We start from the raw sequence: 56,746 nt of genomic DNA, 5'->3' as shown, positions 1-56,746 counted from the left end.
CGCGCCGGTACCGGAGTTTGCCCACGTCTCCATGATCCTGGGTGACGACGGCGCCAAACTCTCCAAGCGCCACGGTGCGGTCTCCGTGATGCAGTACCGCGACGACGGTTACCTGCCGGAAGCGCTGCTGAACTATCTGGTGCGTCTGGGCTGGTCCCACGGGGATCAGGAGATCTTCAGCCTCGACGAGATGATCAAGCTGTTCAGCCTGGATGCCATCTCCAAGTCCGCCTCCGCCTTCAACACCGACAAGCTCTTGTGGCTGAACAACCACTACATGCGCAGCCTGGATCCGGCTTATGTTGCCAAGCACCTGGCATGGCACATGGAACACCAGCAGATCGACACCAGCAATGGCCCGGCGCTGGCCGACGTGGTCACCCTGCTGGCCGAGCGCTGCAACACCCTGGTCGAGATGGCTGCCCAGAGCCGCTACCTGTTCGAAGAGTACGAGGCCATCGACGAAGCGGCAGCCAAGAAGCACCTGCGCGGTGTGGCTGCCGAGCCGCTGGCGCTGGCCAAAACCAAGCTGGCTGCCCTGGATAGCTGGACTACCGAAGCGCTGCACGAGCTGATTGAAGCGACCGCTGCCGAGCTGGGTCAGGGCATGGGCAAGGTTGGTATGCCGCTGCGTGTGGCCGTCACCGGTCTGGGTCAATCCCCTGCCATCGACGCCGTGATGGCGCTGGTCGGAAAAGAGCGTGTACTGGCCCGCATCGACCGCGCCCTGGCGTATATCGACGCGCGCATGGCCGCTGAATAAACATCGGCCATGGCATGAAAAGGGCTCCCTGACGGGGGCCCTTCGTATTTTGGCCTCAAGCGGATTTGCGACGTAAAACAGCGACATAGAGACGAGGTTGGCGGTAAAAACAGCTAACTGCCTGAATTTTGACTAAACGCTCCAGTGGGCGAGAATTTTGGGTTGACAGCAAAGCGGGTGATGCCTATCATGCGCCTCCGTTGCCAGAGATAACTTTGGTAGCGCCGAGGTGAGTTGGGGTTATAGCTCAGCTGGGAGAGCGCTTGCATGGCATGCAAGAGGTCCGCGGTTCGATCCCGCGTAGCTCCACCAAATTCTCCTCGAACAATCTGGAATCCAAGGGGTTATAGCTCAGCTGGGAGAGCGCTTGCATGGCATGCAAGAGGTCCGCGGTTCGATCCCGCGTAGCTCCACCAGGTTCCCGATTGACATGAAGTACCCAGGGCAGTGCGGTGTGTATCACCCAGGCCGACCTTTGTGGGGTTATAGCTCAGCTGGGAGAGCGCTTGCATGGCATGCAAGAGGTCCGCGGTTCGATCCCGCGTAGCTCCACCATTATTGAGGATGAATGGCCGCCAGAACCATTCATTGAGTACCGAATTTGGGGTTATAGCTCAGCTGGGAGAGCGCTTGCATGGCATGCAAGAGGTCCGCGGTTCGATCCCGCGTAGCTCCACCAAATTCAGAGTGATTCAGCGTCACTCACACACATCGGGGTTATAGCTCAGCTGGGAGAGCGCTTGCATGGCATGCAAGAGGTCCGCGGTTCGATCCCGCGTAGCTCCACCATCTTTCGCAAGAAAGCACCAAGGCCACCGCATCGCGGTGGCCTTTTTGTTTGCCTGTCATTTGGATTTCCCATGATCTCGCCCTTTGCATTTGTCTGGCAAATGGCGCTTCACCCTGTCCGCGAGGGCATCAGCGGCTCTGGCCGCCGCTGACGGGGGTGAGGGTGAGGATTGGCGCCGATGCCGCCATGGCCACGGCGCGGGCTGCGCGATGCCATCCTCTGCCGCGTGGCGGTGGGCTCGTTCGGCAACCTGCGGGATACGCTATCCGGCCCCTGGTGTCAACACCGGGTTTCCCCGTCGACAGGGTGCCAGCCCCCCGGGAAAGGGGTGAGACGGGGCAACAGGGCATTTATTAATCCCATGATGTGGCCTTTTGCATTTGTTTTTCAAATGGCCCTGGCACAAAAAAAGCCCGCGATCATCGCGGGCTTTGCACCTGGCATCGAGGATGCCGCGTCTTAGCGACGACGCCGCCAGGCGAGCGGCAACAGGGCCAGCAGCAGGGCGCCCATGGCGCCGCCACCCCCCTTGCTCGCTTCCTTGAGCTTGAGATCGACGATGACGGGGTCGTGGTCCGAGGCGCTGAAGGGGTTGTCCGACTTGATGAGGTCGCCGGTGTAGGCGCTGCCATATTCGAACAGGTTGCTCTCGAAGGAGTTGATGTGCCAGTCGGCCACCGCCACCACCTTGTCAGCCAGCGCCGGGTTGGCGAGAGCGTAGTCCAGGGTGCCGAGCTCGGCTTCGTAGCTGTAGGAGATGGCCTTCTCCTGGTTGAACTTGACGTTCAGATCCACCAGGCCGTAACCCTTGGCCACCGTCTGGCCCATCTGCTCATAGGGCTTGTCGCCGATGTAGGTGTGGGAGGCGGAGCGGATCTGGCGCTCCCCCGCGACCGGCGCATAGTCGGTCAGCACCCGGATGGGATCCTCCTTGGCGTAGGAGTTGAAGTCCCCCACCAGCAGCACCTGCCCCGGCATCTTGCTCACCGCCTCCCCCAGCACCTTGGCGGCGCTCACCCGAAACTCGGTGCACTTGCCCTGCAGATCCGCAGGCTCCGTCTTGCCATCCCCGTTTTCATAGCAGCCCGACCCCTTGGACTTGAGGTGGTTGACCACCAGGGTCAGGGGGGCGTCGCTGCCCGCCACGGTGAAGCGCTGGACCAGGGAGTCCCGCTGACCGGCGCTCTTGGTGACGCCGCCCGTGGTGTAGCGCTGCTGGGGCAGGGGGATGACGTCGGCATCCCCGCTCGGGGTGAGCAGGGCGGGGCGGTAGATCATGGCCACCATGATGGCGTCGCCCCCAAAGAAGCGATCCTCCGTGAGCAGGGCCTTGGGCAGGGTGACGAAGGCGTAGTGCTTGCTCGCCTCCTTCTGCCTGGCGTTGAGGCTCTCCACCAGATCGTGGAGGGCGGCGTGCTCGTCAAAGCCGTTGTTCTCCATCTCCATCAGGCCGAGCAGGTCGGCGTCCATTTCGGTGATGGCGTTGACGATCTTGGCGCGCTGCAACTGGAACTCCTCCAGGCTCTTGGCGCCGCGGTTGCAGCCCTTGGCGCTGTCCGCATCCGCCTGATCCGCGCAGAGCACGTTGAGGGCACCCCCCACGCTGGAGTGGCTGGTGAAGTAGTTGAGCACGTTGAAGCTGCCGATGCGAAGGTCAGTGCCATCCAGGCGGGCCGGGGCGCTCTGGCGGTCGTTGTCGCCGGTGCGCAGCAGATCCCCCGCGGTGATGGTCTGATCCCGGGGCACGATCAGGCGGTACTCGTTGTAGCTGTAGCCGACCATGGCCTCCAGATTGACCGGGGCATCGCCGATGCGCAGGTAACCCTGCTCCGGCTCCCAGGCGGGCAGCCAGGGGAGCTTGCCGTCCCCCGCCTTGACGTCCGACTCGAGGAAGACGCGGTTGCTGGCGTTGGCCTCGGCCAGCGCCACGGCCTCGGGGCTGCTTGCCACATGGAGCTGGGTCGGCTTCATCAGCGGGGCGCCGTGAGCGAGCACCAGGTTGTTGCGCCGGGCGGCATAGTCGTAGCTGAAGTTGCGGCTTATCTTGAGGGCGCTGTCGGCGTCAAGGCGTACCCGCATCCCTTCGTGACGCTCCAGGGCCCGGGCCAGGGGTTCCCCCTCCAGTACCCGCAGCGCCGTGGCGGCCGGGGCGGCGCCCTGGGCCAGGGTTGTCAGGCGCGGCGTGCTGCCGTCAAACAGGGGCTTGAGCTGGGTGTGGCCGTAATACTCCTCGACCTTGGCCTCCAGACAGACCAGGGCGCCCGGCTGGATGTCCGGGTACTTGCTGGCGAAGTTCTTGTCGTTGAGGTAGACGAAAATGCCGTCCGACGTCTCGGGGTTGCCGTCCCCCTGCACATCCAGCAGGTAGAAGCCCTTGTTGAGGCTTTCCCCCAGACCCGAGACCACCGCCTTGACCGAGACGCTCTGGGCGCTTTCGAACTGATCGTCCGGGACGAGGGGGCTCTTGTCGCCGCTGCCCTGGATGGCGGGGATGGGGGTGAGGGCACTGTCGGCCGGGCAACTGAAGCCGGCGGCGTAGAGAGACGGGGACGCGAGGGCGAGCCCCACGGCCAGCGACAGCAGGGTAGGTGTTCCTTTCATGGGTATTCCTTTTTTTATTTTTGCCAGTGTTTCCATAGCCTTGGCATCGTGGCCAAGGGCGCGCATTGTCACATTTCTGGCAGCTCTGACCAGTGAACCAACGCACATTATGAGGAGACAAAGGAGCCCATCTGCCATTTTTTGACGTGGCTAACAGTTTGATATTGATGATCTATTTGTCATCAGGTGGGAGCGAAAAGTGTGAGGCCGCCAGCATTCACATATTTTCCTTCGAGAATAAAGATTGAGCAGTGGTCACTTGCTTCCTATACTCGAGCCGTTCCTCACGGAACCCAGGCAAAGGGCAAACCGGCAGTGATGCCGGGACGCAAAGCCTCCGATCTGTCCCATCCGGGCCAGACAGCGGGGTTACCCAGGGTGACTTGAGGGTTTGTGGCCCGTCCATGGCCTGTTGTCGCTCCCTTGTTCCCTGTTGCGATTGCGCTTTTCCCGGCATTGAAGCCAAGACAAAACAAGGAAGATAACAATATGCAACAGATCTTGAGGCCCAGCAGGCTTGCCATGCTGGTCGCCCTTGCGGCCGTCCCTGCCTGGGCGCAGGCCGCTTACCCCGCCTATCAGGCCGGCACCGCCTACAAGGCTGGCGACATCGTCAGCAACGCAGGCGCCCTCTATGAATGCAAGGAATTCCCTTACTCCGGCTGGTGCGGCGCGTCCCCCTATCACTACGCCCCCGGGGTGGGGGTGGTCTGGGCCGATGCCTGGAAGCTGTATGGTGGCGAGGTGTCGCCGCCGGCCCTGGTCGTCGCCATCGGCTCCCCCGTCGTGGGTGCCAGCGTCAGCGAGGGGACCAGTGTGGCCCTGGCGGTCACGCTGAGCGGCCCGGTCACGGCGCTCGCCCGGGTGGAATACCTCATCGACGGCGCTCTGGTCGCCACCGCCACGGCTTCTCCCTGGAGTGCCAGCTGGTCTGCCGCCGGTGCGGGCAATCACGCCCTCAAGGCCCGGGCGCTGGATAAAGACGGCAAGGTGCTGAGCGAGGCGGATTCGAGCTTCAAGGTCGCCGCCGTGGTGGCGCCAGAGGCGCCCAGGGTGAGCATCGCAAGCCCGGCCGCCGGCGCCAGGGTGACCCTGGGCCGCGCCTTCACCGTGAGCGGCAATGTCACCGACGCCAACGACGACGTCGCCAAGGTCGAGCTCTTCGTGAATGGCCAGAAGGTGGGCGAGGACACCAGCGCCCCCTGGCAGCTGAGCTGGACGCCCCAGAACAAGGGGCTGACCGGCCTCAAGCTGGTGGCGACCGACAAGACCAACCTCTCTGGCGAGTCGGCCCAGGTGGACGTGCAGGTGGAAGAGGCGGCCCTGCCCCCCACCGGCGGCAACCTCTCCTGCGACGTGCGCCAGATCTACCGCGCCGACGGCAGCGAGTGCATGGGGGATGACCACGGCCGCCGCGTCATCGGGTATTTCACCTCCTGGCGCACCGGCAAGAACGGCCTGCCCGCCTACCTAGTGAGCGACATTCCCTGGGACAAGATCACCCACATCAACTACGCCTTCGCGGCGGTGGACGAGCAGAGTCACACCATCAAGGTGGATGACGCCGCTACCAAGCTGACCTGGAACGGGGTGCCGGGCGCCGAGATGGATCCGGAGTTCGCCTATCAGGGTCACTTCAACCTGCTGTCCAAGTACAAGAAGCAGTACCCGGACGTGAAGACCCTCATCTCCGTCGGGGGCTGGGCCGATACCCGCGGCTTCTACGCCGCCACCACCAAGGGCGACTGCTCGGTCAACACCGCCGGCATCAACGCCTTTGCCGACTCGGCCGTGGGCTTCATCCGCCAGTACGGCTTCGATGGGGTGGATATCGACTACGAGTACCCCACCTCCATGAAGGATGCGGGCAACCCCAACGATTTCCCGCTCTCCAACCAGTGTCGCGGCAAGCTCTTTGCGAACTATGAAGTGCTGATGAAGACCCTGCGCAACAAGCTCGACAGCGCCGGCACCGAGGACGGTCGCAAGTACATGCTGACCATCGCCTCGCCGGCCTCGGCCTACCTGCTGCGCGGCATGGAGAACTTCCAGGTCACCCAGTACCTCGACTACGTCAACCTGATGACCTATGACTTCCACGGTGCCTGGAACCACTTTGTCGGTCACAACGCCGCCCTGTTCGACAACAAGGCGGATCCCGAGTTGTCCCAGTGGGGTGTCTACACCCAGGCCCAGTTTGGCGGCATCGGCTATCTCAACTCCGCCTGGGCGGCCCACTACTTCCGTGGTGCCCTGGCGGCGGGCAAGATCAACATAGGGGTGCCCTATTACACCCGTGGCTGGCAGGGGGTCACCGGTGGCACCCACGGTCTGGGTGGCAAGGCGGCGCTGCCGAGCCAGAGCGATTGCCAGCCGGGCACCTGTGGCAGCACCATTCCGTGCGGCAACGGGGCGGTGGGCATCGACAACATCTGGCATGACCTTGACAAGAACGGCAAGGAGATTGGCGGTGGCGCCGTGCCCATGTGGCATGCCAAGAACCTGGAGCACGCGGCCAGCCTCGGCATCACCACCCTGCCGAGCTACGGCCAGGCCTGGGGTCTGGATCCCAACAACCCGGCCCACGTGATGCAAGGCCAGTATGTGCGTTACTACGACGACAAGGCCCATGCGCCCTGGCTCTGGAACGAGCAGAAGAAGGTGTTCCTCTCCACCGAAGATGAAGAGTCCATGGGTCACAAGCTCGACTACATCGTCAAACGTGGCCTCGGGGGCGTCATGTTCTGGGAGATGGCGGGGGACTATGACTTCGACGCCGCGAAGAACGAGTACGTGATGGGCAGCACCCTCACCAGCCTCGCCTACGAGAAGTTCAGCAATGCCGACAAGGCGGCCCTGAAGCAGAATGATCTGCCGGCGCCGGCCGCCCAGCTCGACATCGGCGTGAGCCTCTCCGGCTTCAAGGAAGGGGACTCCAACTACCCGATCAACCCGACCCTCAAGCTCACCAACAAGTCGACCCAGACCATTCCAGGCGGCACCCGCATCGAGTTCCTGGTCCCCACCTCCACCTCAGACACCATCACCGACCAGAGCGGCATGGGACTGAAAGTGGTGGAGAGCGGTGGCAACCAGAACTCGGACGGCATCGCCAATGAGAAGGACTTCCACAAGGTGGCTCTGACGCTGCCGGCCTGGAAAGCCTGGACGCCGGGCACCGACGTGGAAGTGGCCATGACCTACTACCTGCCGGCCGCCGGCGTGCCGAGTGGCATGCGCCTGATTGCCGGCAGCCAGACCATAGGCCTGAAGTCCGACTTCCCGGCCCTGGCCGAGGCGGTGCTGGGCAGCAGTGGTGGTGGTGACGGCGGCAGCGGTGGCACCACCTGTGCCAGCCAGAACGTCAACCCGGCGGACTACAATGCCTATCCGACCTGGCCGCGCGGGGATCACGCCAATGGCAACGACCGCATGACCAACGGCAAGGCGGTGTGGCAGGCCAACTGGTGGACCAGCAGCGAGCCCAAGGCGGGCGACGGCAGCTGGAAACTGATATGCAGCTACTGAGTTGTCCAGGCTGCTATACCAGCAGCGAACTCAGAGTGGGCGACGGCAGCTGGAAGCTGGTGTGCAGCTACTGATGACCGTTTGAGCGGCAGGCCGGCACTTTGCATGGCCTGTTTTCTCGCAACGCAACGACCCAATCCGGAGCCCAGGCTCCGGATTTTTTTGTGCCTTGTATCAGGAGAAGGGGGGGGAAAGGGCAGGGGCGGTGCCATAAAAAAGACCGCTCCGAAGAGCGGCCAATTGCCACCAAGGCAATCTGCGGGGTGACCCCCTTGTCGATGTGTCGCGGCCCGGATGCCGAGTTGGGGAGATCCCCGCCCCGCCAGCCGGGCCGCGCAGCTTTATTGGGTGACGGCGCCGCCCTGCTGCTCTTTCAAGAAGCTGATCCAGGGGGAAGCGCGACCACTGACATTGCCATTCTGGGCGGCCTGAGTGAAGGCGGAGAGCGCCTCCTTGGGCTTTTGCTGCTCAAAATAGGCGACCCCGGTCAGGAACTTCAGGTCCGCCCGCTGCTCGCCGCTGGCGTTGGCGGCAGGTTTGGCGGCGAAGGCCACCAGATCCTGGTAGCGCTTGCTCTGGATCATCATGCGCGCCATCTTGAGCTGCAGCTCGGCATTGGGGGCCAGCTTGTAGGACTTGGCCAGGGTGTCGATGGCCGGGTCCAGCTCCTTGGCCTGATGCCAGTAGTTGGCCAGCGTCTTGTAGTTGGCCGCGGTGCTCTCGATCTGCCCCTCCTTCATGGCTTTCTCCATCACGCGGGCGGCGCGGTGGGGAATGCCGGCGAAGGCGAGGTAGTTGGCGAGCCGCTGCAACTCGTTGGCTTCGGTCAGCATGCCGAGGTTGTAGGCCCCTTCCAGTGCCGCCAGGGCCTTGGCATCGTTGCCCGCCTGCATGTGCATGGCCGAGAGCTGGGTCCAGTACTTCTTCTTCTCCGGGTAGCGGTCCACCAGGGCGGTCAGCACCTCGGTGGCCGGCTTGTACTGTTTCAGCTCGTAGTGGGCCGCCATCTTCAGCAGGTACCAGGACTCCGGCGCCTTGCCCGCGGAGAGCTTGATCGCGTTGTCCACCGCCGGAATGGCTTCCCGGTACTGCTTGAGCTGCACATGGGCGTTGGCCAGGGTGATGTAGGCGTGCGGGGTCGGCTTCTCGTCCTTGCCGAGGTTTGCGAACCACTCCTTCATGGTGTTGATGGAACCCTTGAAGTTCCCCTCCGCCATGTAGAGCTGGGCCAGGTTGTAGCGCACCTGCTGGGCCACCGGGGGCGGCAGGCCGCCGGTGGCGATGGCGTCGGCGAAGTACTTGGTCGCCTGACCGTACTTCTCCTGCTGCGCCGCCACGAAGCCCAGGGTCTGCAAAATGACCCCCTTGTCGTAGACCCGCTCGCCAGCGCCGGACAGCGCCTCCTGCAGCTTGGCATTGGCCTCGCCGTATTTCTTCTCGGTGATCAACGCCTGGGCCTTGTTGACCGCGCGGTAGGCGCGGTCAGACAGGGCGGGTTGTTCGGCGGCCCAGGTGGCGGTGCTGAGCAGCACCGCCATGGCCACCGGGGCGAGGATCAGGGTATGTAACTTTTTCATCGCCACCCTCCTTAGTTGGTCGCAAACTCGATCTCTTGCTGCATGCGACTGGCCTGCGGCTTGCCGTCCACCATGGCCGGTTTGAAGGTCCACTTGGCGATGGTCTGGCGCGCCGCCTTGCCGAGGTCATAGCTGCGGGGCTCTTCCTTGACGATGCGGATGTTGCTCACGGTACCGCGCTCGGTGACGGTGAACTCCACCAGCACCTTGCCGGACGCAAGACCGGCCAGGGCCGCCTTGCGGGGCATCATGGGCTCGAAGGTCGCCATCGGGATGGCGCCGTTGTTGCCGCCCATGCCACCGCCACCGCCGCCGGTGCTGTAGGCACCCAGGGCGTTGCCGCCACCGATGTTGACCGGGATGTCGAGTTTGGGCATGTCCATGGGGGAGCTGTCCATCTTCGGCCTGTCCGTGCTCGCCACCTCCATCTCGGGCGGGGGAGGCGGGCGTTTCGGGGGCGGCGGTTTGGGCAGTTCCCGTTGTTTCTCTTGCAAGGTCTCCTGAGGCTTGAGGCGGATGAAGTCGGTCATGGTGACGTCCTCCCGCTCCGTCAGCTCCCGGTGATCCGGCGTGATGAGCTTGTTCATTCCCAGGAACAGGAAGAACACCACCACGCAGGAGACCGCTAACGATATCAGGTATCTCATGGCATTCGCTCCGGCATCAGCTGCTCTTGTCGGCGGCGATGGAGATGTTCTGGACACCGGCCATGCGGATCTGGTCCATGACCTGCACCACCAGACCGGAACGGGATTCGCTGTCGGCCTGGATCACCACGGCGCTCTCCGGGTTCTCCGCCCGCAGCCGCTCGATGTTGGCACGCACCGCGCCCACTTCGACGATGCGCTTGTCGACCCAGACCTGGCCGTTCTCGCGGACCGCGACCATGATGTTCCCCTTCTTCACCGTCTCGGCCGTGCTGGCGCTCGGGCGGTTGATCTCCACGCCGGACTCCTTGACGAACGAGGTGGTGACGATGAAGAAGATCAGCATGATGAACACGATGTCCAGCATGGGGGTCAAATCGATGGCCGCCTCGTCAGCACCGCTGTCGCTGTGACGTTTTCTCATGGCAAAAACTCCTTGCTTGTTCTGTGCCCCGGCGGGCATGGCCCGGCCGGGGATGTGCATCCTGCATCAGCCGTGTTTCAGGTTGTCTTCCAGCTTCTGCACGGCCAGCTTGGCCTTGTGATCGAGCCGGCTGACAAAAAACAGGCCGGAAAGGGCGGCAATCATGCCCGCCATGGTCGGTACCGTCGCCTTGGAGATCCCCGAGGCCATCGCCCTGGGGGAGCCGGTGCCGGTGATGGCCAGGGTATCGAACACCTGCACCATGCCTACCACGGTCCCGAGCAGCCCCATCAGCGGGCAGAGGGCGATCAGCACCTTGATGACCGGCATCCCCTTGTCCACCGCCATGGCGACCTGGGAGACCAGCTCGCGGCGGATCTGCCTGGCGGACCAGGAGAGGTGATCGGTGCGGGCCAGCCAGGCCGTCTTGGTCTGTTTCACCTGCTGGGGATAGACCGCCATGAAGTAGAACCAGCGCTCCAGCAGCAGGGCCCACATCATCAGGGTCAGGAAGAACAGGGCGACCAGCACGTCGCCCCCCAATCCCAGAAACCGGCGGACCGACTCGACTTCTTCAATCAACCAGAACCACATGGGTGACTCCTTAGGCTGCGGCTTTGGCGGCGTGCAGACGTTCCTGATAACGGGCAACGAAACCGGCGCTCTGCTCTTCCAGTACCTGGATCAGACGGCGGCTCTGGGTCTGGACGATGGTGTAGAGGAACAGCATGGGCACGGCCACGACCAGACCCTGCATGGTGGTCACCAGGGCCTCGGAGATACCGCCCGCCATCAGCTTGGGATCGCCGGTACCGAACAGGGTGATGGCCTGGAAGGTGGCAATCATCCCGACCACGGTACCCAGCAGGCCCAGCAGCGGGGCGACGGAGGCGATCAGCTTGATGAGGCTGATGCCCTTCTCCAGCTTGGGCACGTTGCGCAGGATGATCTCGTCGAGCTTGGATTCCAGATCCTCGATGTTGTCACCCCGGTGATCCTGGTAGGCACCCAGCATCTCGCCGATGGGGTTGCCCTTGATGATCTGCTCGGATTTCAGCTGCTTGCGCATGGCACCGCCGATGAGGGAGAGACGAGCGCCGCAGAACAGGGCCAGCAGGGTACCGATGACACCCAGCGCCAGGATCACGTAGCCCACGGAGCCACCCTGATCGATGCGCTCCTTGAGGGTCGGCGACTGCACCAGCAGGGAGAGGATCACGCCACGGGACGGGTCGATGAAGATGGGTTCGACGCTGCCGCCACCCTGCTCAAACTTGGCGACCGGTTCCAGCACCGCGTTCTCGGGCTGGCGGGAGAGTTGCTCGAACTTGCCGGTCTCCGGCACGAAGGTGAGGTACTTGCCTTCGGAGACGGTGTTGAACTCGCCGATCTGGGTCACGGTCTTCTGGGCCTGGTTGCCCTCGCCGTAGACCACGGTGGCCGGGATCTGGCTCACCTTGCCACCGTCGACCATGCGGCTGAGGGTGGTGGTCCAGAAGGCGGTCAGGTCATCGCTGGAGGGCAGTTCCTTGCTCTCGGCCAGGCGAGTCAGCAGGGCAGTCTGCTCGGGATGTTCGACCCGGCGGGCGGAGGCATTGAAGATCCCCTTGAATTCACCGGCGAACTGGCGCAGCACGCCAAACATCTCGCCCATGTTGCCGGAGCGCTGGCGCAGGGTCTCGGTCAGCTCGGTGAGCTGCTTGTCGTTGGCATCGAAGGTGGCCTTGAGCTTTTCGCCCCTGGCGACTTCGGCGGCGAGATCCGCCTTGGCCTTGGCGAGCAGGGCCCCTTGTTCGTTCTTGTCAGCCAGGAAGCGGGCTTCCCGCTCCTTGTTGAGCTGGGATTCGCTGGTGCTGGCAGCCTTGACCTGATTGAGCAGGGCGTTCAGATCCACCGGTTTCTCGGCGGCGGTCACCGGCAGGGTGACCAGGGTAGCGCCCGCGATCAGCGAGGCGATGGCAAGTTTGATTCCTTTCATGATGCTTTCTCCGCAGTTTGAACCGGCAGCTTGATGAGGGCGGGAGGCGCCTGCTTCTTGGCGATGCGAAGGCCCTGTTCCACTGCACTGCGATACTCCTGGGGCAACTCTTCCCACTGGCGGGTCTTCTTGTTCCACATGCCGGTCTCGTTGCCATCCGGGGATTGGTAGAGCAGGGCGATGCGGCCGACGCGCAGGAACTCGTAGGTCTTCTCGTCCCCATCCTTGTCCAGGCTCGCCTTGTAGGCTTCGATGGTGCGGCTGAAGCCCTCCTCGATCTGGTAGGCCTCGAGGATCTTGCGGTACTTCTCGGAGATGGTGACGTCGGCCCGGTTCATGAGGTCGGTCAGGGCCGCCACGCGGTCCTCACGCTCCACCTTCTGGAACGGCAGGTCCAGGGCCACGAACTGATCGAGGGAGTCGATCATCTTGAGCATCAGGGGCACCACTTCGGTGCTGGTCTGGTCGATCTGGGCGATCTGCTTCTGCATGGAGGCGAGTTCGGCGCTCTGGGAGTCGACCATCTTGCCCACTTGCTCGTTGTAAGTGCGCAGACTGTCGACCTGGCGCAGGGCGGCCTTGTACTGTGCCAGGGCAGACTCGGCAGACTCGGCGTAGTTGTCGATCTTCTGCTGGGAAACTTTGGAGGCATTGTCGGTGGCGGCTTGAGCGTCCACTGCCTGACCGGCAGAGGCGGCACTCAGATTGAAGCTGGTCAGCAAGGCAGCCGAAATCAGGCTGCCGAGGAGCGCTTTCTTCATTGTAATTGTCCTTGTTTTCATAGAATTACCCTATCTCCGTAACTTCCTTGGGGCATGGGGCAAAGCCGGCCCGACCGGGCCGGCTTGTCATCTGCAGGTGAATTAGAACTTCTGGCTGTAGTCGAGGTAGTAGATGCGACCGTCGATGCTGTAGAGATCTTCGTTATAGGTGAAGCCATCGCTCTCGAGGGACGGGCCCGAGTTGAACATGTTCTTCACCCCGACCTGGATCTTGCCATCCCAGGGAGCATCCACGCCGACGTTCAGGTTCCAGGTGGTCTGGGACGCGATGTGGCCCACTTCCTCACCGGTATCGGCGATGTAGTCCTGGCTCTGGGAGTCGATGTAGTTCGCGCTCAGGTAGGTGTCCATGTTCCACCATTGGGGAACATTGACGCCCACACCGGAGCTGAAGCGCAGCTGCGGCAGGCCGTTCTGGCCGATCTTGTCGATGACGGGACCACCGGCGTACAGACCTTCCTTGTACTCGAGGATGTAGGTACCGCCCAGGTCGTAGCGGATGGTGGCGTAGTTCAGGTCGTACTTGTAGTCCACCTTCAGATCAAGACCCGAGGTCTTGAGGGTCCCCAGGTTGACCATGGGCGCGATGGCGCCGCTGATCTTGCCCTGGCTGTTGCGGGTGATGTAGCTGGAGCCGCCGCTGTTCAGCTCGTCATAGATGACGGACTGCAGGGAGTTCAGCTGGATCACGTCCTCGATCTTGATGGTGTAGTAGTCCAGGGAGAGGTTCAGGTCATCCACCGGGCTGTAGGCCACCCCGAAGTTCCAGGTGTCCGCGGTCTCTTCCTTCAGCTCCTCGTTGGAGGTACGGGTGGTGTCGTACTGGCGGTTCGGGCAGTCGGCAGCGGAGATGCCGTTGGCCTCGCAGTAGACATAGTCCTTGGCCGAGTCGGCGGAGTAGGAGTCAGCCGAGTAGAGGTCGCTCAGGCTGGGGGCGCGGAACGAACGGGACCAGGAGGTGCGCAGCATCAGGTTGTCCAGCGGCTGGTAACGCAGGCTCGCCTTGGGGGAGAAGGCGCTGCCGAAGTCGCTGTACTTGTCGAAGCGACCGGCCACGTTCAGCTCGATCTGCTCGGTGATGGGCACCAGGGACTCGATGTAGGCGGCAGTCACGTCACGCACGCCACCGGAGGAGTTGCCTGCGGAGCCGATGATGTTGCCGGCTTCGGACTGGGCGTCGTATTTGTCGGCATAGACCCAGTCGTTGTACTCGGCACCGGCATACCAGCTGACCGGACCGGCCGGCAGTTCACCCATGTCCCACTGGACACCGGCGTACCACTGGTAGAAGTCCATGGTGGAGCGGCGGCTGGTGTCGGCGGCCATGGAGGCCGTGGTGGAGGCGTCGAACTCGCCACCGACGAACTTGCCGTCGGCGACCGCCTGCTGGGCGGCGGACTTCAGTACGTAACCGGTGCCGTTCTCCTTGTTGTCGGTCTTGGAGTACATGTAGCCGGCGTTCCACTGCATGTCGCCGACGCTTTCAGTGGTGATGGTACCCTCGAAGCCCAGGTTCATGCTGCCGGTCATGTCGGTGACCAAGTTGTCGCGGGGGCCGACGTTGTTGAAGCGGTAGTAGGCATAGGCAGCTTCACCCAGCCCCTGGGTGGCGGCGGCATCCAGGCCGTTGTCGGCGAAGAACTGGGCGTTCTTCGGGTTGGCCGGATCGATGGTGAAGGCGCCGGCGGCAGGGGCGAAGCGGCCGAAACTCTCGACCCGGGAGCCGATGAGCTGCGGCACGAAGTCGACGTTGTCGTTGATGTGATAGCGACCGTTCACGTACAGGGTGTCACGGCTGCGGGAGGCCGTGGTGGCCTTGACCTGGCCGTAGTTGAAGTTACAGCCGCCCTCGAACCCGACGAAGGGCTCCTTGCATGAGCCGTCGGCATTGGTGGCGCCGGCCAGGGGGCCGTATTTCCAGATGGGGTCGCCGTTGGCGTCAAGACCCGTGATCCCTTCCACGTTGCGGCCGAAGAGGTTGGGGGAGTCGTTGCCCTGTTTGGCAAGATAGTCACGATCACGGGCGTAGATGACGTCCTTCTTGTCGTGCTCGTAGACCGCCATCAGGGAGCCCTTCTCGCCGGCCACCCCTGCCACGATGGAGCCGCTCTTCTCGTCGCCGCCCTCTTCGCTCGGGGAGCCAATGCGGCCCTGGAAGTCCAGCCCTTCGTAGCCCTCTTTGAGCACCACGTTGATCACGCCACCAATGGCGTCGGAACCGTAGATGGCGGAGCCGCCGTCCAGGTTGACCTCGACCCGCTCAACGGCGGCCATGGGGATGGTGTTGAGGTTGATGGAGGTGCCGCCCATGGTGGGGGAACCCGCTACCCGCTTGCCGTTCAGCAGAACCAGGGTACGCTCGGAACCCAGGCCGCGCAGGCCGACGGTGGATTGGGACTGGAAGGAGCTGCCGGAGGCAGGGGAGACGCCGCCAAAGGAGTTGTAGGAGGCTTGCTTGAGGTAATCGGCGACGGTCTGCTGACCGGATTGCTCGATTTTCGCCTTGGTCACGGAGACGACCGGGGTGGAGCCTTCCACATCGACCCGGGAGATCCGGGAGCCGGTGACCTTGATTTTTTGCAGTTTTTCTACGTTCTGGCCCTCTTCGGCCAGGACAGGGGTGGCCACAACTGCCGCGCTCGCCAAGGCAAACGCTACGGCAGCAGAGAGTCTGCTTTTCCTAAGCATCGCTAGTATCCTTCCTGATTGTTTATTGTTTGCTTCCATTACCGCCCTCGTTGGAGCGGTGCGTAAGGCTTATCAAGGTTTGGTGATGGACGTCAAATGGAGCGGCGGGGATGGGGGCAGCAGAGGGAATTAGATGGGAATATGCACTTGATGGAATATTTTTGGCGTTTTATTCCGTAAATGTTGCGTCAACTTATGTAAAGATGTTGTTAAGTTCGATTTTTACAATTTTATTGATTATTTTTGAACTTATCGATAAGTCGCTTGTCACTCCGGTGTCGATATCGAGAAAACGGTTTTTTGCAGTATTTTCATCTACTTTTATGGCGAGAGCGTTTTCCGGGGAACGGATGGTGTGGGCAGCTATCCCTCTTCTTCTATAGGTAAATAAGAAAGCAGTCCGACTTATCATTAACCTGTTGATTTTGTTCTGCTTGATATGGATTAAAACACCTGTGTAATTAATTTTTTAATATTTAAAATCGAGTTGGACGGGTAGGCGTAGCAGTTTTTTATATTGAAGTTGGGTTTTTTGGAAAAAATCATCCGCGGGATATGCTGCGGGGGGACATTCCCGGTCGCAGACAGGGTTCTACTTGATTTTTGTTGCAGAGCTTTTACAGTGACCGAGCTGGATTGTCTGTCAATGCCAGTCAATTCAGTGAGTAATGCCAGGTAAGGATAGGCCCGTCACCGGATGTGACTGGCCATAAAAGAACAACAAGGACGAGGTTCCACCATGCTGTCGTATTTCCTACGTCGGATGCTTTTGATCATCCCGACGTTTCTCGGTATCACCCTGCTCGTCTTCACCATCACCCGCTTCGTGCCGGGCGGCCCGGTCGAGCGCATGTTGCTGCAGGCGCAGGTCTCGCAAAACGAGTCAGGCCGCTCCAGTGGCAGCAAGGGGGCGCAGGCACTCTCCGACGAACAGATTGAAGAGCTCAAGGCGTTCTACGGCCTCGACAAGCCCATGCTGGTCGCCTACTGGGACTGGTTGCAGAAGCTGGCGGTGCTGGATCTCGGGGAGTCGACCCGTTATTACGAGCCTGTGTGGGATCTCATCAAGGAGAGGTTGCCGGTGACCGCCTTCTTCGGGCTCGCCACCTTTCTGCTCAGTTATGCCGTCTCCATCCCGCTCGGGGTGGCCAAGGCGCTCAGGCACAACAGCCGCTTCGATTCCCTGAGCTCGATGCTCATCTACATGGCCTATGCGCTGCCCGCCTACGTGGTGGGGATCTTCCTCATCACCGTCTTTGCGTTCCATCTGGAGTGGCTGCCCATGGGGAGCTTCCCGGGGGACGAGTTTGACGGTATGGAGAGCAGCTGGGATCAGATCCGCACCGTCTTCTCCCACGCGCTGCTGCCGCTCATCGCCTACGCCATCGGGGATTTCGCCATCCTCACCATGACCATGAAGAACAGCCTGATGGAGAACCTGTCGGCGGATTATGTGCGCACCGCCGTGGCCAAGGGGTTGCCGTTTCGCAAGGCGGTGACCGATCACGCCATGCGCAACAGCCTGATCCCCATCGCGAGTCACTTAGGGTCGGTGCTCACCGTCTTCTTCGGGGGCTCCTTCCTCATCGAGACCATCTTCAACATCGACGGCATCGGCCTGCTCGGTTACGAGGCCATTGTCGAGCGGGATTACCCCACCGTCATGGGCATTCTGGCCATCACCTCCATGCTGATGCTGGTGGGGAACATTGTCTCCGACATCTGCGTTGCCTTGGTCGATCCCCGCGTGCGGTTTGGAGAGTGAGCATGAACCTGAATCCGGTAACTCTGAAAAAACTCAAGCGCTTCAAGTCGATAAAGCGCGGCTACTACTCCTTTGTCATCTTTTCGGTCCTGGTGGTCATCTCTCTGCTGGCGGAATTGCTGGTCAACAGCCGGGCCCTGGCGGTGAGCTATCAGGGGGAGCTCTATTTCCCCACCTATGGGGACGTGATCCCGGGCCAGCACTTCGGGCTCGACTACGAGTACGAGACCAACTATCGCCAGCTCAAGAGCCAATTTGCGAAGGAAGGGAAGGGGGATTGGGTGTTGCTGCCCCTGGTCCCCTGGAACCCCTATGAGCAGGACTTCAAGGAGGAGGCCTATCCGCCCTATGCCCCGAGCCTGGCGGAGCGCCATTTCCTCGGCACCGACACCAGCGGTCGCGACGTATTGGCACGGCTGGTCTACGGCTTTCGCATCGCCATCGGCTTTGCCTTCATCGCGCTGGTGGCGAGCTATGTCATCGGGGTCAGCATCGGCTGCATGATGGGGTTCCTCGGCGGTCGATTCGATCTCCTGATGCAGCGTTTCATCGAGATCTGGTCCCAGGTGCCCTTCCTCTACGTCATCATGATCCTGGTCTCCCTGGCCAAGCCGAACTTCGGCCTGTTCGTCGGCATCAACGTGCTGTTCGGCTGGATGGGGATCACCTGGTACATGCGCACCCTCACCTACAAGGAGCGGGCGCGGGACTACGTGATGGCGGCGCGGGCCCAGGGGGCGAGCACCCGGCGCATCATCTTCAACCACATTCTGCCCAATACCCTGATGATGATCGTCACCCTGGCCCCGTTTGCCGTGGTGGGCAACATCTCCACCCTGACGGCGCTGGACTATCTGGGCTTTGGCCTGGCGCCGCCGACCCCGAGCTGGGGGGAGCTGCTCTCCCAGGGGATCAACAACCTTGACGCCATCTGGATCGTGAGTTCGGTGGTGGCGGCGGTGAGCCTGGTGCTCATCATGGTCTCCTTCATCGGGGAGGCCATCCGGGAGGCGTTCGATCCGCGCAAATTTACCCGTTATCAGTGAGCGGTGGTGCCTTGCCAGGGCACATCGACAGGACCCTTAATGAAGACGCCCCCAGTGCAGGGGCATGACCAGGAAGTCAAACATGAACAATAAAATCAAATGGACAGGTGCTCTCTTTCTGCTGTTGAACGGATCCTGGGTGTGGGCAGCCAGCCTGCCCGCGGATCTGACGTGGGAGACCAACGACACCGACCCCGTGTTCGCCTCTCCCAAGGCGCTGCCCGGCGGCAACCTCAATCTCTTCGTCGACAGCTTCCCGCTGACGTTTCGCACAGTGGGGCCGGATTCCAACGGCTCGTTCCGCTCCTTCATCCTCGACAACCAGATGAGGCTCATCAGCTTCCATCCCAACACGGGCAACCCCATTCCGGCCCTGGCGAATGCCTGGGCCATCGCGCCGGACAGCCAGACCGTCTATTTCAGGCTCGACCCGCGCGCCAAGTGGTCCGACGGCAAGCCGGTCACCGCCGATGACTACACCTTCGGCTACGAGATGATGCGCTCCAAGGACATCAAGGGCCCCTGGTTCAACAACTACTACACCACCGAGGTGGTGGCGGTGGAGAAGATTGACGACCACACCATCCTGGTCAAGGCGGGCAGCCGCAAGGCCAAGCTCGATCTCCTCAACACCACCGAGCTGTGGCCCCAGCCCAAGCACTACTACAAGATGGGCCCGAACTGGGTAAAGCAGTACAACTGGGCCGTGGTACCCACCACGGGCCCCTACGTGATGAGCGACGTGAAGAAGGGCAAGTCCGTCACCTTCAGCAAGCAGAAGGAGTGGTGGGCAAAAGACGATCGCTACAACCAGCACAGGTTCAACCTCGACACCATCAAGGTGCAGGTGATCCGCGACCACAACATCGCGTTCCGCCACTTCCTCAAGGGGGAGCTGGACACCTTCGAGATGATCCTGCCCAACTGGTGGCATGAGAAGGCGGTCACCCCGGAGTACAAGCAGGGATACGTGCAGAAGGTGATGGCCATGACCGACACCAAGCAGGGGGGGCAGGGGGTTCACCTCAACGTGGCCAATCCCAAGCTGGCGGATCTCAACGTGCGGCTCGGCATCCAGCACGCCTTCAACATCGACAAGATGATAGAGACGGTGCTGCACGGCGACTATGACCGCGCTACCACCTTCGGCTCTGGCTTCGGGGCCTTCACCGACATCGCGCTGCCGGAGCGGGCCTACGACATCGCCAAGGCACGGGAGTACTTCGCCAAGGGCGGTTACGGCAAGCAGGGACCGGACGGCATCCTGCAAAACGACAAGGGAGAGCGGCTCACCCTGGCCCTCACCTACACGAGCCAGGAACACTCCAAGCGGCTGACCGTGCTCAAGGAAGAGGCCAAGAAGGCGGGCCTGGATCTGGAGCTCAATCTGGTGGATGGCGCCACCGGCTTCAAGGTGATGCTGGAGAAGAAACACGAGGCGGCCTGGCTTGGCTGGGGGGGCGGCGGTCTCTATCCGCAATACTGGGAGTCCTTCCACTCCGACAACGCCAACAAGCCCCAGACCAACAACCTGTTCAACGTGGCTGACAAAGAGCTCGACAGCCTGATCGACGCCTACAACGTCGAGTTCGACATGGACAAGCGGGCCGCGCTTTCCCACCAGATCCAGCAGCGGATCTATGATCTCGCCATCTTCGTGCCCGGGGTTCAGCTCAACTACGTGCGAGCCAGCAGCTGGCGCTATGTGATGCTGCCGGAGGTGCCCGCCACCCGCAACACCCCGGATCTGCTCTACTGGCCCATGGATGGCTACCCCCACAGCAGTGGCGGCCTGCTCTGGATCGATCCCAAGGTGAAGGAGGAGACCCAGAAGGCCAAGGCTGACGGCAAGGCGCTGGCCCCCATCACCCTGATCGACAAGACCTATGCACATCATTGATGTGGCCCAGAAGGGAGCAGCAGTCATGCCCAACACACAGGCCACCGCCCCCGGCACCAGCGATCATGAGGGGCAGTCTCTGTCCCCCATCCTCGAGGTGCGGGATCTCGAGGTGGAGTTCGCCGTCGACGACGGCAAGATCAAGGTGCTCGACGGGGTCAGCTTCCAGGTCGCCCCGGGCAAAACCCTGGGGATAGTCGGCGAGTCCGGCTGCGGCAAGAGCGTCACCTCGCTGGCCATCATGGGGTTGCTGCCAAGGCCCCACGGTCAGGTGGTGGCGGGCTCCATCCGCTTTCAGGGGGAGGAGCTGCTCAATCTGCCGCCGGAGCAGATGTACAAGGTGCGTGGCAACCGTATCTCCATGATCTTTCAGGAGCCCATGACGGCCCTCAACCCGGTGCAGACGGTTGGCGATCAACTGATGGAAGTGTTTCGCCTCCACCGCCCCGATTACAGCAAGGTCCAGCGCCGTGACGCAGCCATCGCCATGTTGCAGAAGGTGGGGATCCCCGAGCCTGCCCAGCGTTTCGCGGCCTATCCCCACAATCTCTCCGGCGGCATGCGCCAGCGGGTGATGATCGCCATGGCGCTGGCCTGCGAACCGGCGCTGCTCATCTGTGACGAGCCGACCACGGCGCTCGATGTGACCATCCAGGCCCAGATCCTGGATCTGATGAAGGAGCTGCAAGCCCAGACCGGCATGGCCATCATCTTCATCACCCACGATCTCGGGGTGGTGGCGGAGCTGTGCGACGAGGTGGTGGTGATGTATGCCGGGCGTGCGGTGGAGCGGGCCGATATCTATGAACTGTTTGACCACCCGCGCCATCCCTATACTCATGGTCTGATGGCCTCGATCCCGCGTCTGGAAGATGTGCCAAAGAGCCTGCTCAAGACCATCAAGGGTCAGGTGCCCGCCCTGCACGAGATGCCGGCGGGGTGCCGTTTCTCCAACCGCTGCCCCCATGCCACGCCCCTTTGCGTGGAGACCATACCGGTGACCGAGCAGTTGAGCGAACGCCATGGGGTGGCCTGCCACCACTGGAAGGAGGTGAGCCTATGAACGGTCTGGTGTTACGGGGTGTCGCAGGGCAGCCTGGCGGCGGGAAGGCGACCTGGTCGTCTGCTGCCATGAATCGTCGGGGATGGAAGTCATGACCAGCTTGTTGTCGGTAAGCAATTTAAAGCAGCATTTCAAGATGGGCGGTGGTTTCTTGCGCAAGCAATACACCGTCTACGCGGTGGATGGCATCAGCTTTGATCTCAGGCAGGGGGAGACCCTTGGCCTGGTGGGGGAGTCGGGATGCGGCAAGTCCACCCTGGGGCGTTCGTTGCTCAAGCTGTTCGAGCCGAGCGCCGGCTCCATCACCTTCGAGGGGCGTGACATCACCCACCTCTCGCCCAAGGAGATGCGATCCCTGCGTCAGGAGATGCAGATCGTGTTCCAGGATCCCGCAGAATCCCTCAACAGCCGCCACACGGTGGGGCAGATCCTGGAGGAGCCTTTCATCATCCACGGCAAGGGCAACGCCGAACAGCGTCGGACATGGGTGCAGGAGCTGCTGGAGAAAGTCGGTTTGCCCGGCAGCGCGGTGGATCGCTATCCCCATGAGTTCTCTGGCGGCCAGCGCCAGCGCATCGGCATCGCCCGCGCCATCGCCCTCAAGCCCAAGCTGCTGGTGTGTGACGAGGCGGTGTCGGCGCTCGACGTGTCGGTGCAGTCCCAGATCGTGAACCTGCTGCTCAATCTGCAGCGGGAGATGAACCTCGCCATCATCTTCATCGCCCATGACCTGTCAGTGGTCAAGCACATCTCGGACAGGATTGCGGTGATGTATCTGGGCCGGATCGTCGAGCTGGCCGAGGCCCAGGCTCTCTACCTGGCGCCGCGCCACCCCTATACCCAGGCGCTCATCTCCGCCATTCCGGTGCCGGATCCGCGGCGGCGCAGCCAGCGCATCCTGCTGACGGGGGATGTGCCGTCCCCCATCTCGCCGCCGAGTGGCTGCCACTTTCACCAGCGCTGCCCCCATGCAACGGATCTGTGCCGCACCCGCTCGCCCGCCCTTGAGGCGTGCGGCGGGCAGGGGCATCAGGTAGCCTGCCATTTCCCCTTGCCCGTGCAGGAGGCGGTGCCGTTGGGAAAGGCGATATGATGCCGGCGCCCGCCGCGTCGCGACCGGCATCGCTGCAAGGTGGCACCGAGGAGGCGCAATAGAGGCGGAAACGGAATAAAAAAATGGGGCCTGCGGGCCCCATCTTCATGGTTGGAGTTCAGGTTTGGCCGTGGGAATTCTGGCCCGGGCAGGACAGCGCCCCGATGGGGGTGGCTGTTGTGTGGATTGCTGAGTTGTTTTGTAGTTTTATTACGTTGCCAATTTCAACATCCGGACAGGCGATATCAGGCGCCATAACGGAAGTAGTAATTGCGGGTTGCAGGCGCATAAGTGTCTTTCTCTTCAGCACCTTTCTTGCTGGTTGCACCCTTCAGGTGGAACAGCACTGCCAGATTCTCGAACATATGATGACCTCGTTTCTCTGTGGTTCATGGGTTGTGTGACCTTGGTCACGTTCTGATCCTAGGGGCATATGTGAGCTGGATCAACTTTTTGTGTTGTAAATTTACATAAATCATGGAAAGGGTTTTCAAATGCAGACCTGTTCATGGATACGATTTCAAGCCAGGGCCACGTATGGAATCGGGGATGTGAGAGAGGTGGCCGAGGAGGAAGTACAAAAAAGATGCCCCGCACTGGGCGGGGCATCGATATGGTCGTGAGCTGGCTTACTTGGCCGGGATATGTTCCAGCACGTGAACCAGCAGTTGCCAGAAACGCTCGACCGCCGGGATGTGTACCTTCTCCCCCGGTGCGTGGGCGCCACGGATGGTCGGGCCGAAGGAGACCATGTCCCAGTCCGGGTAGGCGCTCTTGAACAGACCGCACTCGAGGCCTGCGTGGATCACCATGACGTTCGGCATCTCGCCAAACAGGGTCTGGTAGCTGCTTCGCACCAGCGCCATGACCGGTGAGTCAACGTTCGGGGCCCAACCCGGGTAGGCGCCGGTGAACTCGCAGCTGGCGCCGGCCAGGGTGAACAGGGAGCGGGTCATCTGCTCGATGTTCTCGCGACCGGAATCGATGAGGGAGCGGATCAGGCACTGCACATAGACTTCCCCCTCGAGTGTCTTGATGACACCCAGGTTGGTGGAGGTCTCGGTCACGCCCGGGATGGCGTCGCTCATGCGCATCACCCCGTTCGGGCAGGCCATCAGGGCATCCAGCAGGCGGCTTTGCAGGGACTCGCTCATGAGCTGGGCCGGTTTCTCCCGGGCGGTGAGCAGCACGGTGAGGTTGGCCTCGGTGGCGGCCAGCTCGCTCTGATAGATGCCGGCGTAGCGGTCCACCAGGGCCTTGAAGTCAGCCACGCTGGCGGCGGGCACCAGCAGGCTGGCACGGGCCTCGCGGGGGATGGCGTTGCGCAGGGTGCCGCCACTGAGATCGCCAAGGCGCACCCCCAGCGGTTCGGCGGCCTTGAGCAGACGCACCAGCAGCTTGTTGGCGTTGCCGCGGCCGCGATGGATGTCGACCCCGGAGTGGCCGCCGCGCAGGCCCTTGACCTGCAGCTCGAAACCTTCACCCTCGGTGGCAGCAACCCGCTCCAGGGGGAAGCGGATATTGGCATCCACCCCGCCGGCGCAGCCCATGTAGACCTCGCCATCCTCTTCGGAGTCGGTGTTGAGCAGGATCTCGCCTTCCAGCCAGCCCGCTTCCAGACCGAAGGCGCCGGTCATGCCGGTCTCTTCGTCGGTGGTCAGCAGCACTTCCAGCGGACCGTGCTTGATGGTCTTGTCGGCCAGCACGGCCAGGCAACCCGCCATGCCCATGCCGTTGTCGGCACCCAGGGTGGTACCGCGGGCGGTGACCCATTCGCCATCGATGTAGGCATCGATAGGATCGGTGGTGAAGTCGTGCTGGGTGTCGGCGTTGGCCTGGGGCACCATGTCGATGTGGGCTTGCAGCACCACGGCCTTGCGGTTTTCCATCCCCGGTGTGGCCGGTTTCTTGATGATGATGTTGCCGACGGCATCTTGCTTGACCGCCAGGCCTTCTCCCTGGGCCCATGCGACGATCCAGGCGCTCAGTTGGGCTTCGTGCTTGGAGGGGTGGGGGATGGAGCAGATCTGCTCGAAGAATTGCCAAATCAACTTGGGAGACAGAGAACTGAGCTGTGCCACGTCGGGACTCCTTACCAGCATGGAAAATGTCGGGCCCCACTCTGCGGGCCGGGGAAGAGGATAACGATAATACAGTCAATCACGCAAAAATGTGAGCGATCAGCGCAAATGACGCTCTGCTTGTGCTGGGAAAGGGAGCATGGATGGCGAACTTCACTACCTGCCTTATTTGTGTCAGCACAACATCAATTTTGTGATGTCAGTCACAAAAATATTGTCTTTTGGGCGCCGGGTGGTAAATTAGCCGCCGTGGCCAGCCCACTTGTCAGGATGACAATCAATGCCTCCAGGGAACCGAAGCAAAGCAAGTGCGCCTCCATGGAACCGAGTGTCAGTTCAAGGATGTGAACCCGCATTAAGGTACGTAACTTGTTAAGCAATCAGGAGTTTATGATGTCAGGCAGCAATTCAACCTATTGGTTTGCCCAATCTCTCTATACCCAGGGCTTCAACTACCCGAATCCCTACGCCACCCGCCGTTAAGGCTCGCAGGCGTCACAGGTAACAGCAGCAGGTGCGTGAGGATCCTCTCCTCCCCCTGCTATTTTTTTGCCCGAATGTCATGGAATGTGTGTCAAACGGCTAACCTGTCGGTGTCGCCGGAGCCCTCCCAAAAGGGCGACAGAGCGGAAGATGGCGGACATTTCCTGTTTTTCGCATACGTTTGCCGCTCAATTTATCCATAAAGAGTGCTATCATACCTGCCCAACAGCCGGCCCGAGATCGGGAGTCCACCCGAGATGGCCGCCAGCTACACCCCATCCCTGTTCGCATTGCATCCGTTTTTGCCGCCGAGGCGTCAGCCCCGAGGCCGAAAAAGTGCAAGCAAAATTCGGGAAACGGGGTGCCAGAATTGACCTGAGCCCGTCTCTTTGCCGGGTTTCGCCTCATAAGTGATTGCTTTATAACTCGTTGAGATCGATAGCATGCCAAAAAAGTTCTATGTATCGTGGGATAACCTGCAACGCGAAGCGCGCCGTCTGGCCCGTCGTCAACTGCCTGTCAGCCAGTGGAAAGGGATCATCGCCGTCAGCCGCGGTGGTCTGGTGCCTGCGGCCCTGATGGCCCGCGAACTTGGCATTCGCAATGTCGAAACCCTCTGCATCTCCAGCTATGACCACGACAACCAGCGCGAGCTGGTGGTGGTGAAGGCTGCCACCACCGCAGGTGACGGCGAAGGCTGGCTGGTGGTGGACGATCTGGTGGACACCGGCGGCACCGCCAAGGCGATCCGCGAGCTCTACCCCAGAGCCAAGTTCATCACCATCTTCGCCAAGCCCATGGGCGAACCCCTGGTGGATGACTTCGAAGTCGCCATTCCGCAGGACACCTGGATTGAACAGCCCTGGGACATGGCGCTGGAGTTCGCCAAGCCGATCTGCGACGAAGCGTAATCGTCGCACCGGTCGCGACCAGTGACTCCTCGGCATTCGGGAGCGGACTGATCCGTCGTGATGCAAGGTTGACCACATTGAGCCCCTTTTGGGGCTCAATGCGTTTATGGTGTGGCTGCTCGATGTGAAAAGTGGTTAAGATGGGACATTGTTTGAGACAGAAGAGCCACCATTTTGGAACCAAACGACGATACCAATCTGACGGAAAAGCTGTTTACCCGGGTCAAAAAGGTATTGGAAACTTCCGAAGTCTCCAACTCGAGCCCCGTCGACGAGCAAGACAGCGCACTGTCTGACAGCTTCATCGATGGCGCCCTGTCGCCCCGCTGGTATCGCCTGCTGCGCAGACCGACCTGGGCCTGGCAGGGGGCCGATCCCGTCGAGGTGGAGCAGACCCTGGCGCACATCGCCATGGGGCAGGGGGAGCGCAGTCACGAACGCTATCTGGACACCATCAAGGGCTATGTGCCCGGCAACTGGGTCTATGAGTGGAGCCAGCTTGCCGGCCGTTATTTCAATACGGGGCGGACGCTGCTGGGGGAAGGGGATCGCGCCGCGGCGCTGAAGAGCCTGCTCAAGGCAGTGCGCTACTACTCCATCGCAAGCTACCCCCACCTCAAGCACGACGAGCTGGCGGATCAGGCCCAGTTGCTCGGCAACATGGCCTATCGCGAGGCCGGACGCCTGTTCAAGGTGCCCCTCAAGGAGTTGCAGGTCCCGTTTCGGGGCAAGACCATCCAGGGCTACCTGCATCTGCCCACCACCGAGAAACCTGTGCCCCTGGTCATCGTCAGCGGTGGCATCGATTCGCTTCAGGTGGACTTCCTCAACTTCTATTTCAAGTGTCTCGAGCCACACGGCATCGGGATGCTCTCCCTGGACATGCCGGGCACCGGCTATGCCGAGCACTGGCCCCTGGTGCAGGACACCAGCCGCCTGCACCAGGCGGTGCTCAACTACCTCTCGGAGGTGGCCTGGGTCGATCACCAGCGCATCGCCATGGTGGGGTTCCGCCTCGCCGGCAATGTGGCGGCCCGCCTCGCCTTCGTCGAGCCGTTCAAGCTTCGGACCGTGGTCTGCATCGGTGCCGGCATCAACCAGGTGTTCACCAATCAGGAGATGTTCGCCCGCTGCCCGCGCATGATGCGCGACGGGCTGGCGAACCGGCTGGGGGCGGACGCGGCCCAGTGGGATCTGCTGCGCACCAAGTGTCAGGTCTTCTCCCTCAAGACCCAGGGATTGCTGGGGAGTCGCACTTCCGTGCCGATATTGAGTATCGGGCACAAGAAAGATTTTATTTGTCCCGAGCAGGATGTCCGGGCATTGGCCGCTGCGAGTCGCAACGGCAAGGCGGTGGTGTTTGACAAGCAGCCACTGCTCGAGGTCTATGACGAGGCACTGAAAGAGACGGTAGATTGGCTCAAAAAGCACTTATGTACATGATATAAAACTAAAAATGTAACATCACCATGTGATGGTATGGCTTGTTCAACAGGGAGGTTAGCATGTCGGAAAGAGTGACTTACAAGCGATTGCTTCGGCAGTTCGCGGCCATTGGCCCCTATTTGCGTGAAGACCTGTGCGAGGAGGGCCGCTACCGCTTTGACTGCCTGTCCGTCTGCGTCAGCGCCAAGCCTGCCCCGGACAAGCGGGAGTTCTGGGGCTGGTGGCTGGTGCTGGAGCAGGAGGATCACAGCTTCAGCTACCACTATCAGACGGGGTTCTACAACGCGGACGGGGAGTGGATCGACAAGGCGCTGCCCAAGAAGCATCAGGCGGAAGTGGAACGCACCCTGCAACATTTCTACAAGCTCATCAGCGGCAAGTTGACCCAGCTGGAGTGCACCCTCTCCCCCGCGAAGCAGGTGACCGCCGAACTGAGCGTGACGGCAGCCTGATCCCCAAGCCCCGCATCTTCCCGGTGCGGGGTACCCCGATGCTTTGTCACCGAGCCCGCAACTGCCTGGCGAGGCTTAATTGCCTTGCAGGGCAGGGGGGCCGTGGGTATAAAGGGATTCCTTACTTTTCTAACCCTTCGTTCCCATGGAAAACAGAACCATAGTCGTCAAACTGGGCACCAGCGTGCTCACCGGGGGATCTGCCCGCCTCAACCGTGCCCACATGGTCGAGCTGGTCAGACAATGTGCCGCCTTGCATCGACACGGGCACCGTGTCGTGCTGGTCACGTCGGGGGCCATCGCCGCCGGTCGCGAGCATCTGGGCCACCCTCCGCTGGCGCCTACCCTGCCGAACAAACAGATGCTGGCGGCGGTGGGTCAGACCCAGCTCATCCGGGTATGGCAGGACCTGTTCAACCTCTACGGGCTGCACATAGGCCAGATGCTGCTGACCCGCGCCGACCTGGAAGACAGGGAGCGCTACCTCAATGCCCGCGACACCCTGCGCACTCTGCTCGATCACCGCATCATCCCCGTCATCAACGAGAACGACGCCGTGGCCACCGCCGAGATCAAGGTGGGGGACAACGACAACCTCTCTGCCCGTGCGGCCATCCTGGCGGATGCGGACTTGCTGGTCCTGCTCACGGATCAGAAGGGGCTCTTCACCGCCGACCCGCGCACCAACCCGGATGCCCAGCTCATCGAAGAGGTGCAGACCATAGACGACACCCTGCGCTCCCTCGCCGGTGACAGCGTGAGCGGCCTTGGCACCGGTGGCATGGCCACCAAGTTGCAGGCCGCCGACGTGGCGCGCCGCGCCGGGGTGGACGTGGTGATCGCCACCGGCCAGATCCCGGAAGTGATCGGCCGACTCGCCGCCGGGGAGCGGGTGGGGACCTTGTTCCCGGCCCTGGCATCCCCCCTGGAAGGGCGCAAGAGCTGGATCCTGGCAGGGCCCCCTCCTCACGGCGAAGTGCAGGTGGATCAGGGGGCCGTGGCCGCCATGCAGGAGAAGGGCTCCAGCCTGCTGCCCAAGGGCATCGTCGCGGTGAAGGGAGATTTCGTGCGTGGCGACGTGGTGCGTATCCTGGATCCCAAGGGAAGCGAGCTGGCTCGCGGTATTTGCCGTTACGACCATCTGGAGCTGGATCGGCTGCGGGGTGTCCACTCGGATCAGATTGAACAGGTATTGGGTTACGGCTATGGGGCCGTGGCCATCCACCGTGATGACATGGTGCTGCTCTGAACAGGGCGGCACCGCATGAACAAAAGGGAACTGTGATGAGTCTGGAGAAAATGGGGCAGGCGGCCCGTGAAGCCGCCTATCAACTGGCCACCGTCAGCACGGCGCAGAAGAACCGGGCGCTGGCGGCCATCGCCGATGAACTGGAAGCACGCAGTGCCCAGATCCTGGCGGCCAACGAGAAAGACATTGCCGCCGGGCGCGAGGCGGGGCTCACGGAAGCCATGCTGGATCGCCTGCTGCTCAACCCGGCGCGCCTTGCCGGCATCGTGGCGGATGTGCGCAAGGTGATCACCCTGGACGATCCGGTCGGGGCCGAAATCGACAGCCGGGTGCTGGAGAATGGCCTGCGCCTCTCCCGTCGCCGGGTGCCCATCGGGGTCATCGGCGTCATCTACGAGGCGCGCCCCAATGTCACCATCGACATCGCCAGCCTCTGCCTCAAGACCGGCAACGCCAGCATTCTGCGCGGTGGTCGCGAGACCTTCCACTCCAACCTGGAGCTGGTGCGGGTGATCCAGCATGCCCTGGCGGCGTCCGGCCTGCCCGAGGCGGCGGTGCAGTACATCGACAACCCGGACAGGGCGCTGGTGGCCGAGTTGCTGCGCCTCGACCGCTACGTGGATATGATCATCCCCCGCGGCGGCGCGGGTCTTCACAAGATGTGCAAGGAGAACAGCTCCATCCCCGTCATCATCGGCGGGTTCGGTATCAGCCATATCTTCGTGGACGAGAGTGCCGATCTGGCGCGTTCCCTGGCGGTCATCGAGAACGCCAAGGTGCAGCGCCCCTCCGCCTGCAACGCCCTCGATACCCTGCTGGTACACGAGAAGGTGGCGGCCACCTTGCTGCCGCTACTGGTGGCTCTGATGAACGAGCGCAAGGTGACCCTGGTGGGCGCGCCCAATGCCATGGCGCTGCTGGCTGGCAGCGAGAACCTGTGCGACGCGGGGCCGGAAGATTTCGACACCGAGTGGCTGGGGCTGACCCTGGGGGTCAAGGTGGTGGCGGACGTCAACGAGGCGCTGGCCCATATGCGCGAGCACAACGCCGGCCACTCCGATGCCATCCTGACCAACTCCCTCGCCAATGCCGAGCGTTTCGTCAACGGGGCTGGTTCGGCGGCGGTCTATGTCAACGCCTCCACCCGCTTCACCGACGGCGGCCAGTTTGGCCTCGGGGCCGAGGTGGCGGTCTCGACCCAGATGCTTCACGCCCGTGGCCCCATGGGGCTGACCGAACTCACCAGCTACAAGTGGGTGGGGCAGGCGGATTATCTCAGCCGTGCCTGATCCTGGCACGCTCAGCAAGCAGGACAATGCCGACTCAGGTCGGCATTTTTATGCTTTTTTATTGCTCGCAATCAATGGCTTGCATATAACTATCCAGCAGGATGCGGTGTCACCCGGGGCATCAGGCCAGCGACAGCAAGGGGAGCAACTTCAAGGATGAAGGGACAGGATAGGAGTGCGTGGTGGGGCAGCCTCTGGCTGAGCCTGCCACTGCTGCTGGGGGCGCTCTGTTTCAGCGGCGCCAGCCACGCCAGCTGGGACCAGGATCTCTATCGTCAGCTCGGGCTGGCGGGCAAGCTCGACAGCCGCGTGTTTCGCAAGGCCCTGGACGGTTACCAGAGCGTGCGCCACAAGCGAAAACCCATTCTCACCATCATCGACTACAGCAAGCCCTCGACCATGCGCCAGCTGTTCGTCATCGACGTCAAGCGCCACAAGCTGCTCCACCACACCTGGGTCAGCCACGGCCGCAATTCGGGGGAGCTGGCCGCCCGCCAGTTCTCCAATCAGATGAATTCCCGGCAAAGTTCCCTCGGGGTCTACCGCACCGCCGAGACCTATCAGGGCAAGCACGGTTACTCCCTGCGTCTCGACGGCCTCAGTCCCGGCAAGAACAGCAATGCCCGCAAGCGCGCCATCGTGGTGCACGGGGCGGATTACGCCAGCCCCAGGCATCTGCTGAAATTTGACAAGCTGGGGCGCAGCTGGGGATGCCCGGCCCTGCCAAGGGAGCAGTCCAGGGCCATCATCGACACCATCAAGGGAGGGAGCGTCATCTATGCCCATGGCTGAGACCCTGCCCGCGAGTGTGCTGCGATGAGCATCCCATGGCAATCAACAGCAAAAAGGCCAGCATATGCTGGCCTTGGCGCATCAGGTGGGGATTATTTGCGCACCACCAGCACAGGGCAGGGGGCGTGGCGCACCACGGATTCCGCCACGCTGCCCACCAGCAGATGGCTGATACCGGAGCGGCCATGGCTGCCCATGACCACGAGATCCACCTTGTCTTCCTTCGCCTGGAGGACGATTTCATCGGCGGCGCGGCCAAAACGAACCTCGAACTTGGCCGGAATGGGCAGGCAGGCGACCAGTTCCTTGAGCTGACTCTTGGCCTGGCGCTCCATCTCGTGGGTGATCTCGATGGCCGTCATGTGCAGGATCTTGTAGCTGTCGAAGCCGTGCAGCTGATCCACCACGTGGACCAGTTTGAGCTCGGCCTGGTGGGTGTTGGCCATGAAGACGGCGTAGTCGAGTACCGCTCTGGACATCTCGGAGAAATCGACGGGGCAGAGCAGGGATTTGATGGTTGGCATGAGAATCTCCCCTCAAGTTGGGCTACTAATGAATCTTGTTTGCCATGATACGCTCTGGGGCGACAATAACCCTCGACCCGCTCGCAAAATGGGGAAAATGTCGGCCGGGACTCTGTTTTTCTATGCTATCTGTATGCCTGAACGGGCCGTCCGGCGGTGAGCATCTGCCGAGTGCCATATCACTGAGGATATTCATGGTTCGTCTTTTTCTGTTCTGTTGCCTGCTGATCACCTCGTTCGTGCGGGCAGACACCATACACGTCTATTGCGATGACTGGCCCGGCTTCTGTCACCGGGACGGCAAGGGGGTCTATCTGGATGTGGTTCGAGCCATCTATGAACCCCTGGGGCACGAGGTGAAGCTTCACATGGTGCCTTACAAACGGGCACTGGCGGTGGTGTCGCAAAAGGAGGGGGACATGGCGATGGGGGTCTATCGGGGAGAGGTGCCCGGGGTCCATCAGCCCGACTACCCCGACTCGGCTGACTACGTGAGCGTGGTGATGCAAAAGCGCTGGCTGCCGCACTGGGCAGGGGAGCACAGCCTCAAGGAGCAGGAGGTGCTCTGGCTGAGGGGGTGGGCCTTTGACAAGTTCATTCCGGAGCCGATGCGCTGGTTCGAGATAGACAGCCACGAGATGGCGCTGCAATTGCTGATCAAGGGGCGTTACCGCTACTACCTGACCGACGGCGCCCTCTACCCCGAAGGCTCCCTTCCCCCCGAGCTGGTACAGGTATTCCTGCGCTGGATCCCTACCTACCCCATCTTCGCCGATACCCCGAAGGGCAGGCAGTTGCACGGGCTCTGGGATCCCGGCATGCGCACCCTGATAAGGCAGGGCAAGCTGGCGGAGATCTATCGGCAGAACAAGCTGTACGACTACTACCAGGACTTTCTCAGGGAGCAGGTGGTGCGGGCGAACAAGCCACAGCCCTAGCTGTCGGGCCTGATGCCGTCATCGGGCCCCTCTTGTCCTGCCTCAGCCTTTAGCGCTGAGCGTCTTGGCCAACCGGTCATAGAGGATGACGTTGACCGAGGCGGTGAGGTGCATGCAGCCTGTCGGTCTGGCCACATAGATAACGTCTTGCCCCGCCCTCAGCCTTTGGCTCTGAGCGTCTTGGCCAACCGGTCATAGAGGATGACGTTGACCGAGGCGGCCAGGTTCATGCAACCCTGGGTTGGCACATAGATGACCTCCTTCACCGCCGCGAAGCGGGCGGGTTCCAGGGTGCCATCCTCCGGGCCGAAGATGTAGAAGGCTCTCTCGGGGTGCACGTAATCTGGCAGGGGCGTGGCCCCCTCGATCAGATCCACCAGCACAGGGGTGCAGCGCTCGGGCACGAAGTCCAGCAGCTCCTCGACCCCGAGCAGGGGGATCTTCTCCACCATCTGCTTGGTGTCGGTGACAAAACGGCGTGCCAGCTCGAAGCGCTGCCCTGTGTAGTAGACCTCGTCCGCCCCGTAGCAGCCGGCGGCCCGCATCACGGCGCCCACGTTCTCCGGGGATTTGGGATTGACCAGCCCGATGGCGCAATAGTCCCCTCTCTCCCGGGTATCTGCCCGGTGCTGCCCGGCAGCGCCTTCATCTGACACTTTCATCTCTCTCTCCTGTGTGGCGGCGCATTATACCCCCGGTGGGCCCCTTTCCCAGCGTGCGGGGCGGATTCCCGCAAGGCGGGCCCAACAAGGGGGCGGCTGCACCGTGGCGGCGCAGCCCGACCCCCTGATGCGCAATGGCGGCGCCCCTTGCATCCTGGCGCGGGGTTTGCAGTCATTTCCCCATACAAGACGATGAGGCATCCGGACAAAGGCGTCCGTCCCCGCAGGGGGGCGGACGCTTTTTTTATGGGTCCTTCGTCAGACACATGACAAGGAGCAAGGGAATGAAGACCACCTGTGCCTATTGCGGAGTGGGGTGCGGCATCCGGCTGAGCCGGGAGGGTGACAACTGGCAGTTGCAGGGGGATGAGCAGCATCCGGCCAACGGCGGCGCCCTGTGCGTCAAGGGGGCCAGCCTGCTGGAGAGCCTGGCCTTTCCCGATCGCCTGCTCTATCCGCGCTGGATGGGGCAGCGCATCGGCTGGGAGGAGGCCCTGGACACCCTGGCGCAGCGCCTTGCCGCCATCCTGGCCGAGTCCGGGCCGGGTGCCATCGGCATCTATCTGTCCGGCCAGCTCACCACCGAGGATTACTACGTCGCCAACAAGCTGATGAAGGGGTATCTGGGCAGTGCCAACGTGGACACCAACTCCCGGCTCTGCATGTCGTCGGCGGTGGTGGCCCACCAGCGCGCCTTCGGGGAGGATCTGGTGCCCGCCTGTTACGAGGATCTCGAACTCGCCGATCTGGTGGTGCTCACCGGTGCCAACACCGCCTGGACCCATCCCGTGCTGTTTCGCCGCCTGCAGCAGGCCAGGGCGCGGCGCCCCGAGCTCAGGCTGGTGGTGCTGGATCCCCGCCGCACCATGACGGCGGAGCAGGGGGATCTGCACCTGGCGCTCAAACCCGGCAGCGACGTGACGCTCTGGAACGGCCTGTGCCGTTACCTGCTCGATGTCGATGGCTGGGACAAGGCCTATGTGGCGCAGCACGTGAGCGGCTTCGAAGCGTTGGCGGCGGCGCTGGACGATCCGGCCTGGCAGTTGGACGAGGTGGCCCGCAGCTGCGGCCTCTCCCGCAGCGATCTGATCGGTTTCTACCAGCTCTTTGCCCGTACCCCCAAGACCGTCACCCTGTTCTGCCAGGGGATCAACCAGTCCAACCAGGGGGTGGACAAGGCCAACGCCATCATCAACGCCCACCTGATGTGCGGTCGCATCGGCAAGCCGGGGGCGGCTCCCTTCTCCATGACGGGGCAACCCAACGCCATGGGAGGACGTGAGGTGGGGGGGCTTGCAACCCAGCTCGCCGCCCACATGGGCTTTGGCGAGGCCGAGTGCGATCGGGTACAGCGCTTCTGGGGAAGCCCGACCATGGTGCGCGGGCCGGGGCACAAGGCCGTCGAGCTGTTCGAGGCGGTGCACCGGGGGGAGATCCGCGCGCTCTGGGTGCTCGGCACCAACCCGGCCGTCTCCCTGCCGGACGGCAACCGGGTGCGCGAGGCCCTGAGCCGCTGCGAGCTGCTGGTGGTCTCCGAGGTAACGGCCAACACCGACACGGCGCGCCTCGCCCACCTGCTGTTGCCTGCCGCCGCCTGGGGGGAGAAGAGCGGCACCGTCACCAACTCCGAGCGCACCATCAGCCGCCAGCGCGCCTTCCTGCCTCTGCCGGGGGAGGCCAGGCCAGACTGGTGGGCCCTGACCCGGCTCGCCCGCCGGCTCGGCTTTGGCGAGGGGTTCGCCTATGAGCATGAGCACGAGATCTTCTGCGAGCATGCCGCCCTCTCCGGGTTTGAGAACGACGGATCCCGCCAGTTCGACATCTCCGGGCTGGCGGGTCTCACCCGTGCCGAGTTCGAGGCCCTTTCTCCCCTGCGCTGGCCCGTCAACGCCCGCTGGCCCAAGGGGCGTGACCGCTTGTTCGAGGACGGGCGCTTTGCCACCCCGGATGGCCGGGCCCGCCTGCTGCCCCTGGCCCAGCGCTTCCCCGAGCAGCCAGAAACGCCCCCGCTTGCAGGGGCTGTCTCCCTGCTCCTCAACAGTGGCCGCCTGCGGGATCAGTGGCACACCATGACCCGCACCGGCCACGTGCCCCGGTTGCAGGAGGCCGAGCCCTGGCCCAGGGTACGAATGGGAGCCGCCAGCCTGCTGGCGCTTGGCGTGAAGGAGGGGGATCTGGTGCGCCTTTGCAACGGGCTTGGGGAGGCGCTGCTGCTGGTGGGGCTGGATGAGGGGCTCAGGGAGGGGGAGGCCTTCCTGCCCATGCACTGGACCGACAGCCAGTGCAGCCAGGGGGCGGTCAACCGCCTCATCGCCCCCGTGGTGGATCCCCTTTCCGGCCAGCCGATGTTCAAACAGGGGCGTGTGCAGGCCAGGGCGCAGCTCACCCGCTGGCAAGGGCTCTGGTGTGGCCGGGGTGAGTGGCGCGAGCCGGTGGACTGGTGGGCCAGGCGCCCCCTGCCCGAGGGGAACTGCACCCTGCTGGCCTCCTGGTCAGAGAGCACAGAGATCCTGTGGCAACGGCTGGGGGCCGAGGGACACTGGCTCAGGCTGCCCATGAAGGAGGGGTGGCTGGCCGTGGCCCTGGCCGGGGATCGCATCGAGGGCATCTTGCTGGTGGGGGCGCGGCGCCCGGACATCAAGGTCGACCTGCTGGCCAGTCTGCTCGGCACGCCGCTCCAGGCGGGGGCCCTGAGCCAGACCCTGAGCCAGGCCCTGGCCGGGGAGAGCCGGCTGGTCTGCTCCTGCCTGCGGGTCTCGGAGCAGCGCATCGTCGATGCTATCACCCGGCAGGGGGTGAGCGAGCTGGCGGGGCTGCAGGCCCTGCTCGGCTGTGGCAGCAACTGCGGCACCTGTCTGCCCGAAATCGACAAGCTGTTGATCAAACATGTTTTCCTGGCATCCGCTTAGTGCGGTGCCAGGACACAAGGAGCCTGAGATGAGCCAAATCAGTCTGGTGGGAGCGGGCCCCGGGCCCCTCGAATTGTTGACCCTGCGCGCCCTGCACCGTCTGGAGGCGGCAGAGGTCGTGGTCTATGACCGCCTGGTGGGGAGCGAGATCCTGGCCCGCATTCCCCACGGTGCGGCCCGCTTCGACGTGGGCAAGCGCTGCGGTGAGCCGAGCCCGACCCAGGAGGAGATCAACGCCCTGCTGCTGGCCCTGGCCCGCACGGGCAAGCGGGTGGTGCGCCTCAAGGGAGGGGATCCCCTGGTGTTCGGGCGCGGCGGCGAGGAGGCGCTGCACCTGGCCCGGCACGGCATCGAGGCCGAGCTGGTGCCGGGGATCACGGCGGCCCTGGGGTGCGCCGCCAGCAGCTTCCTTCCCCTGACCCACAGGGGGCTGGCCCGCTCTCTGACCCTGGTGACGGGGCACCTGATGGACGAGCGCGACTATCAGGGCTGGCAGGGGCTGACCCGGGCGGGCCACACCCTGGTGTTCTACATGGGGCTGGAGCGGGCGGCCCGCATTCGGGAAGGGATGTTGAGGGCGGGGGCCCCGGGCGCGCTGCCGGTGGCCCTGGTGGTGGCTGGCTGCAGCCCCCGCCAGCAGGTGCACGAGGCCACGCTCGATGGCCTGGAGCAGGCCGCCCGTGCCCTGCTGGGCCAGAGCCCGGTGCTGATCATCATGGGGGAGGTGGTGCGGCTGCGCGCCGAGCTGCAGGGGCTGCTGACGGAGGCCCTGGAACGGGTCGCCTGAGGGGCGATTTTCCCTCTACCCCCACTACCTCCTGATAGATAAAAAGGAGGTAGATTCAAAGAGTTGGCCTTCATGTTGCGGTATTTTCGCCAGACAGAACGCGATCGTCGCCGGCAAGGAGCGCCATGACCACTATTTCCACCCGGGGCCAGGACGGCCCCGCTTCCCGGCTGTTGATCCACGCCGATGACCCGGGCCAGGCGAACCGCCTGGCCCTGCTGGTCAGTCACTACGGCCATCAGCCCGGGATCCTCGATACCCGCCAGTTGCTGACGCCGACGCAGAGGGGGGATGCCCTGCTCGTCAGTTGCCGCCAGTTCAGCGCCGAGGTACGCCTTGGCCTCTCCCTTTGGCCCGACATGCCGCGCCTCTTGTTCTGCGAGCGGCTGGGGGGCGATACCCAGCTCGCCCTGTTGCAGCAGGGGGTGTTGCTGGTGCCCCACCCTTGCGGCGAGCGTGAGCCGGTGGAGCAGTGGCTGCGTCTGGCCCGCAGTCAGCTCGCCATGGTGCAGGCCCTGATGCAGACCGAGAGCGAGCTGCGCCAGAAGCTGGAGGATAGGCGGCTCATCGAGCAGGCCAAGGGACGCCTGATGCGCCATCAGGGGCTGGACGAGGACGAGGCCTATCGCCTGATGCGCAGCACCGCCATGAGCCGTCACCTGAGCCTGGGGGAGCTGGCGCGGCAACTGCTGCAGGCTTTGCCCGCCTGAGCGCTCCCGTGGCCAACCGTTTTGGTGCAACTGCGCCTAATTGAGGCAAATTTGAGGGAGGATCAGGGCACCACAGACCGCAAAGGGCCGCCTGATGCACCCTGGACGAGCTGGCACGGAAAGTGAATAACAAAAACACGATAGCAATGAAGTAACGATGCGCAGTGAGGGGCCGATCAGGCCACTCACCCGCAACAGGGCAAAGAAGCCCCGCTGATCCCGGATCGGCGGGGCTTTTTTTTGGTCGCGACGCACCTTGGGTCGCAGCGCTGCAACGAGGTGGCACTGCGATTCCAGGCAGCCTGGCGCCATGGCCCTGACCCGGAACCGAGGGAGGAGATGCAATGAACGGACGACAAGGATGTGCGGGACTGCTGCTGGCGGCGTTGTCGCTGCCGGTGCTGGCACTGGGAGCCCCGGAGCAGGAGGAGCTCAGGCTCGGCTTCATCAAGCTGACCGACATGGCGCCGCTGGCGGTGGCCTACGAGCGTGGCTATTTCGAGGATGAGGGACTCTACGTCACCCTCGAAGCCCAGGCGAACTGGAAGATCCTGCTGGATCGGGTGATAGACGGCGAGCTGGACGGTGCCCAGATGCTGGCGGGCCAGCCCCTGGCGGCCCACATCGGCATCGGCACCCAGGCCGAGCTGGTGACGGCGTTTGCCATGGATCTCAACGGCAACGCTATCACGGTGGCCAACAGCGTCTGGGCTGCCATGGCGCCCCAGTTGCCCAGGCCGCAGGCGGGCCAGGTGCCGCCCCCGGTGAGCGCCGCCGCCCTCAAGCCCGTGGTGGCGGAGTATCGCCAGGGGGGCAAGCCCTTCAACATGGGGATGGTCTTCCCCGTCTCCCCCCACAACTACGAGCTGAGGTACTGGCTGGCGGCAGGCGGCCTGCACCCCGGTTTCTATGCACCCCGGCTCGGCGACAACTCGGGCCAGCGCCAGGCGGACGTGCTGCTGTCGGTGACGCCGCCCCCCCAGATGCCCGCCACCCTGGAGGCGGGCACCATCGCCGGCTACAGCGTGGGGGAACCCTGGAACCAGCAAGCGGTCGCCAGGGGCATAGGGGTGCCCGTCATCACGGATAACGAGATCTGGCGCAACAACCCGGAGAAGGTGTTCGGCGTCACCCGGCAGTGGGCCGAACGTCACCCCAACACCCATGTGCGGCTGGTGAAGGCGCTGCTGCGGGCGGCCTGGTGGCTGGATGCAGACGACAACGGCAACCGGCGCGCGGCGGCCAAGCTGTTGGCCAAACCCGAGTACGTGGGGGCGGACGAGCAGGTGATCGCGAGCTCCATGACGGGCACTTTCGAGTACGCCAGGGGGGACAAGCGCCAGGTGCCGGATTTCAACGTCTTCTTCCGCCACCACGCCACCTATCCCTACTACTCCGACGCCATCTGGTACCTGACCCAGATGCGGCGCTGGGGCCAGATCCCCGAGGCCAGACCGGACGCCTGGTTCGAGCAGGTGGCCAAGGCCGTCTATCAACCGGACGTCTATCGCCAGGCCGCCGAGGCGCTGATCGCCGAGGGCAAGCTCAAGGCCAGTGACTTCCCCGACTTTGCCAGCGAGCAGGGCTATCGCGGCCCCCAGGATGGCTTCATCGACGGCCTCATCTACGACGGCCGCCACCCCAACGCCTACCTGCAACAGTTCGCCATCGGCCTCAAGGGCGATGAGCGGGTGCAATGAGCAAGGAGATCCCGATGAAACGACACACATGGCCCCTCATCCATTTAAAAGCCATCAACTGGAAAATCATGGTGCAGCCCCTGCTCGGCGTGCTGCTCTTCCTCGGCCTCTGGCAGTGGGGGGCGAGCCAGGTGCAGACCAGTCTGGGCACCCTACCGGGGCCGCTCGCCACCGCCAGCCAGCTCTGGTCCCTCGGGCAGGAGCATCTGCAGGAGCGGGAGAAGGCGGCGGCTTTCCTCGAACGCCAGCAGGTGCGCAACGCCGAGCGACTGGCGGCGGATCCGGCGGCCGAGGTGAAGTTGCGTCCCTACACAGGACGCCCCACCTTCTTCGATCAGATAGCCACCAGCCTGCTCACCGTGCTGTGCGGCTTCGCGCTGGCGACCCTGATCGCCATTCCGTGCGGGGTGCTGCTCGGCATGAACCAGGGGCTCTATCGCGCAGCCAACCCGGTGATCCAGCTGCTCAAGCCGGTGTCGCCGCTGGCCTGGCTGCCCCTCATCACCCTGGTGGTGAGCGCTCTGTATGCAAACCCCGCCCCCTGGCTCGCCAAGTCCTTCCTCACCTCGGCCCTGACGGTGACCCTCTGCTCCCTCTGGCCGACCCTGATCAACACGGCGGTGGGGGTGGCGGGGCTGGATGGGGATCTGCACAACGTCAGCCGGGTGCTGCGCCTCTCCTTTGTGACCCATGTGCGGCGCATCGTGCTGCCCGGGGCCCTGCCCATGATCTTCACCGGGCTGCGGCTCTCACTGGGGGTGGCCTGGATGGTGCTGATCGCGGCGGAGATGCTGGCCCAGAACCCGGGGCTCGGCAAGTTCGTGTGGGACGAGTTCCAGAGCGGCGGCTCTGCGTCTCTGGCCCGCATCATGGTGGCGGTGATCACCATAGGCCTCATCGGCTGCGCCCTGGACAGGGGCATGCTGGCCCTGCAGCAGTGGTTGTCCTGGGACAAGCGCCAGGTGCTGCGTTAATCACATTTCTATTCAGGCAGGAGAAGAGCCAATGAAGAGTTATCTGGAGATAAGCGACGTCGGCATCTCGTTCGAGACGGAGCAGGGCAGCTTCGAGGCCTTGAGCCGGGTCAACCTGCGCATCGAGAAGGGGGAGTTCGTCTCCCTCATCGGTCACTCGGGCTGCGGCAAGAGCACCGTCCTCAACCTGGTGGCCGGGCTGCTGGAGCCGACCCTGGGGGGCATCATTCTCGATGGTCGCGAGGTGGCGGGCCCGGGGCCCGAGCGGGCCATGGTGTTCCAGAACCACGCTCTGCTGCCCTGGCTCAGCGTCCAGCAGAACGTGGCGCTGGCGGTGGCCCAGGTGGAGTCTGACAAGCGGGCAGTGGCGGAGCGGGTGGACTACTACCTCTCCCTGGTGCAGATGGATCACGCCAGCCAGAAGATGCCCCACGAGCTGTCGGGGGGGATGAAGCAGCGGGTCGGCATCGCCCGCGCCCTCTCGCTCTCCCCCAAGGTGCTGCTGATGGACGAGCCGTTCGGCGCCCTCGATGCCCTGACCCGGGCCCATCTGCAGGATGCCCTGATGGCGATCCAGGCGGAGCTTGGCAACACCGTCATCATGATCACCCACGACGTGGACGAGGCGGTGCTGCTCTCCGATCGCATCGTCATGATGACCAATGGCCCCAGCGCCACGGTCGGAGAGATCCTGACCGTCGACCTGCCAAGGCCCAGAGACAGGGTCGCCCTGGCGGACGATCCCCACTACCACAAGCTGCGCCAGCAGGTGCTGCGCTTCCTCTACGAGAAGCAACGCAAGGTGACCCCCCTCAAGGCAGCCGGGCAGGTGCGCAGCAAGCTGCGCGCCTGAGCCCGCCGGATTCAAGGAAGAGAGACATGACTGACAAAGAGCAACAGTGGGTGACAGAGGACGGCATGGGCCTGCTCGGTCGCCAGAACAGTGGTTCCGCCGAAAAGACCGCAAAACAGCGGCTGCTGGTGGTGGGCAACGGCATGGTGGGTCACCACTTCGTCGAACAGCTGGTGGCGGCCGGTGGCCTGAGCCGGTTCGAGGTGACGGTATTTGGCGCCGAGCCGGACCCCGCCTACGACAGGGTGCACCTCTCCGAGGTATTCGGCGGCAAGGCGCCCCAGGCCCTGCGCATGGCGGATCCCGCCTGGTATGAAGAGCACGGCATTGCGCTGCGACTGGGGGCCGAGGTGGAGGTGCTCGACCGGGCGGCCCGCACCCTGACGCTGGCCAACGGCGAGCAGTTCCCTTACGACCGTCTGGTGCTGGCGACCGGCTCTGTCCCCTTCGTGCCCCCCATCCCCGGTCATCAGCGGGAGGGTTGCTTCGTCTATCGCACCCTGGGAGATCTTGCCGCCATCCGCGATGCCTGCGCCCAGGCCCGCAGCGGCGTGGTCATCGGCGGCGGCCTGCTGGGGCTGGAGGCGGCCAACGCCCTGCGCCTGCTCGGGCTCAAGACCCAGGTGGTGGAGTTCGCCCCAAGGCTGATGCCGGTACAGCTCGACGAGAGCGGCGGCGCCGTGCTGCGGGACAAGATCCAGGCCCTCGGGGTCGAGGTGCTGGTGGAGAAAGCCACCGAGTGCATCGAGCAGGGGGAGCAGGCCCGTCATCGCCTGCGTTTCAAGGACGGCACTCACATTGAGACCGACGTGCTGCTGTTTTCGGCGGGGATCCGCCCCGCCGATACCCTGGCCCGGCAATCCGGGCTGGAGGTCGGGGAGCGCGGCGGCATCTGCATCGACGACGGCTGCCACAGTTCGGATCCCGCCATCCTCGCCATCGGCGAGTGCGCGCTCTGGCAGGGCCGCATCTTCGGCCTGGTGGCCCCCGGCTACCAGATGGCCCGGGCCGCCGTGGCCAGCCTGTGTGGCGGCGAGACCCGCTTTATCGGGGCCGACATGTCCACCAAGCTCAAGCTGATGGGGGTGGACGTGGGCTCCATCGGCGATGCCCACGCCAGCACCGCCGGCGCCCAGGAGCTGCTGCTGCTGGACAGGGTCAACGGCATCTACAAGAAGCTGGTGACCGACGGCGAGGGCAATCGCCTGCTCGGCGCCATCCTGGTGGGGGACGGGGCCGATTACGAGCGGCTGCTGCAGTACTACCAGAACGGGGTGGCGCTGCCCCAGCCGCCGCTCTCCCTGCTGGTGGGGGAGGCAGGGACCGCTCCCGCGCCCCTAGTGCTGCCGGACAGCGCCATCCTCTGCTCCTGCCACAACGTGAGCAAAGGGGACGTGGTGGCCGCCGTTCGGGCGGGCAATCACGAGCTCTCGGCGGTGAAGAGCTGCACCAAAGCGGGCACCGGCTGCGGCGGTTGCAGCAACCTGCTCAAGCAGGTGGTGGATCAGACCCTGGCGGACCTTGGCGTCGAGGCGGACAAGGGGTTGTGCGAGCACTTCGCCTACGGCCGCCAGGAGCTCTATCACCTGGCCCGGGTCGGCGAGCTGAAGAGCTTCGAGGCGCTGCGGGACAAGCATGGCCAGGGGCTGGGGTGCGACATCTGCAAGCCGACGGTGGCCTCCATACTGGCGTCGCTCTGGAACGAGCACGTGCTGGAGAAGCCCCACCGCGCGTTGCAGGATACCAACGACGCCTTCCTTGCGAACCTGCAAAAGGACGGCACCTATTCGGTGGTGCCGCGCATCCCGGGGGGGGAGATCACCCCGGAGGGGCTCATCACCATAGGGGAGGTGGCGCGCAAGTACGGCCTCTACACCAAGATCACCGGCGGCCAGCGCATCGATCTCTTCGGCGCCCGGGTCGACCAGCTGCCCGCCATCTGGGGCGAGCTGGTGGCGGCGGGCTTCGAGACCGGTCAGGCCTACGGCAAGTCGGTGCGCACCGTGAAGTCCTGCGTGGGCTCCACCTGGTGTCGTTACGGGGTGCAGGACTCCATGACCCTGACCCAGACCCTGGAGCACCGCTACAAGGGGCTGCGGGCCCCCCACAAGCTGAAGTTTGCGGTCTCAGGCTGCACCCGGGAGTGCGCCGAGGCCCAGAGCAAGGACATCGGCGTCATCGCCACCGAGCGGGGCTGGAACCTCTATGTGTGTGGCAACGGCGGCATGCGGCCGCGCCACGCCGACCTGTTCGCCACGGATCTCGACGAGCAGACCCTGATCCGCTACATCGACCGGCTGCTGATGTTCTACGTGCGCACCGGGGACAGGCTGCAACGTACCTCGGTCTGGATGGAGAACATGGAAGGGGGGCTCGACTATCTCAGGTCGGTGATCATCGAGGACAGGCTCGGCATCGGTGGCGAGCTGGAGGCCATGATGGAGGGGATAGTCGGCACCTGGCAGTGCGAGTGGAAGAGCACATTGGCGGATCCGGACAAGCTCAAGCTGTTCGAGGCCTTCGTCAACCGGCCCGAGGACGAGACGCCGCCGCGCCGTGAGGAGCGGGGGCAATGGGTGCCGGATATCGCTGTCAAGGAGGTGGTATGAGCGGGGGCAACGGGTTGCACGCCCGCCATCAGTATCAAGGAGGTGGTATGAAGGATGACAAGGACGGTACACAGCTCTGCGGGCAGTGGCACCGGGTGTGCGAGCTGGCGGCGCTGCCGGAGCAGGCCGGGCGCAGCGCCTGGCTGGAGGGGCGGGTGCTGGCGCTGTTTCGCCTCGGGGAGCATGTCTATGCCCTGGACGGGGTGGACCCCCTGGCCGGCGTCGCCGTGCTGGGGCGTGGCCTGGTGGGGGATGCCGGTGGGGAGCCCGTGGTGGCCTCGCCGCTGTACAAGCAGCGCTACGCCCTGATGGACGGTCGCTGTCTGGACGATCCTGCCCTGAGCGTCGCCTGCTGGCCGGTGCGGCTGGAGGGGAGCGAGGTCTGGGTACAGCTGGGGTGAGTGGCCCATCTGAAAACCATGTTGTGATCGCCGGGCACTGCCCGGTGATTTTTTGTGCGCGACCCGACATTTCTTGTACGAGAGGATGGCGGGAAAACGTTTTTCGGAAATAATGGACAAACGTTTGCAACTGGATGTTTGTCTATGACGGAACGTGAGCAAGAGATCCTCGCCCTGCTGCGCCAGGATCCCATGATTGCCCAGCAGGAGCTGGCGGACAGGCTCGGCATCAGCCGTTCCGCGCTGGCGAGCCACATCTCCAGCCTGATGCGCCAGGGCTATGTGCAGGGGCGCGGCTATGTGCTGCGCGAAGGCCCCTACGCCGTGGTGATAGGCGGCGCCAACATGGATATCTGTGGCTGCAGCCACGACAACCTGCGCATCGGCGACTCCAACCCGGGCCGGGTACGCACCTCCGCCGGCGGGGTAGGGCGCAACATCGCCGAGAACCTGGCGCGCCTTGGCACCGACACCCGGCTGCTGACCGCGGTGGGCAACGATCAGTACGGCCATCATCTGCTGGAGGTGAGCCAGCGCGCCGGGGTCGATGTGCGCCAGGTGCTGGTACTGGAGGGTCAGTCGACCTCCTGCTACCTCAGCCTGCACGATGGCAGCGGCGAGATGAGCTGCGCCGTCAACGACATGGGGATCATCGACCAGCTCACCCCGGCCCGGCTCGCACCCTTGAGCGGTTTTCTCGGCGCGGCCCGGCTCTGGGTGCTCGACACCAACCTCGCCACCCACACCCTGGACTGGCTGTTCGAGCGCCAGGGGGAGCACATCATCTTCGTGGACACCGTGTCGGTGGCCAAGGTGGAGAAGATCCGCCCCTGGCTGCACCGCATCCACACCCTCAAACCCAATCGCACCGAGGCGGAGCAGCTGTGCGGCTTCACCATCGGCGGGCCCGACACCTGGCCCATGGCGGCGGCCTGGTTCCACCGCGCCGGGGTGCAGCGGCTCTTCCTGAGCCTCGGCGATCAGGGGATCTTCTATAGCGACGGGGCCTGCCAGGGCCATCTGCCCGTGCTCGGCAGCCCGGTCGTCAACGTGACCGGCGGCGGCGATGCCTTCATGGCAGGGCTGGCCCACGCCTGGTTGCAGGAGCAGGGCATCATGGAGACAACCCGGTTCGCCCTCGGTTGCGCCGCCCTCACCGTCAATTGTTCCGATACCGTCTTTTCCGGCCTATCCAAGGCCGCCGTTGAACGCATGCTGGAGGAGTACCCATGTTGAACGCTTACCTCGATATCCAACCTGAAGTTGCCGCCGCGCTGGCTGCCGGCAAGCCGGTGGTGGCCCTGGAGTCCACCATCATCTCCCACGGCATGCCCTATCCGCAGAACGTGGAGACGGCGCGCCAGGTGGAGCAGGTGGTGCGGGACAACGGCGCCGTGCCGGCCACCATCGCCATCATCGACGGCCGCCTCAAGGTGGGGCTGGATGCGGGGGCGCTGGAGGCGCTGGGCCGGGCCGGTCATGCCGCCACCAAGTGCAGTCGCCGCGACATTCCCTTCGTGCTGGCGAACAAGGGGCTGGGGGCGACCACGGTGGCCTCCACCATGATAGTGGCCGCCATGGCCGGGATCCGGGTGTTCGCCACCGGCGGCATCGGCGGCGTGCATCGCGGCGCCCAGGAGACCTTCGACATCTCGGCCGACTTGCAGGAATTTGCCCAGACCCCGGTGGCCGTGGTCTGCGCCGGCGCCAAGTCGATCCTCGACATCGGTCTGACCCTGGAGTACCTGGAGACTCAGGGGGTGCCGGTGATCGGCTACCAGACCGAGGATCTGCCCGCCTTCTACACCCGGGAGAGCGGCTTCAAGGTGGATTACCGCCTGGAGAGCCCGGCGGCCATCGCCGAGGCGCTGCGTCTGAAGTGGGAGCTGGGGCTGGCCGGGGGCGCCGTGGTGGCCAACCCGATCCCGACCCAGTTTGCCATGCCTAAGGCCGACATCGACGCCGCCATTGCCCAGGCACTGCGAGAGGCGGACGAGCAGGGAGTGAAGGGCAAGGAGTCCACCCCCTTCCTGCTGGCCCGGGTGTGCGAACTGACCGGCGGCAACTCCCTGGCGGCCAATATCCAGCTGGTGCTGAACAACGCCGCGCTGGGGGCGCGCATCGCTGCCAGCCTGTAAACACCTTTGCGAAAGATGCAAAAGAGGGCCAACAGGCCCTCTTTTTATTGCGTGAATCGGTGAGATAACTCACCTTATTCCAGCACCAGTCGCCCGTTGAGAGGTTGGACGGGGCGGTTGTTGGGGTGGTGCATCACCGCCTTGAAGGCATCGATCTGGGCCTGGCTGGCCTGGACCGGCTCCTTCATCACCAGCCAGCGCACTCCTTCCGAGCAGGGTGGGGTGGTCAGGGACCCGCTGAAGCGGTAGTAGTCGTGCTGGGCGGGCAGCAGTTGCTCTGCCGAGATGGGTTCCTTGAAGGCATGGATCTCCCCCGCCTTGGCTGGCAACACCTGCCAGGCCTGGCTCAGGGCCCCATTGGCCTGGCCCGGCTCGAACATTACCGCCACCACCGTCAGCTCCCCCTTGTCATTGGCATGGACCAGGTGACCCTCCAGGGGGTAGGACCTGCCTTCGATGAGGTTTTCGCTGGGGGCGTGGAAGTGGAACTGCTTGAGCTCGAAGTGCATGCCGTCGAGCTCAAGGGTGCTGCCGGGGGCATAGTTGACCTGCACCGTGTGGCCGTTGTTGACCAGCGTCTTGCCACCCGCCTGATAGTGGAACTGCAGGGGGGCCAGATCGGCCTTCACCAGACCCGAGAGGTTGACCGGCGACTGGTTGCTGCCGGCACACTGGCCATATTCCGGGGTCAGGCTGGCCCATTTCGCCGGGCCGGCCTCGCCGCTGTATTCCCAGTGTGTGGTGGCGGCAAAGGCGGCAGGGCAGAGCAGCAGGGCGCCAGCCAGCAGGGACTTTTTCATCATGCATCCTTATCCTGATTGAAAAGCACGACCATTCCAGGCCTTCCGGCAGGAAGGCCTCATCAATGGCATCGTTGGAAACGCAGGGTACGCGGTGCCAGACCGGATTAATTGTTATGAAAGGTCTGTCGTCATCGTTATTTGAAGCGTGGCATGAGGCGGCGCCATGATGTATTCCGGCAACGGGGCCCGCTTATTCATGGAGGAGAAATCCTGCGGGCATTTTCGCAATGAACGGCCCCCTTTCATGGCGCCCCAAATAGATGACGGGCTGATTCTAGAGGGCTTTTCATGGCTCCGTTTGATCTCGAGCAAACAAGCGCGGACTAATTATCGGGCTTGAGGATCCCTTATTTCGCTGGGATTTTTTCGATATTCCCTGACCCGGTCAGGGGCGTGCGTGGCGGGAGCCGGGCGCTGTGCTGACAGAGTGCCTCGGTGTTGACCCCTTATCCCTCTGATAGTGCTGGAGAAATTCCCCCCTCAGCACAGTGACGGCGGGATGACAATCCCCCGGTTGGCGGCGCCTTGTTTGCGGTTTTGCCGTCCTCTTCACATTTCCGGATTGCTCGCTATTTGTGCGATTGCCTTGCTCATCCGACCTGGTGTCAAATCACTCCGCCTAACACAAGTAGTGGCATAATAATGAATAATATCAATAAATTAGTTCTGGCTATCGGATTCACTCTCACCACTTTCCCGAGCCTGGCGGCGGGATTCCAGTGCGGGGAGCACGTCACCCTGGGGGTACCCGGTCAATCCAGTCAGCTGTTGTGCCGGGAGGGCTATGCCGCCGGGTACAACTACGACACCAAGGTCTCTGACTGGGTCTCTTACCGGATGACGGCCGCCAGCGCCCAGGGTCAGGTGCCGCGCAAAGATGCCTTCGCCGAGGACAAGGAGGTGCCGGTGCAGTTTCGCGCCACCCTGTCGGACTACAAGGGCTCGGGCTATGACCGCGGCCACCAGGCACCGGCGGCGGACATGCGCTCCACCGCCAACACCATGAAGCAGAGCTTCCTGCTGACCAACATGACCCCGCAACTGCCGGCGCTCAACCAAGGGGCCTGGCGCATCCTGGAGGAGAAGACCCGGCAATGGGCCATCACCTACAAGAGCGTGCAGGTGATCACCGGCCCCATCTTCACCCACTCCGATGGCGCCATCGGCAACGGCGTGACCGTGCCCCACGCCTACTACCGGGTGGTGATGGATCTGGCGGGCAAGCGGGCCATCGCCTTCATCCTGCCGCAAGAGAACGTCTCGGCCAGTCGGCTGGCGGACTATGTGGTGACGGTGGATGAGGTGGAGGAGCAGACCGGACTCGACTTCTTCACCGAGCTGCCGGATGAGCAGGAAGAGGCCATGGAGTCGCGGCTGTCAGCCATGTGGGGCGGTTAGCGCGTCCGGCAGGGGTAACGGGGGCCCAGGCCCCCGTTACCCACACGGGCCTCCGGCCATTGTCATGGCCCCTGGTACAGGGCCAGTACAGCTTGGGTCTGGCATCGGGCCCTTATCATGACTCCTTTTTTCAGGAGGCATCATGTCAGCGCTGTTTTCCCTTTACTCCTTGTCCACTTTTGCTCGCGCGTTGCGCATCTGCGTACCCATGGCGCTGCTGGGGGCTGCTGTTCCCCCCGCCATGGCCGACGAGGATATCCGCTTGGGGCAGACCATTCTGCTCGGGGTCGGCGATCATCCCGCCATCATTCCCATGCTCGCCTGCCGACCGACCAAATCCATCATGGTCAAGGCAGGGCGGGAGTTGACCCTGGAGCGGGTCAAGGTGTTCTACGGCAACGATCGCAGCAAGACCCTCTATTTCGACAAGGTGTTGAAAGAGGATCAGGAGTCGGGGTGGCAATCCCTCGGCAGCCGACTCTGCATCAAGCGCATCGAGGTGTACGGCAATTCGGAAGGGAGCAGGGCGGGGGTCAAGGTGTACGGGCGCAAATGAGCAAAGGGCGGGGGAAATCCCCGCCCAGTGCTTATTTCTTCGGGCGGAACGGTTTGATGATGGCCTCGTCGCACTCGAGATAGGGCCCTTCCATCAGGTCGATGCAGTAGGGAATGGCAGGGAAGACCGCATCCAGGCACTCGCGGATCGATTTGGGCTTGCCCGGCAGGTTGACGATGAGCGAGCTGCCGCGCAGGCCGGCGGTCTGGCGCGACAGGATGGCGGTCGGCACGAACTTGAGGGACTCGGCCCGCATCAGCTCGCCAAAGCCCGGCATCATGCGATCGCACACCGCCTCGGTGGCCTCCGGGGTCACATCCCGCCTGGCCGGCCCGGTGCCCCCCGTGGTAACGACAAGGCAGCACTGCTCATCGTCCACCAGCCGAACCAGGGTCGCCTCAATCTGATCCTGCTCGTCGGGGATCACCTGATAGACGGGCTCCCATTCCGAGGTCAGGTAGGCGTTCAGGGTGTCGATGATGGCCTTGCCGGAGAGATCTTCGTAGATGCCTGCACTGGCGCGATCGCTGACGGTGACGATACCGATTCTTGCCTTGCTCATGGTCTACCCTTGGTTGCCGCAATAAAGTGGTAAATAAAATAACATAATCAGTGAGATATGTTAAACCGCCGGATGAGGCAAGGGGAGGGCATTGAGCCTGGGGGAGAGTCGAATGAAAAACAATTTTGAGAAAAGTCCGTTAATAAGGAATAAGGCCGATAAAAATGACGCTGAAATTTTATAAAAAAACTGACGCAGGCCGGATTCGGTTAATTTCATGAATCATAAGGAATAAATGATTTTTTCCGCCAACGATGCGCAATTCGTGCCAAAAACCGGACTCCTGTGGCTCGGCGGTGAATGGCCCAAAATCGCCACCATCCTATATAACCTTCCCTAGGGACAGTGAAATAGTGATGTGCCCGGCGTCGTTCCATTCCATGGGCGAGGTCCGGCCAGGAGGGTATATGGAGCTGCCTGATTTCGATACCCTGAAGTACTGGGCGCTGGCCGAGCCGGAGCGACTCGACGCGCTGCTGCACCAGCAGATAGAGACCCTGATCGCCCAGGTGGGGCCAGAGCGGCAACGTCGGTTGCGAGGTCTGCAATTTCGCATCGACTGCCAGCGCCGCCTGGCAAGAAACAACCTCGACAGCTGCATCCGGATAGCCAACATGATGCATGACTCCGTCTACGCCATGCGCCAGCACATTCTGGATCTGCAGAACGAATCTTGTCAGGAAATGGCAGAGCCCCCGCTGCCGGATAATGTGATAGCGTTTTCCAGTTATCTGAAACGGAAATAATTCACGGCCCTGTTCAAGATATAAAAAAACAGGGTATTTATTAATTTGTTTCACCCCTTCTCAAACAAGTTGTTAAGCAAGTTGGGTGAATTGTTTTTTATTTGCTGCAAATATTCCCCGGGCGGCTGAATAATAGTGACCAGTGCCCGCAGTCCGATAGAGATGGATGAAGGTGTATTTATTTTGGGGTAATATCCAGACACATTTCATCTTGCTATGACTCAAAGGGATCATGAGAAGCATCACACCAGGAAGGGTGCTGTCGCGAGAGCAGCAAACGGAGATCACCCGGATCATCGTCAAGGCGGGCCAGATGCTGGCCCAGTTTGGGGCGGAGAGCCGCATCATCGAGCAGACCACGGTCCGCCTGGGCATGGCGCTCGGGCTGGAGAGCGTCGAGATGGCCATCTCTTCCAGCGCCATCGTCCTCACCAGCCTCTACCAGGGCAGTTGCGTCACCACCACCCGCCGGGTGCGGGAGCACGGCATCAACATGCAGGTGGTGTGCGAAATCCAGCGCATCTGCATCATGACGGAAAAGTCGCTTATCGGCGCGCGCGAGGTACGTCAGCGCCTCGAGGCCATCACGCCGTTCCACTATCACCCCTGGCTGGTGGTGCCCATGGTGGGGCTCTCCTGCGGTGCCTTCTGCCTGCTGTTTGGCGGTGACTGGCCCATCTTCCTGGTGACCTGCTGCTCGGCCTCGGTCGCCATGCGGGTGCGCCAGCTCATTGCCCGCCATCACCACAGCCCCCTCATCAACTTTGCCGCCACCGGGTTTATCGCCACCCTGCTCGCTTCCAGCGCCACCTTCTTCGGCTGGGGCGAACAACCCTATCTCGCCATGGCCGCCAGCGTGTTGCTGCTGGTGCCGGGGTTCCCGCTCATCAATGCGGTCTCCGACATGGTGAAGGGTTACTTCAACATGGGGCTGGCCCGCTGGGGCACGGCGACACTGCTGACCATCAGCGCAGCCATAGGGATCATTCTCGCCATGTCGGTGACCGGTATCTGGGGGTGGAAAGTATGATGGAACTGCTCTGGCTGCTGGCCAAGGATGCCTTCTGGTCGGCCATTCCGGCGGTGGGCTTTGCCATGCTGTTCAACGTGCCGCCACGGATGCTCAAATATTGCGCCATGGGGGGCGCGTTGGCCCACAGCCTGCGTACCCTGCTCATCCACTACGGCATGCCCATCGAGTGGGCCACCCTGGCAGCGGCGACCACGGTCGGCTTTGTCTGTGTCTACTGGTCGCGCCGCCTGCTGGCACCGCGCCCTGTGTTCAGCGTTGCCTCCATCATCCCCATGATCCCGGGCAGCTATGCGTTCAAGACCATGATCGCCATCGTGGAGCTCAATATCTCCGGGGTGACCATGGAGCTGCTTCAGAGCGCGGTGGAGAACGGCCTCAAGGCGCTGTTTATCGTGGGGGCCCTGAGTTTCGGTTTGGCGATCCCCTCTCTGGTCGTGTACCGTAACCGCCCCATTATCTGACGACGGTGCGAGAGGTTGACCCCATGATGATTTCCATGATTGCCGCCATGGCCCACGATCGGGTGATAGGGCTGGACAACCAGATGCCTTGGCACCTGCCGGCGGATCTGGCCCACTTCAAGCGGGTCACTCTGGGCAAGCCGGTGCTGATGGGGCGCAAGACCTTTGAATCCATCGGACGACCGCTGCCCGGCCGTCGCAATCTGGTGATCAGCCGCAACCCCGACTACCGGGCCGACGGCGTGGAGGTTATCGACTCGGTGGAGGCCGCACTGGCCCTGCTGGCGGATAGTGACGTCGCGGAGCTGATGGTGATCGGGGGCGGTCATCTCTACGGCCAGCTGCTGCCACGGGCCGACAGGCTCTATCTGACCCGTATCGATCTGGCGGTGGAAGGGGATACCCGCTTCCCGGCCTTCGATGAGAACGACTGGTCGTGCATCGAGCGCGAGTTACATCAGCCTGACGAGAAGAACCCCCATCCCTACTGTTTCGAGACCTGGCAGCGGCGCTGAGCCCTCTGATGCCATGAAGAGCCCCTTGCGACAGCCGGGGGCTTTTTTGTGCCCTGTTACTGCAAAGAGAAGGGGGCTGAACCGGCATGGCTGAAGGTGCCTGAAGCAATATCCGGAATGCGTGACATTAAAATGATTAGTTATGTAATGAATAGGCCATTAATCGCTCCGATGGGGGCCATCCTCCCCACCCTCTCTTTTCGCCTGCTGCTAACGCCTTTTAATCATTAATGAAATGTGCTGAAAGTGCATCGATACTGTGGCGGCCCTGTCTGTTATAGGCGTTTTTATCGTGATTTAATGGATTTTTATGAATGAAAATAACCAATAAAAATCAATGAGTTAAATTTAACCTTTCCAGATTGGCTTCAATTGGTTCTTTTATTTGGGTGTGAAATTACTTAGTGTTAAAAGTAGTTGGCTCACGTTCGACGGTTTGCCAGGCAAGGCGTCGGCCAAGAAAAAAGGACAATATGACAGTCAAACTCGAGGTCAAATCCCTCTACAAAATCTTCGGCGATCAGCCGGATAAAGCGTTCAAATTGCTGGCGAAAGGGCATGATCGCGCCAGTATCCTGAAAAAGACCGGACAGACCCTGGGGGTCCAGGATGTCAATCTGTCCATCAACGAAGGGGAGATCTTCGTGGTGATGGGCCTCTCCGGTTCGGGCAAGTCCACCTTGGTGCGTCTCTTCAACCGGCTGATCGAGCCGACCCGCGGCCAGGTGCTGATCGATGGCGAGGACATCGCCGCCATCTCGGAGCGCGAGCTGCGCCGGGTGCGCCGCAAGAAGATCAGCATGGTATTCCAGTCTTTCGCCCTGATGCCGCACCTGAGTGTGCTGGAAAATACCGCCTTCGGGCTGGAGCTGGCCGGTGTACCGCTGGCGGAGCGCCAGCAGAGCGCCCGTCAGGCGCTCCATCAGGTGGGGCTGGGACAGTGGATAGAGGCTTATCCGGATGCCCTCTCCGGCGGCATGAAGCAGCGGGTCGGGCTGGCCCGGGCCCTTGCCAATGACCCCGACATCCTGCTGATGGACGAAGCTTTCTCCGCGCTGGATCCCCTGATCCGCACCGAGATGCAGGATGAGCTGCTCAAGCTGCAGGCCAGCCAGCAGCGCACCATCGTCTTCATCTCCCACGATCTGGACGAGGCGATGCGCATCGGCGATCGCATCGCCATCATGCAGGATGGCCAGCTGGTGCAGGTGGGCACCCCGGACGAGATCCTGAACCAGCCCGCCAACGACTATGTGCGCGCCTTCTTTCGCGGTGTGGATCTGGCCCATGTGTTCAGCGCCCGCGATGTGGCCAGCCGCAAGCAGGTGCCCCTCATCAAGAAACACACCACCGACGGGCCGGGCAACGCCCTGCGCCAGCTCAAGGAGCTTGAGCGGGAGTTCGGGTACGTGGTGGATCGCAGCCGCCGCTTCCTCGGGGTCGTCTCGGTGGAGTCGCTCGGTCAGGCGGTCAGGGCCAAAGGCAGCCTGGAGCAGGCGCTGCTGGGGGACATTCAGCCCATTCTGGCGGACACCGCCCTCAATGAACTGATCAGCCAGGTGGCGGCCGCCCCCTGTCAGGTGCCCGTGGTCGAGGAGGATGGCACTTACCTCGGCCTCATCTCCAAGGCCAATCTGCTCAATACCCTGGACAGGAGTACCCCGGCATGAAGCTGATGAATCCCCATTTCTTGCTGAGCGGGCTGCTGGCCCTGGTGCTGCTGGCGAGCCCTTCCCTGCGGGCCGATGAGGTGGCGGCAGACCCCTGGAGCGCGCCTGCGTCCGCCGAGGTGTCCGATCCCTGGGGCAGTACCGACACCCAGGCTACCGACTGGCAGAACCAGATCGAAGCCGCCGACACCACAACCGCCATCGACTGGCTGGATCCCTTCCAGCAGGCGATGGTGCCGCTGGATACCTGGGTGGAAGGGGGCATCGGCTGGCTGGTGGAGAACCTGCGGCCGCTGTTCCAGCTGATCCGCGCACCGGTGGAGCTGACCCTGAACGCCATGACCCATCTGCTGCAGACGGTGCCCTCCACCCTGATGATGGGGCTCCTGGCCCTGCTTGCCTGGCAACTGGTGAACGGCCGCATGGCGCTCGGCACGCTCGTATCTCTTGTGGGGATCGGGCTCATCGGGGCCTGGTCCGATGCCATGGTGACCCTGTCCCTGGTGCTGACCTCGCTGTTCTTCTGTGTGCTGCTGGGGTTGCCCACCGGCATCCTGCTTGCCCGCAGCGAGCGGCTCTCCACCTGGACCCGGCCGCTGCTGGATGCCATGCAGACCACCCCGGCGTTCGTCTACCTCATCCCCATCGTGATGCTGTTTGGCATCGGCAACGTGCCCGGGGTGGTGGTGACCGTCATCTTCGCCCTGCCGCCCATGATCCGGCTCACCATGCTGGGTATTCGCCAGGTGCCCACGGATCTGGTGGAGGCGGCCCACTCGTTCGGTGCCAGCCCCTCCCAGTTGCTGTTCAAGGTACAGCTGCCGCTCGCCATGCCCACCATCATGGCCGGGGTCAACCAGACCCTGATGCTGGCGCTCTCCATGGTGGTGATCGCCTCCATGATCGCGGTGGGGGGCCTCGGCCAGATGGTGCTGCGCGGCATCGGCCGGCTCGACATGGGGCTCGCCTCCATCGGCGGCCTCGGCATCGTGCTGCTGGCCATCGTGCTCGACCGCCTCACCCAGGCGATGGGGCAACCGGATCGCACCCGTACCGGCCGCTGGTATCAGCATGGCCCCGCCGCCCTGCTGCTGCGCCTGGCCGGCCGTGACAAGAAAATCGATTACAAAGGAGTAAACGCATGAGACCGATCACCAAAGGATTGACCCTGGGCACATTGCTGCTGAGTGCCCAACTGCTGAGCCCGCTCGTCATGGCCAGCGCCGAGTTGCCGGGGGAGGGGGTTCGCGTTCAGCCCCTGCAGAGCTCCTTGCCGGAAGAGGCCTTCCAGAGCCTGCTGGTGAGCAAGCTGATGGCGCGTCTGGGTTACGATGTCCAGCCCGCCCAGGAGGTGGACTACAACGTGGCTTATGCCTCGGTGGCCCAGGGAGACGGTACCTTCCTCGCGTTCAACTGGGTGCCGCTGCAGGACAACAAGTACGAGCAGGCGGGAGGCGACAAGGTGTTCTTCCGTGAGGGCACCTATGTGGCCGGTGCCGCCCAGGGGTACCTCATCGACAAGAAGACCGCGACCCAATACGGCATCACCAACCTGGGCCAGCTCAAGGATCCCGAGGTGGCGGCGCTGTTTGACGGGGATGGCGACGGCAAGGCCGACCTCATCGGCTGCAACCCCGGCTGGGGCTGCGAGGGGGCGATCAACCATCACCTCGACGCCTTTGGTCTGACCCCCACGGTGGCCCACAAACAGGGCAACTACGCGGCGCTGATCGCCGATACCCTGGCTCGCTACCAGGCCGGCAAGCCGGTGCTCTATTACACCTGGACCCCCTACTGGCTCAGCAGCGAACTGGTGCCGGGCAAGGATGTGGTGTGGCTGGAAGTCCCCGCCGACGCCCCGGATGCGGCCAAGACCCGTTTGCCGAACGGCAAGAACTACGGCTTTGCGGTGAACACCATGCACATCGTTGCCAACAAGCGGTTTGCCGAGGCCAATCCGGCCGCCGCCAAGCTCTTCTCCATCGTCAAGCTGCCGCTCAATGACATCAACGTGCAGAACGGCCTGATGAACAAGGGGCAGAACAAGCCGGCGGACGTGGAGCGTCATGCCGACGCCTGGCTCAAGGGTCACGAGGCGCTGGTGAACGACTGGCTGGATCAGGCGCGCGCCGCCGCCATGTAATGAAGGGCGGTACATCACCCTTTTGCGCAAAGAAAAACGCCCGGCAGTTGCCGGGCGTTTTTTATGGGCGAGGCGCAGCACATGGCCGGGCCGGGGGATCAGATGCCGGAGCCGTCGCTCTCGCCACCTTCCTCATGCAGGCCGCACTCGCGCTTGAGGCCGAAGAAGCGGGTCTGCTCCTCGCTCATGCCGGGCTCCCACTTGGCGGTGGTGTGCACGTCGCCGACCGAGAGGTAACCCTGCTCCCACAGCGGGTGGTAGGGGAGGTCGAACTCCTTGAAGTAGTAGAAGACGTCCTTGTTGCTC

Annotated in this window: 47 protein-coding genes, 5 tRNA genes and 1 riboswitch (2 of these 53 only partly in view); of the genes, 38 read left to right on the top strand and 14 right to left on the bottom strand. The window is 63.1% G+C overall.

Annotated elements, in window-relative coordinates:
* The 6 genes from gltX to ACPW74_RS15155 form a co-directional block, all read left to right on the top strand.
* Positions 1–763 carry the 3' portion of a glutamate--tRNA ligase gene (gene gltX, locus ACPW74_RS15180; RefSeq protein ID WP_223924608.1) on the top strand. Its footprint begins 653 nt before the window's first position, so only the last 763 of its 1,416 coding nucleotides appear in the window; its start codon lies beyond the left edge, outside the window; the stop codon is at positions 761–763.
* A gap of 236 nt (positions 764–999) precedes the next feature.
* Positions 1,000–1,075 (top strand) — tRNA-Ala (locus tag ACPW74_RS15175).
* A 28-nt stretch (positions 1,076–1,103) separates the two neighbouring features.
* Positions 1,104–1,179: transfer RNA gene (locus tag ACPW74_RS15170), tRNA-Ala, on the top strand.
* 63 nt (positions 1,180–1,242) lie between these two features.
* Positions 1,243–1,318, top strand: a tRNA-Ala gene (locus tag ACPW74_RS15165).
* Between the two features lie 48 nt (positions 1,319–1,366).
* Positions 1,367–1,442 (top strand) — tRNA-Ala (locus ACPW74_RS15160).
* 34 nt (positions 1,443–1,476) lie between these two features.
* Positions 1,477–1,552: transfer RNA gene (locus tag ACPW74_RS15155), tRNA-Ala, on the top strand.
* 460 nt (positions 1,553–2,012) lie between these two features.
* Here the strand turns inward: ACPW74_RS15155 and ACPW74_RS15150 are convergent.
* The gene (locus ACPW74_RS15150) at positions 2,013–4,154 is read right to left on the bottom strand and encodes an ExeM/NucH family extracellular endonuclease (protein ID WP_203762907.1); all 2,142 of its coding nucleotides are present in this window, start codon (positions 4,152–4,154) and stop codon (positions 2,013–2,015) included.
* A gap of 293 nt (positions 4,155–4,447) precedes the next feature.
* Positions 4,448–4,531, top strand: a riboswitch (cyclic di-GMP riboswitch).
* Between the two features lie 112 nt (positions 4,532–4,643).
* On the opposite strand from ACPW74_RS15150, the gene ACPW74_RS15145 reads away from it, so the two are divergent.
* Positions 4,644–7,682, top strand: a complete 3,039-nt coding sequence (locus ACPW74_RS15145; protein WP_373872590.1) for a glycosyl hydrolase family 18 protein — start codon at positions 4,644–4,646, stop codon at positions 7,680–7,682.
* A 341-nt stretch (positions 7,683–8,023) separates the two neighbouring features.
* On the opposite strand, the gene ACPW74_RS15140 is transcribed toward ACPW74_RS15145, so the two are convergent.
* The 7 genes from ACPW74_RS15140 to ACPW74_RS15110 form a co-directional block, all read right to left on the bottom strand.
* On the bottom strand, positions 8,024–9,259 hold the full coding sequence (locus ACPW74_RS15140) for a tetratricopeptide repeat protein (RefSeq protein ID WP_042014300.1): 1,236 nt from the start codon (positions 9,257–9,259) through the stop codon (positions 8,024–8,026).
* 11 nt (positions 9,260–9,270) lie between these two features.
* Positions 9,271–9,906: an energy transducer TonB gene (locus ACPW74_RS15135; RefSeq protein WP_010675477.1), complete on the bottom strand. Its 636-nt coding sequence runs from the start codon at positions 9,904–9,906 to the stop codon at positions 9,271–9,273.
* Between the two features lie 16 nt (positions 9,907–9,922).
* Positions 9,923–10,330 carry an ExbD/TolR family protein gene (locus ACPW74_RS15130; protein ID WP_010675476.1) on the bottom strand — a complete coding sequence of 136 codons (408 nt, stop codon included), beginning with the start codon at positions 10,328–10,330 and terminating at the stop codon, positions 9,923–9,925.
* Positions 10,331–10,396: 66 nt separating this feature from the next.
* Positions 10,397–10,924 carry a MotA/TolQ/ExbB proton channel family protein gene (locus tag ACPW74_RS15125; protein ID WP_045525714.1) on the bottom strand — a complete coding sequence of 176 codons (528 nt, stop codon included), beginning with the start codon at positions 10,922–10,924 and terminating at the stop codon, positions 10,397–10,399.
* 10 nt (positions 10,925–10,934) lie between these two features.
* The gene (locus tag ACPW74_RS15120; protein WP_010675474.1) at positions 10,935–12,308 is read right to left on the bottom strand and encodes a MotA/TolQ/ExbB proton channel family protein; all 1,374 of its coding nucleotides are present in this window, start codon (positions 12,306–12,308) and stop codon (positions 10,935–10,937) included.
* A complete protein-coding gene (locus ACPW74_RS15115) occupies positions 12,305–13,069 on the bottom strand; it encodes a DUF3450 domain-containing protein (protein WP_319864243.1) in 765 nt (254 codons plus the stop codon). The genes ACPW74_RS15120 and ACPW74_RS15115 overlap by 4 nt, the downstream gene beginning before the upstream one ends.
* 102 nt (positions 13,070–13,171) lie before the next feature.
* On the bottom strand, positions 13,172–15,778 hold the full coding sequence (locus tag ACPW74_RS15110) for a TonB-dependent receptor plug domain-containing protein (RefSeq protein ID WP_425858295.1): 2,607 nt from the start codon (positions 15,776–15,778) through the stop codon (positions 13,172–13,174).
* Between the two features lie 739 nt (positions 15,779–16,517).
* Here ACPW74_RS15110 and ACPW74_RS15105 point away from each other — a divergent pair.
* The 5 genes from ACPW74_RS15105 to ACPW74_RS15085 all read left to right on the top strand — a co-directional run bounded on the left by ACPW74_RS15105 (position 16,518) and on the right by ACPW74_RS15085 (position 22,645).
* Entirely contained in the window at positions 16,518–17,543 is a 1,026-nt protein-coding gene (locus ACPW74_RS15105; protein ID WP_309294945.1) for an ABC transporter permease subunit, read from the top strand.
* Positions 17,544–17,545: 2 nt separating this feature from the next.
* A complete protein-coding gene (locus ACPW74_RS15100) occupies positions 17,546–18,589 on the top strand; it encodes an ABC transporter permease (RefSeq protein ID WP_214004362.1) in 1,044 nt (347 codons plus the stop codon).
* Between the two features lie 82 nt (positions 18,590–18,671).
* On the top strand, positions 18,672–20,489 hold the full coding sequence (locus tag ACPW74_RS15095) for an extracellular solute-binding protein (protein ID WP_043154299.1): 1,818 nt from the start codon (positions 18,672–18,674) through the stop codon (positions 20,487–20,489).
* Between the two features lie 25 nt (positions 20,490–20,514).
* Positions 20,515–21,552: an ABC transporter ATP-binding protein gene (locus tag ACPW74_RS15090; RefSeq protein WP_223924605.1), complete on the top strand. Its 1,038-nt coding sequence runs from the start codon at positions 20,515–20,517 to the stop codon at positions 21,550–21,552.
* Between the two features lie 91 nt (positions 21,553–21,643).
* Positions 21,644–22,645, top strand: a complete 1,002-nt coding sequence (locus tag ACPW74_RS15085; protein ID WP_041212969.1) for an ABC transporter ATP-binding protein — start codon at positions 21,644–21,646, stop codon at positions 22,643–22,645.
* Between the two features lie 629 nt (positions 22,646–23,274).
* Here the strand turns inward: ACPW74_RS15085 and ACPW74_RS15080 are convergent.
* Positions 23,275–24,726 carry an aminoacyl-histidine dipeptidase gene (locus ACPW74_RS15080; protein ID WP_039040348.1) on the bottom strand — a complete coding sequence of 484 codons (1,452 nt, stop codon included), beginning with the start codon at positions 24,724–24,726 and terminating at the stop codon, positions 23,275–23,277.
* A 926-nt stretch (positions 24,727–25,652) separates the two neighbouring features.
* Between ACPW74_RS15080 and gpt the strand changes: the two genes are divergently transcribed.
* From gpt to ACPW74_RS15050, 6 genes are all read left to right on the top strand, one after another.
* Positions 25,653–26,120 carry a xanthine phosphoribosyltransferase gene (gpt, locus tag ACPW74_RS15075; protein ID WP_039040347.1) on the top strand — a complete coding sequence of 156 codons (468 nt, stop codon included), beginning with the start codon at positions 25,653–25,655 and terminating at the stop codon, positions 26,118–26,120.
* A 174-nt stretch (positions 26,121–26,294) separates the two neighbouring features.
* On the top strand, positions 26,295–27,563 hold the full coding sequence (frsA, locus tag ACPW74_RS15070) for an esterase FrsA (protein ID WP_010675462.1): 1,269 nt from the start codon (positions 26,295–26,297) through the stop codon (positions 27,561–27,563).
* A 62-nt stretch (positions 27,564–27,625) separates the two neighbouring features.
* Positions 27,626–28,018 carry a sigma factor-binding protein Crl gene (crl, locus tag ACPW74_RS15065; RefSeq protein ID WP_042883291.1) on the top strand — a complete coding sequence of 131 codons (393 nt, stop codon included), beginning with the start codon at positions 27,626–27,628 and terminating at the stop codon, positions 28,016–28,018.
* Between the two features lie 145 nt (positions 28,019–28,163).
* On the top strand, positions 28,164–29,267 hold the full coding sequence (gene proB, locus ACPW74_RS15060; protein WP_048207022.1) for a glutamate 5-kinase: 1,104 nt from the start codon (positions 28,164–28,166) through the stop codon (positions 29,265–29,267).
* Between the two features lie 32 nt (positions 29,268–29,299).
* Positions 29,300–30,556: a glutamate-5-semialdehyde dehydrogenase gene (locus ACPW74_RS15055; protein ID WP_323955194.1), complete on the top strand. Its 1,257-nt coding sequence runs from the start codon at positions 29,300–29,302 to the stop codon at positions 30,554–30,556.
* Between the two features lie 156 nt (positions 30,557–30,712).
* Positions 30,713–31,348, top strand: a complete 636-nt coding sequence (locus ACPW74_RS15050) for a murein L,D-transpeptidase catalytic domain family protein (RefSeq protein WP_223924604.1) — start codon at positions 30,713–30,715, stop codon at positions 31,346–31,348.
* A 92-nt stretch (positions 31,349–31,440) separates the two neighbouring features.
* Here the strand turns inward: ACPW74_RS15050 and ACPW74_RS15045 are convergent, their stop codons facing one another.
* Positions 31,441–31,872: a universal stress protein gene (locus tag ACPW74_RS15045; protein WP_010675457.1), complete on the bottom strand. Its 432-nt coding sequence runs from the start codon at positions 31,870–31,872 to the stop codon at positions 31,441–31,443.
* 194 nt (positions 31,873–32,066) lie between these two features.
* Between ACPW74_RS15045 and ACPW74_RS15040 the strand changes: the two genes are divergently transcribed.
* A complete protein-coding gene (locus ACPW74_RS15040; RefSeq protein WP_042865053.1) occupies positions 32,067–32,810 on the top strand; it encodes a hypothetical protein in 744 nt (247 codons plus the stop codon).
* A gap of 158 nt (positions 32,811–32,968) precedes the next feature.
* Here the strand turns inward: ACPW74_RS15040 and ACPW74_RS15035 are convergent, their stop codons facing one another.
* Positions 32,969–33,472, bottom strand: coding sequence for an RNA methyltransferase (locus ACPW74_RS15035; protein WP_425858292.1), 504 nt, complete (start codon positions 33,470–33,472; stop codon positions 32,969–32,971).
* A 284-nt stretch (positions 33,473–33,756) separates the two neighbouring features.
* On the opposite strand from ACPW74_RS15035, the gene ACPW74_RS15030 reads away from it, so the two are divergent.
* From ACPW74_RS15030 to ACPW74_RS14985, 10 genes are all read left to right on the top strand, one after another.
* Positions 33,757–36,381: a nitrate reductase gene (locus ACPW74_RS15030; RefSeq protein ID WP_223936684.1), complete on the top strand. Its 2,625-nt coding sequence runs from the start codon at positions 33,757–33,759 to the stop codon at positions 36,379–36,381.
* A 28-nt stretch (positions 36,382–36,409) separates the two neighbouring features.
* Entirely contained in the window at positions 36,410–37,168 is a 759-nt protein-coding gene (gene cobA / locus ACPW74_RS15025) for a uroporphyrinogen-III C-methyltransferase (RefSeq protein ID WP_042883284.1), read from the top strand.
* A 125-nt stretch (positions 37,169–37,293) separates the two neighbouring features.
* Positions 37,294–37,878, top strand: coding sequence for an ANTAR domain-containing response regulator (locus ACPW74_RS15020; RefSeq protein WP_223924727.1), 585 nt, complete (start codon positions 37,294–37,296; stop codon positions 37,876–37,878).
* Between the two features lie 344 nt (positions 37,879–38,222).
* Positions 38,223–39,578 (top strand): CmpA/NrtA family ABC transporter substrate-binding protein, encoded by a 1,356-nt coding sequence (locus tag ACPW74_RS15015; RefSeq protein ID WP_164882773.1) that lies wholly within the window; start codon positions 38,223–38,225, stop codon positions 39,576–39,578.
* A gap of 14 nt (positions 39,579–39,592) precedes the next feature.
* Positions 39,593–40,552, top strand: coding sequence for an ABC transporter permease (locus ACPW74_RS15010; RefSeq protein WP_049636599.1), 960 nt, complete (start codon positions 39,593–39,595; stop codon positions 40,550–40,552).
* Positions 40,553–40,583: 31 nt separating this feature from the next.
* Positions 40,584–41,405, top strand: coding sequence for an ABC transporter ATP-binding protein (locus ACPW74_RS15005; protein ID WP_010675449.1), 822 nt, complete (start codon positions 40,584–40,586; stop codon positions 41,403–41,405).
* A gap of 26 nt (positions 41,406–41,431) precedes the next feature.
* Positions 41,432–44,014 (top strand): nitrite reductase large subunit NirB, encoded by a 2,583-nt coding sequence (gene nirB / locus ACPW74_RS15000; protein ID WP_425858289.1) that lies wholly within the window; start codon positions 41,432–41,434, stop codon positions 44,012–44,014.
* 47 nt (positions 44,015–44,061) lie between these two features.
* Complete coding sequence (gene nirD / locus ACPW74_RS14995) at positions 44,062–44,415, top strand: nitrite reductase small subunit NirD (protein WP_049636597.1); 354 nt, start codon at positions 44,062–44,064, stop codon at positions 44,413–44,415.
* A 144-nt stretch (positions 44,416–44,559) separates the two neighbouring features.
* Complete coding sequence (locus ACPW74_RS14990; protein WP_049636576.1) at positions 44,560–45,651, top strand: PfkB family carbohydrate kinase; 1,092 nt, start codon at positions 44,560–44,562, stop codon at positions 45,649–45,651.
* Positions 45,645–46,553, top strand: coding sequence for a pseudouridine-5'-phosphate glycosidase (locus ACPW74_RS14985; RefSeq protein ID WP_425858287.1), 909 nt, complete (start codon positions 45,645–45,647; stop codon positions 46,551–46,553). The genes ACPW74_RS14990 and ACPW74_RS14985 overlap by 7 nt, the downstream gene beginning before the upstream one ends.
* Before the next feature lie 74 nt (positions 46,554–46,627).
* Here ACPW74_RS14985 and ACPW74_RS14980 read toward each other — a convergent pair whose 3' ends face one another.
* Complete coding sequence (locus ACPW74_RS14980) at positions 46,628–47,353, bottom strand: carbonic anhydrase (RefSeq protein WP_223924724.1); 726 nt, start codon at positions 47,351–47,353, stop codon at positions 46,628–46,630.
* Between the two features lie 645 nt (positions 47,354–47,998).
* Here ACPW74_RS14980 and ACPW74_RS14975 point away from each other — a divergent pair.
* Both ACPW74_RS14975 and ACPW74_RS14970 read left to right on the top strand, forming a co-directional pair.
* Entirely contained in the window at positions 47,999–48,754 is a 756-nt protein-coding gene (locus ACPW74_RS14975; RefSeq protein ID WP_010675443.1) for a DNA/RNA non-specific endonuclease, read from the top strand.
* A gap of 208 nt (positions 48,755–48,962) precedes the next feature.
* Entirely contained in the window at positions 48,963–49,310 is a 348-nt protein-coding gene (locus tag ACPW74_RS14970; RefSeq protein WP_103255340.1) for a DUF2541 family protein, read from the top strand.
* Between the two features lie 31 nt (positions 49,311–49,341).
* Here ACPW74_RS14970 and mog read toward each other — a convergent pair whose 3' ends face one another.
* A complete protein-coding gene (gene mog, locus ACPW74_RS14965; RefSeq protein WP_041212474.1) occupies positions 49,342–49,872 on the bottom strand; it encodes a molybdopterin adenylyltransferase in 531 nt (176 codons plus the stop codon).
* 407 nt (positions 49,873–50,279) lie between these two features.
* On the opposite strand from mog, the gene ACPW74_RS14960 reads away from it, so the two are divergent.
* From ACPW74_RS14960 to proX, 7 genes are all read left to right on the top strand, one after another.
* Entirely contained in the window at positions 50,280–50,618 is a 339-nt protein-coding gene (locus ACPW74_RS14960) for a DUF3135 domain-containing protein (RefSeq protein WP_010675440.1), read from the top strand.
* A 232-nt stretch (positions 50,619–50,850) separates the two neighbouring features.
* Positions 50,851–51,648, top strand: coding sequence for a threonine/serine ThrE exporter family protein (locus ACPW74_RS14955; protein WP_050498274.1), 798 nt, complete (start codon positions 50,851–50,853; stop codon positions 51,646–51,648).
* On the top strand, positions 51,645–52,112 hold the full coding sequence (locus ACPW74_RS14950; RefSeq protein ID WP_010675437.1) for a threonine/serine exporter family protein: 468 nt from the start codon (positions 51,645–51,647) through the stop codon (positions 52,110–52,112). Before ACPW74_RS14955 ends, ACPW74_RS14950 begins: the two co-directional genes overlap by 4 nt.
* 23 nt (positions 52,113–52,135) lie before the next feature.
* A complete protein-coding gene (gene folA / locus ACPW74_RS14945) occupies positions 52,136–52,627 on the top strand; it encodes a type 3 dihydrofolate reductase (RefSeq protein WP_104452412.1) in 492 nt (163 codons plus the stop codon).
* Between the two features lie 473 nt (positions 52,628–53,100).
* Positions 53,101–54,297, top strand: a complete 1,197-nt coding sequence (gene proV, locus ACPW74_RS14940; RefSeq protein WP_104452413.1) for a glycine betaine/L-proline ABC transporter ATP-binding protein ProV — start codon at positions 53,101–53,103, stop codon at positions 54,295–54,297.
* Positions 54,294–55,442 carry a glycine betaine/L-proline ABC transporter permease ProW gene (gene proW, locus ACPW74_RS14935; RefSeq protein WP_128342992.1) on the top strand — a complete coding sequence of 383 codons (1,149 nt, stop codon included), beginning with the start codon at positions 54,294–54,296 and terminating at the stop codon, positions 55,440–55,442. Before proV ends, proW begins: the two co-directional genes overlap by 4 nt.
* On the top strand, positions 55,439–56,440 hold the full coding sequence (gene proX, locus ACPW74_RS14930) for a glycine betaine/L-proline ABC transporter substrate-binding protein ProX (RefSeq protein WP_223924723.1): 1,002 nt from the start codon (positions 55,439–55,441) through the stop codon (positions 56,438–56,440). Before proW ends, proX begins: the two co-directional genes overlap by 4 nt.
* Before the next feature lie 98 nt (positions 56,441–56,538).
* Here proX and ACPW74_RS14925 read toward each other — a convergent pair whose 3' ends face one another.
* A protein-coding gene (locus ACPW74_RS14925) for a phosphoadenylyl-sulfate reductase (protein ID WP_202015322.1) crosses the window boundary here: on the bottom strand, positions 56,539–56,746 show its 3' portion. It continues 599 nt past the right edge of the window; the window shows 208 of its 807 coding nt (coding positions 600–807); its start codon lies off the right edge, out of view; the stop codon is at positions 56,539–56,541.

The organism is Aeromonas sp. INTO2 (assembly GCF_049860605.1).
Taxonomy (GTDB): Bacteria; Pseudomonadota; Gammaproteobacteria; order Enterobacterales; family Aeromonadaceae; genus Aeromonas; species Aeromonas caviae.
The sequence above is the reverse complement of the archived record's forward strand: the minus strand, read 5'-3'. Positions and strand labels throughout refer to the sequence as shown.

What these genes read in the sequence shown, in the direction of transcription:
- ACPW74_RS15150 (WP_203762907.1), bottom strand. Translation starts at nt 4,154, where the DNA reads ATGAAAGGAACACCTACCCTGCTGTCGCTGGCCGTGGGGCTCGCCCTC.
- ACPW74_RS15145 (WP_373872590.1), top strand. Translation starts at nt 4,644, where the DNA reads ATGCAACAGATCTTGAGGCCCAGCAGGCTTGCCATGCTGGTCGCCCTT.
- ACPW74_RS15140 (WP_042014300.1), bottom strand. Translation starts at nt 9,259, where the DNA reads ATGAAAAAGTTACATACCCTGATCCTCGCCCCGGTGGCCATGGCGGTG.
- ACPW74_RS15135 (WP_010675477.1), bottom strand. Translation starts at nt 9,906, where the DNA reads ATGAGATACCTGATATCGTTAGCGGTCTCCTGCGTGGTGGTGTTCTTC.
- ACPW74_RS15130 (WP_010675476.1), bottom strand. Translation starts at nt 10,330, where the DNA reads ATGAGAAAACGTCACAGCGACAGCGGTGCTGACGAGGCGGCCATCGAT.
- ACPW74_RS15125 (WP_045525714.1), bottom strand. Translation starts at nt 10,924, where the DNA reads ATGTGGTTCTGGTTGATTGAAGAAGTCGAGTCGGTCCGCCGGTTTCTG.
- ACPW74_RS15120 (WP_010675474.1), bottom strand. Translation starts at nt 12,308, where the DNA reads ATGAAAGGAATCAAACTTGCCATCGCCTCGCTGATCGCGGGCGCTACC.
- ACPW74_RS15115 (WP_319864243.1), bottom strand. Translation starts at nt 13,069, where the DNA reads ATGAAGAAAGCGCTCCTCGGCAGCCTGATTTCGGCTGCCTTGCTGACC.
- ACPW74_RS15110 (WP_425858295.1), bottom strand. Translation starts at nt 15,778, where the DNA reads ATGCTTAGGAAAAGCAGACTCTCTGCTGCCGTAGCGTTTGCCTTGGCG.
- ACPW74_RS15105 (WP_309294945.1), top strand. Translation starts at nt 16,518, where the DNA reads ATGCTGTCGTATTTCCTACGTCGGATGCTTTTGATCATCCCGACGTTT.
- ACPW74_RS15100 (WP_214004362.1), top strand. Translation starts at nt 17,546, where the DNA reads ATGAACCTGAATCCGGTAACTCTGAAAAAACTCAAGCGCTTCAAGTCG.
- ACPW74_RS15095 (WP_043154299.1), top strand. Translation starts at nt 18,672, where the DNA reads ATGAACAATAAAATCAAATGGACAGGTGCTCTCTTTCTGCTGTTGAAC.
- ACPW74_RS15090 (WP_223924605.1), top strand. Translation starts at nt 20,515, where the DNA reads ATGCCCAACACACAGGCCACCGCCCCCGGCACCAGCGATCATGAGGGG.
- ACPW74_RS15085 (WP_041212969.1), top strand. Translation starts at nt 21,644, where the DNA reads ATGACCAGCTTGTTGTCGGTAAGCAATTTAAAGCAGCATTTCAAGATG.
- gpt (WP_039040347.1), top strand. Translation starts at nt 25,653, where the DNA reads ATGCCAAAAAAGTTCTATGTATCGTGGGATAACCTGCAACGCGAAGCG.
- crl (WP_042883291.1), top strand. Translation starts at nt 27,626, where the DNA reads ATGTCGGAAAGAGTGACTTACAAGCGATTGCTTCGGCAGTTCGCGGCC.
- proB (WP_048207022.1), top strand. Translation starts at nt 28,164, where the DNA reads ATGGAAAACAGAACCATAGTCGTCAAACTGGGCACCAGCGTGCTCACC.
- ACPW74_RS15050 (WP_223924604.1), top strand. Translation starts at nt 30,713, where the DNA reads ATGAAGGGACAGGATAGGAGTGCGTGGTGGGGCAGCCTCTGGCTGAGC.
- ACPW74_RS15045 (WP_010675457.1), bottom strand. Translation starts at nt 31,872, where the DNA reads ATGCCAACCATCAAATCCCTGCTCTGCCCCGTCGATTTCTCCGAGATG.
- ACPW74_RS15040 (WP_042865053.1), top strand. Translation starts at nt 32,067, where the DNA reads ATGGTTCGTCTTTTTCTGTTCTGTTGCCTGCTGATCACCTCGTTCGTG.
- ACPW74_RS15035 (WP_425858292.1), bottom strand. Translation starts at nt 33,472, where the DNA reads ATGAAAGTGTCAGATGAAGGCGCTGCCGGGCAGCACCGGGCAGATACC.
- ACPW74_RS15030 (WP_223936684.1), top strand. Translation starts at nt 33,757, where the DNA reads ATGAAGACCACCTGTGCCTATTGCGGAGTGGGGTGCGGCATCCGGCTG.
- cobA (WP_042883284.1), top strand. Translation starts at nt 36,410, where the DNA reads ATGAGCCAAATCAGTCTGGTGGGAGCGGGCCCCGGGCCCCTCGAATTG.
- ACPW74_RS15020 (WP_223924727.1), top strand. Translation starts at nt 37,294, where the DNA reads ATGACCACTATTTCCACCCGGGGCCAGGACGGCCCCGCTTCCCGGCTG.
- ACPW74_RS15015 (WP_164882773.1), top strand. Translation starts at nt 38,223, where the DNA reads ATGAACGGACGACAAGGATGTGCGGGACTGCTGCTGGCGGCGTTGTCG.
- ACPW74_RS15010 (WP_049636599.1), top strand. Translation starts at nt 39,593, where the DNA reads ATGAAACGACACACATGGCCCCTCATCCATTTAAAAGCCATCAACTGG.
- ACPW74_RS15005 (WP_010675449.1), top strand. Translation starts at nt 40,584, where the DNA reads ATGAAGAGTTATCTGGAGATAAGCGACGTCGGCATCTCGTTCGAGACG.
- nirB (WP_425858289.1), top strand. Translation starts at nt 41,432, where the DNA reads ATGACTGACAAAGAGCAACAGTGGGTGACAGAGGACGGCATGGGCCTG.
- nirD (WP_049636597.1), top strand. Translation starts at nt 44,062, where the DNA reads ATGAAGGATGACAAGGACGGTACACAGCTCTGCGGGCAGTGGCACCGG.
- ACPW74_RS14990 (WP_049636576.1), top strand. Translation starts at nt 44,560, where the DNA reads ATGACGGAACGTGAGCAAGAGATCCTCGCCCTGCTGCGCCAGGATCCC.
- ACPW74_RS14985 (WP_425858287.1), top strand. Translation starts at nt 45,645, where the DNA reads ATGTTGAACGCTTACCTCGATATCCAACCTGAAGTTGCCGCCGCGCTG.
- ACPW74_RS14980 (WP_223924724.1), bottom strand. Translation starts at nt 47,353, where the DNA reads ATGAAAAAGTCCCTGCTGGCTGGCGCCCTGCTGCTCTGCCCTGCCGCC.
- ACPW74_RS14975 (WP_010675443.1), top strand. Translation starts at nt 47,999, where the DNA reads ATGAATAATATCAATAAATTAGTTCTGGCTATCGGATTCACTCTCACC.
- ACPW74_RS14970 (WP_103255340.1), top strand. Translation starts at nt 48,963, where the DNA reads ATGGCGCTGCTGGGGGCTGCTGTTCCCCCCGCCATGGCCGACGAGGAT.
- mog (WP_041212474.1), bottom strand. Translation starts at nt 49,872, where the DNA reads ATGAGCAAGGCAAGAATCGGTATCGTCACCGTCAGCGATCGCGCCAGT.
- ACPW74_RS14960 (WP_010675440.1), top strand. Translation starts at nt 50,280, where the DNA reads ATGGAGCTGCCTGATTTCGATACCCTGAAGTACTGGGCGCTGGCCGAG.
- ACPW74_RS14955 (WP_050498274.1), top strand. Translation starts at nt 50,851, where the DNA reads ATGAGAAGCATCACACCAGGAAGGGTGCTGTCGCGAGAGCAGCAAACG.
- ACPW74_RS14950 (WP_010675437.1), top strand. Translation starts at nt 51,645, where the DNA reads ATGATGGAACTGCTCTGGCTGCTGGCCAAGGATGCCTTCTGGTCGGCC.
- folA (WP_104452412.1), top strand. Translation starts at nt 52,136, where the DNA reads ATGATGATTTCCATGATTGCCGCCATGGCCCACGATCGGGTGATAGGG.
- proV (WP_104452413.1), top strand. Translation starts at nt 53,101, where the DNA reads ATGACAGTCAAACTCGAGGTCAAATCCCTCTACAAAATCTTCGGCGAT.
- proW (WP_128342992.1), top strand. Translation starts at nt 54,294, where the DNA reads ATGAAGCTGATGAATCCCCATTTCTTGCTGAGCGGGCTGCTGGCCCTG.
- proX (WP_223924723.1), top strand. Translation starts at nt 55,439, where the DNA reads ATGAGACCGATCACCAAAGGATTGACCCTGGGCACATTGCTGCTGAGT.